The 57,671-nt window shown below is 64.6% G+C and carries 51 protein-coding genes, 1 tRNA gene and 2 pseudogenes (2 of these 54 cut by a window edge); 35 read left to right on the forward strand and 19 right to left on the reverse strand.

What is annotated here, in order from left to right:
* Together hemW and U1839_RS02985 are read left to right on the forward strand one after the other, a co-directional pair.
* A protein-coding gene (gene hemW / locus U1839_RS02980) for a radical SAM family heme chaperone HemW (protein ID WP_332802189.1) crosses the window boundary here: on the forward strand, positions 1 to 894 show its 3' portion. It extends 261 nt beyond the left edge of the window; only the last 894 of its 1,155 coding nucleotides appear in the window; its start codon lies off the left edge, out of view; its stop codon occupies positions 892 to 894.
* Positions 895 to 903: 9 nt separating this feature from the next.
* The gene (locus tag U1839_RS02985; protein WP_332802190.1) at positions 904 to 1,578 is read left to right on the forward strand and encodes an HAD family hydrolase; all 675 of its coding nucleotides are present in this window, start codon (positions 904 to 906) and stop codon (positions 1,576 to 1,578) included.
* Positions 1,579 to 1,925: 347 nt separating this feature from the next.
* Here the strand turns inward: U1839_RS02985 and U1839_RS02990 are convergent, their stop codons facing one another.
* The gene (locus U1839_RS02990; RefSeq protein WP_332802191.1) at positions 1,926 to 2,102 is read right to left on the reverse strand and encodes a hypothetical protein; all 177 of its coding nucleotides are present in this window, start codon (positions 2,100 to 2,102) and stop codon (positions 1,926 to 1,928) included.
* Positions 2,103 to 2,318: 216 nt separating this feature from the next.
* On the opposite strand from U1839_RS02990, the gene U1839_RS02995 reads away from it, so the two are divergent.
* The 3 genes from U1839_RS02995 (at position 2,319) to U1839_RS03005 (ending at position 6,043) form a co-directional block, all read left to right on the forward strand.
* Positions 2,319 to 3,488: a dipeptidase gene (locus tag U1839_RS02995; protein WP_332802192.1), complete on the forward strand. Its 1,170-nt coding sequence runs from the start codon at positions 2,319 to 2,321 to the stop codon at positions 3,486 to 3,488.
* A gap of 65 nt (positions 3,489 to 3,553) precedes the next feature.
* On the forward strand, positions 3,554 to 5,920 hold the full coding sequence (locus tag U1839_RS03000; protein ID WP_332802193.1) for a putative bifunctional diguanylate cyclase/phosphodiesterase: 2,367 nt from the start codon (positions 3,554 to 3,556) through the stop codon (positions 5,918 to 5,920).
* A 46-nt stretch (positions 5,921 to 5,966) separates the two neighbouring features.
* A tRNA-Trp gene (locus U1839_RS03005) sits at positions 5,967 to 6,043 on the forward strand.
* 171 nt (positions 6,044 to 6,214) lie between these two features.
* Here U1839_RS03005 and U1839_RS03010 read toward each other — a convergent pair.
* The 3 genes and pseudogenes from U1839_RS03010 to trbL form a co-directional block, all read right to left on the reverse strand.
* Positions 6,215 to 6,928, reverse strand: a pseudogene (locus tag U1839_RS03010) (TrbG/VirB9 family P-type conjugative transfer protein); the annotation flags it as partial.
* Positions 6,925 to 7,730 (reverse strand): annotated as a pseudogene (trbF, locus tag U1839_RS03015) (conjugal transfer protein TrbF). The pseudogenes U1839_RS03010 and trbF, both read right to left, overlap by 4 nt.
* Before the next feature lie 3 nt (positions 7,731 to 7,733).
* Positions 7,734 to 9,035 carry a P-type conjugative transfer protein TrbL gene (gene trbL / locus U1839_RS03020; protein ID WP_332802194.1) on the reverse strand — a complete coding sequence of 434 codons (1,302 nt, stop codon included), beginning with the start codon at positions 9,033 to 9,035 and terminating at the stop codon, positions 7,734 to 7,736.
* Positions 9,036 to 9,217: 182 nt separating this feature from the next.
* Here trbL and U1839_RS03025 point away from each other — a divergent pair, with 182 nt between their 5' ends.
* Both U1839_RS03025 and U1839_RS03030 read left to right on the forward strand, forming a co-directional pair.
* A complete protein-coding gene (locus U1839_RS03025) occupies positions 9,218 to 10,132 on the forward strand; it encodes a hypothetical protein (protein ID WP_332802195.1) in 915 nt (304 codons plus the stop codon).
* Positions 10,133 to 10,260: 128 nt separating this feature from the next.
* Positions 10,261 to 10,812: a hypothetical protein gene (locus U1839_RS03030; RefSeq protein ID WP_332802196.1), complete on the forward strand. Its 552-nt coding sequence runs from the start codon at positions 10,261 to 10,263 to the stop codon at positions 10,810 to 10,812.
* An 81-nt stretch (positions 10,813 to 10,893) separates the two neighbouring features.
* On the opposite strand, the gene U1839_RS03035 is transcribed toward U1839_RS03030, so the two are convergent.
* Together U1839_RS03035 and U1839_RS03040 are read right to left on the reverse strand one after the other, a co-directional pair.
* Positions 10,894 to 11,097 (reverse strand): ferredoxin, encoded by a 204-nt coding sequence (locus U1839_RS03035; RefSeq protein WP_332802197.1) that lies wholly within the window; start codon positions 11,095 to 11,097, stop codon positions 10,894 to 10,896.
* The gene (locus tag U1839_RS03040) at positions 11,094 to 12,410 is read right to left on the reverse strand and encodes a cytochrome P450 (protein WP_332802198.1); all 1,317 of its coding nucleotides are present in this window, start codon (positions 12,408 to 12,410) and stop codon (positions 11,094 to 11,096) included. The genes U1839_RS03035 and U1839_RS03040 overlap by 4 nt, the downstream gene beginning before the upstream one ends.
* A 609-nt stretch (positions 12,411 to 13,019) precedes the next feature.
* Between U1839_RS03040 and U1839_RS03045 the strand changes: the two genes are divergently transcribed.
* From U1839_RS03045 to U1839_RS03090, 10 genes are all read left to right on the forward strand, one after another.
* Positions 13,020 to 13,451, forward strand: a complete 432-nt coding sequence (locus tag U1839_RS03045; RefSeq protein ID WP_332802199.1) for a MarR family winged helix-turn-helix transcriptional regulator — start codon at positions 13,020 to 13,022, stop codon at positions 13,449 to 13,451.
* Entirely contained in the window at positions 13,444 to 14,535 is a 1,092-nt protein-coding gene (locus tag U1839_RS03050; RefSeq protein WP_332802200.1) for an HlyD family secretion protein, read from the forward strand. The genes U1839_RS03045 and U1839_RS03050 overlap by 8 nt, the downstream gene beginning before the upstream one ends.
* Positions 14,528 to 16,063, forward strand: a complete 1,536-nt coding sequence (locus U1839_RS03055; protein ID WP_332802201.1) for a DHA2 family efflux MFS transporter permease subunit — start codon at positions 14,528 to 14,530, stop codon at positions 16,061 to 16,063. The genes U1839_RS03050 and U1839_RS03055 overlap by 8 nt, the downstream gene beginning before the upstream one ends.
* Before the next feature lie 171 nt (positions 16,064 to 16,234).
* Entirely contained in the window at positions 16,235 to 18,091 is a 1,857-nt protein-coding gene (locus U1839_RS03060) for a flavin-containing monooxygenase (protein WP_332802202.1), read from the forward strand.
* A gap of 65 nt (positions 18,092 to 18,156) precedes the next feature.
* The gene (locus U1839_RS03065) at positions 18,157 to 19,545 is read left to right on the forward strand and encodes an aromatic ring-hydroxylating oxygenase subunit alpha (protein ID WP_332802203.1); all 1,389 of its coding nucleotides are present in this window, start codon (positions 18,157 to 18,159) and stop codon (positions 19,543 to 19,545) included.
* Positions 19,546 to 19,592: 47 nt separating this feature from the next.
* Positions 19,593 to 20,438 carry a TauD/TfdA dioxygenase family protein gene (locus U1839_RS03070; RefSeq protein WP_332802204.1) on the forward strand — a complete coding sequence of 282 codons (846 nt, stop codon included), beginning with the start codon at positions 19,593 to 19,595 and terminating at the stop codon, positions 20,436 to 20,438.
* Between the two features lie 25 nt (positions 20,439 to 20,463).
* Entirely contained in the window at positions 20,464 to 21,870 is a 1,407-nt protein-coding gene (locus U1839_RS03075) for an SRPBCC family protein (RefSeq protein WP_332802205.1), read from the forward strand.
* Between the two features lie 27 nt (positions 21,871 to 21,897).
* The gene (locus tag U1839_RS03080) at positions 21,898 to 23,226 is read left to right on the forward strand and encodes an amidohydrolase family protein (RefSeq protein WP_332802206.1); all 1,329 of its coding nucleotides are present in this window, start codon (positions 21,898 to 21,900) and stop codon (positions 23,224 to 23,226) included.
* Between the two features lie 41 nt (positions 23,227 to 23,267).
* Positions 23,268 to 24,089 carry a sterol desaturase family protein gene (locus U1839_RS03085; protein ID WP_332802207.1) on the forward strand — a complete coding sequence of 274 codons (822 nt, stop codon included), beginning with the start codon at positions 23,268 to 23,270 and terminating at the stop codon, positions 24,087 to 24,089.
* Between the two features lie 146 nt (positions 24,090 to 24,235).
* Positions 24,236 to 24,985, forward strand: a complete 750-nt coding sequence (locus U1839_RS03090) for a 2-oxo acid dehydrogenase subunit E2 (RefSeq protein WP_332802208.1) — start codon at positions 24,236 to 24,238, stop codon at positions 24,983 to 24,985.
* Between the two features lie 9 nt (positions 24,986 to 24,994).
* Here the strand turns inward: U1839_RS03090 and U1839_RS03095 are convergent, their stop codons facing one another.
* Together U1839_RS03095 and U1839_RS03100 are read right to left on the reverse strand one after the other, a co-directional pair.
* A complete protein-coding gene (locus U1839_RS03095; protein ID WP_332802209.1) occupies positions 24,995 to 26,605 on the reverse strand; it encodes a GMC family oxidoreductase in 1,611 nt (536 codons plus the stop codon).
* A gap of 67 nt (positions 26,606 to 26,672) precedes the next feature.
* Positions 26,673 to 27,554, reverse strand: a complete 882-nt coding sequence (locus tag U1839_RS03100) for a LysR family transcriptional regulator (RefSeq protein WP_332802210.1) — start codon at positions 27,552 to 27,554, stop codon at positions 26,673 to 26,675.
* Between the two features lie 94 nt (positions 27,555 to 27,648).
* Here U1839_RS03100 and U1839_RS03105 point away from each other — a divergent pair, with 94 nt between their 5' ends.
* The 5 genes from U1839_RS03105 (at position 27,649) to U1839_RS03125 (ending at position 33,654) form a co-directional block, all read left to right on the forward strand.
* On the forward strand, positions 27,649 to 29,160 hold the full coding sequence (locus U1839_RS03105; RefSeq protein ID WP_332802211.1) for a CoA-acylating methylmalonate-semialdehyde dehydrogenase: 1,512 nt from the start codon (positions 27,649 to 27,651) through the stop codon (positions 29,158 to 29,160).
* Positions 29,161 to 29,277: 117 nt separating this feature from the next.
* On the forward strand, positions 29,278 to 29,583 hold the full coding sequence (locus U1839_RS03110) for a hypothetical protein (protein WP_332802212.1): 306 nt from the start codon (positions 29,278 to 29,280) through the stop codon (positions 29,581 to 29,583).
* A gap of 11 nt (positions 29,584 to 29,594) precedes the next feature.
* Positions 29,595 to 31,088: a class I adenylate-forming enzyme family protein gene (locus U1839_RS03115; RefSeq protein WP_332802213.1), complete on the forward strand. Its 1,494-nt coding sequence runs from the start codon at positions 29,595 to 29,597 to the stop codon at positions 31,086 to 31,088.
* Positions 31,089 to 31,090: 2 nt separating this feature from the next.
* On the forward strand, positions 31,091 to 32,266 hold the full coding sequence (locus U1839_RS03120) for a CoA transferase (protein WP_332802214.1): 1,176 nt from the start codon (positions 31,091 to 31,093) through the stop codon (positions 32,264 to 32,266).
* Positions 32,260 to 33,654, forward strand: a complete 1,395-nt coding sequence (locus U1839_RS03125) for an amidohydrolase family protein (protein ID WP_332802215.1) — start codon at positions 32,260 to 32,262, stop codon at positions 33,652 to 33,654. The genes U1839_RS03120 and U1839_RS03125 overlap by 7 nt, the downstream gene beginning before the upstream one ends.
* On the opposite strand, the gene U1839_RS03130 is transcribed toward U1839_RS03125, so the two are convergent.
* Positions 33,583 to 34,566, reverse strand: a complete 984-nt coding sequence (locus tag U1839_RS03130; RefSeq protein ID WP_332802216.1) for an enoyl-CoA hydratase/isomerase family protein — start codon at positions 34,564 to 34,566, stop codon at positions 33,583 to 33,585. The genes U1839_RS03125 and U1839_RS03130 overlap by 72 nt on opposite strands.
* A gap of 79 nt (positions 34,567 to 34,645) precedes the next feature.
* On the opposite strand from U1839_RS03130, the gene U1839_RS03135 reads away from it, so the two are divergent.
* Positions 34,646 to 36,118 carry a class I adenylate-forming enzyme family protein gene (locus tag U1839_RS03135; protein ID WP_332802217.1) on the forward strand — a complete coding sequence of 491 codons (1,473 nt, stop codon included), beginning with the start codon at positions 34,646 to 34,648 and terminating at the stop codon, positions 36,116 to 36,118.
* A gap of 62 nt (positions 36,119 to 36,180) precedes the next feature.
* Positions 36,181 to 37,755 (forward strand): AMP-binding protein, encoded by a 1,575-nt coding sequence (locus tag U1839_RS03140; RefSeq protein ID WP_332802218.1) that lies wholly within the window; start codon positions 36,181 to 36,183, stop codon positions 37,753 to 37,755.
* A gap of 12 nt (positions 37,756 to 37,767) precedes the next feature.
* On the opposite strand, the gene U1839_RS03145 is transcribed toward U1839_RS03140, so the two are convergent.
* Together U1839_RS03145 and U1839_RS03150 are read right to left on the reverse strand one after the other, a co-directional pair.
* The gene (locus U1839_RS03145) at positions 37,768 to 38,601 is read right to left on the reverse strand and encodes an SDR family NAD(P)-dependent oxidoreductase (RefSeq protein WP_332802219.1); all 834 of its coding nucleotides are present in this window, start codon (positions 38,599 to 38,601) and stop codon (positions 37,768 to 37,770) included.
* A gap of 13 nt (positions 38,602 to 38,614) precedes the next feature.
* Positions 38,615 to 39,544, reverse strand: coding sequence for an SDR family NAD(P)-dependent oxidoreductase (locus U1839_RS03150; RefSeq protein ID WP_332802220.1), 930 nt, complete (start codon positions 39,542 to 39,544; stop codon positions 38,615 to 38,617).
* Between the two features lie 166 nt (positions 39,545 to 39,710).
* Here U1839_RS03150 and U1839_RS03155 point away from each other — a divergent pair, with 166 nt between their 5' ends.
* Positions 39,711 to 40,490 carry an SDR family NAD(P)-dependent oxidoreductase gene (locus U1839_RS03155; protein ID WP_332802221.1) on the forward strand — a complete coding sequence of 260 codons (780 nt, stop codon included), beginning with the start codon at positions 39,711 to 39,713 and terminating at the stop codon, positions 40,488 to 40,490.
* 4 nt (positions 40,491 to 40,494) lie between these two features.
* Here the strand turns inward: U1839_RS03155 and U1839_RS03160 are convergent, their stop codons facing one another.
* A complete protein-coding gene (locus U1839_RS03160; protein ID WP_332802222.1) occupies positions 40,495 to 40,929 on the reverse strand; it encodes a MarR family winged helix-turn-helix transcriptional regulator in 435 nt (144 codons plus the stop codon).
* Positions 40,930 to 41,078: 149 nt separating this feature from the next.
* On the opposite strand from U1839_RS03160, the gene U1839_RS03165 reads away from it, so the two are divergent.
* From U1839_RS03165 to U1839_RS03180, 4 genes are all read left to right on the forward strand, one after another.
* Entirely contained in the window at positions 41,079 to 42,173 is a 1,095-nt protein-coding gene (locus tag U1839_RS03165; protein ID WP_332802223.1) for an alpha/beta hydrolase fold domain-containing protein, read from the forward strand.
* A gap of 343 nt (positions 42,174 to 42,516) precedes the next feature.
* Positions 42,517 to 43,113: a TetR/AcrR family transcriptional regulator gene (locus U1839_RS03170; RefSeq protein WP_332802224.1), complete on the forward strand. Its 597-nt coding sequence runs from the start codon at positions 42,517 to 42,519 to the stop codon at positions 43,111 to 43,113.
* Positions 43,114 to 43,200: 87 nt separating this feature from the next.
* Positions 43,201 to 44,427: an aromatic ring-hydroxylating oxygenase subunit alpha gene (locus U1839_RS03175; protein ID WP_332802225.1), complete on the forward strand. Its 1,227-nt coding sequence runs from the start codon at positions 43,201 to 43,203 to the stop codon at positions 44,425 to 44,427.
* A complete protein-coding gene (locus U1839_RS03180; RefSeq protein ID WP_332802226.1) occupies positions 44,424 to 44,762 on the forward strand; it encodes a hypothetical protein in 339 nt (112 codons plus the stop codon). The genes U1839_RS03175 and U1839_RS03180 overlap by 4 nt, the downstream gene beginning before the upstream one ends.
* Positions 44,763 to 45,047: 285 nt before the next feature.
* Here U1839_RS03180 and U1839_RS03185 read toward each other — a convergent pair whose 3' ends face one another.
* Positions 45,048 to 45,572, reverse strand: coding sequence for a TetR/AcrR family transcriptional regulator (locus U1839_RS03185; RefSeq protein ID WP_332802227.1), 525 nt, complete (start codon positions 45,570 to 45,572; stop codon positions 45,048 to 45,050).
* An 84-nt stretch (positions 45,573 to 45,656) separates the two neighbouring features.
* Between U1839_RS03185 and U1839_RS03190 the strand changes: the two genes are divergently transcribed.
* From U1839_RS03190 to U1839_RS03210, 5 genes are all read left to right on the forward strand, one after another.
* A complete protein-coding gene (locus U1839_RS03190; RefSeq protein WP_332802228.1) occupies positions 45,657 to 46,841 on the forward strand; it encodes a cytochrome P450 in 1,185 nt (394 codons plus the stop codon).
* 114 nt (positions 46,842 to 46,955) lie between these two features.
* Positions 46,956 to 47,708: an SDR family NAD(P)-dependent oxidoreductase gene (locus U1839_RS03195; protein ID WP_332802229.1), complete on the forward strand. Its 753-nt coding sequence runs from the start codon at positions 46,956 to 46,958 to the stop codon at positions 47,706 to 47,708.
* A gap of 11 nt (positions 47,709 to 47,719) precedes the next feature.
* Positions 47,720 to 48,514 carry an SDR family NAD(P)-dependent oxidoreductase gene (locus U1839_RS03200; RefSeq protein WP_332802230.1) on the forward strand — a complete coding sequence of 265 codons (795 nt, stop codon included), beginning with the start codon at positions 47,720 to 47,722 and terminating at the stop codon, positions 48,512 to 48,514.
* Between the two features lie 53 nt (positions 48,515 to 48,567).
* On the forward strand, positions 48,568 to 49,158 hold the full coding sequence (locus tag U1839_RS03205; RefSeq protein ID WP_332802231.1) for a TetR/AcrR family transcriptional regulator: 591 nt from the start codon (positions 48,568 to 48,570) through the stop codon (positions 49,156 to 49,158).
* 49 nt (positions 49,159 to 49,207) lie between these two features.
* Positions 49,208 to 50,062 (forward strand): TauD/TfdA dioxygenase family protein, encoded by an 855-nt coding sequence (locus U1839_RS03210; RefSeq protein ID WP_332802232.1) that lies wholly within the window; start codon positions 49,208 to 49,210, stop codon positions 50,060 to 50,062.
* A 69-nt stretch (positions 50,063 to 50,131) separates the two neighbouring features.
* On the opposite strand, the gene U1839_RS03215 is transcribed toward U1839_RS03210, so the two are convergent.
* The 6 genes from U1839_RS03215 to U1839_RS03240 are packed head-to-tail and all read right to left on the reverse strand — an operon-like array spanning position 50,132 to position 56,896.
* On the reverse strand, positions 50,132 to 51,355 hold the full coding sequence (locus U1839_RS03215) for an MFS transporter (RefSeq protein ID WP_332802233.1): 1,224 nt from the start codon (positions 51,353 to 51,355) through the stop codon (positions 50,132 to 50,134).
* A gap of 16 nt (positions 51,356 to 51,371) precedes the next feature.
* Positions 51,372 to 52,730, reverse strand: coding sequence for an aromatic ring-hydroxylating oxygenase subunit alpha (locus U1839_RS03220; RefSeq protein WP_332802234.1), 1,359 nt, complete (start codon positions 52,728 to 52,730; stop codon positions 51,372 to 51,374).
* A 58-nt stretch (positions 52,731 to 52,788) separates the two neighbouring features.
* A complete protein-coding gene (locus tag U1839_RS03225) occupies positions 52,789 to 53,556 on the reverse strand; it encodes an enoyl-CoA hydratase/isomerase family protein (RefSeq protein ID WP_332802235.1) in 768 nt (255 codons plus the stop codon).
* The gene (locus U1839_RS03230; RefSeq protein ID WP_332802358.1) at positions 53,556 to 54,803 is read right to left on the reverse strand and encodes an acetyl-CoA hydrolase/transferase family protein; all 1,248 of its coding nucleotides are present in this window, start codon (positions 54,801 to 54,803) and stop codon (positions 53,556 to 53,558) included. The genes U1839_RS03225 and U1839_RS03230 overlap by 1 nt, the downstream gene beginning before the upstream one ends.
* Positions 54,803 to 55,696 carry an HpcH/HpaI aldolase/citrate lyase family protein gene (locus tag U1839_RS03235; protein ID WP_332802236.1) on the reverse strand — a complete coding sequence of 298 codons (894 nt, stop codon included), beginning with the start codon at positions 55,694 to 55,696 and terminating at the stop codon, positions 54,803 to 54,805. The genes U1839_RS03230 and U1839_RS03235 overlap by 1 nt, the downstream gene beginning before the upstream one ends.
* Before the next feature lie 33 nt (positions 55,697 to 55,729).
* The gene (locus tag U1839_RS03240) at positions 55,730 to 56,896 is read right to left on the reverse strand and encodes an acyl-CoA dehydrogenase family protein (protein ID WP_332802237.1); all 1,167 of its coding nucleotides are present in this window, start codon (positions 56,894 to 56,896) and stop codon (positions 55,730 to 55,732) included.
* A 150-nt stretch (positions 56,897 to 57,046) separates the two neighbouring features.
* Between U1839_RS03240 and U1839_RS03245 the strand changes: the two genes are divergently transcribed.
* Positions 57,047 to 57,671, forward strand: partial view of a CaiB/BaiF CoA transferase family protein gene (locus tag U1839_RS03245; protein ID WP_332802238.1) — the 5' portion only. 542 nt of this gene lie beyond the right edge of the window; only the first 625 of its 1,167 coding nucleotides appear in the window; its start codon is at positions 57,047 to 57,049; its stop codon lies off the right edge, out of view.

Below are 57,671 nucleotides of genomic sequence, written 5' to 3' on the forward strand. Positions count from 1 at the left end.
GCATGGCCGTTCGACGACGACATCGAGATCACGCTGGAAGCCAACCCCTCCTCGGTCGAGGCGGCGCGCTTCGCCGATATCGCGCGCGCCGGGGTCAATCGCGTGTCGCTCGGCTTGCAGGCGCTCGACGACGATGCGCTACGCTTTCTGGGCCGCGCACATGGCGTCGACGAAGGACTCGCCGCGCTGGCGACCGCGCAACGGGCGTTCGCGCGTGTCAGCTTCGACCTGATCTATGCTCGACCCGAGCAGTGTCTGAAGGATTGGGAGGCCGAACTGGCGCGCGCCTTGGGCTTCGGCACCGAGCATCTGTCGCTCTACCAGCTGACGATCGAACCCGGCACGCGCTTTGCCACCGATGCCGCTGCCGGTCGGTTGCACATTCCGGACGGCGATGCCGCCGCCGACCTGTTCGAAGCGACGCGCGCGCTGACCAAAACGGCCGGCTTGCCTGCCTATGAGATTTCCAACCATGCCCGCCGCGGCGCCGAGAGCCGGCACAACCTGACCTATTGGCGCTACCGCGACTATGCCGGGATCGGCCCCGGCGCGCATGGCCGACGCGGCGGGATGGCGACGGTGCGGCACCGCAAACCGGAAAACTGGCTGTCGGCGGTCGCGCGCAACGGCCATGGCGCACAGAGCGAGGAGCGGCTCATCCCCGCCGACCGCGCGAAGGAAGGGCTGCTGATGGGGTTGCGCCTGCGCGAGGGCATCGACCTCACCCGGATCGCGCTGCTGGGCGAGGCCCCCGTCGCCGCGCTGGTCGACGAGACGGCGATCGCGCGGCTGGCGGACCAGGGGTTTGTCGCCCGGGCCGGCGATCATCTTCGCGTACGCGAGGCGGGCATGCTGCTGCTCGACGCGATCCTGCCGGCGGTCGTGGCGGGATAAGGCGAAGCGATGATCCGGGCCGTCTACTTCGATGTCGGCGAGACGCTGGTCGATGAAACACGCCAATGGGGCCTGTGGGCCGACTGGCTCGGCGTGCCGCGGCTGACCTTCTTCGCCGCGCTCGGCGCGGTAATCGCGCGTGGCGAGCACCATCACCGCGTGTTCGACCCTTTCGCTCCAGGGCTCGACATCGCGCAGGCAGAGCGCGAGCGCGCATTGGAGGGCGACAGATATCGGATCGAGCGCCGGGACTTCTACCCGGATGCCCTCCCCTGCCTCGCGGCGCTGCGCGAAAGTGGCTTGATCGTCGGCATCGCCGGCAACCAGCCCGAGGATGCGGAAGAGGCGCTGCGCGCCGCGGGAGCGGAAGCGGACCATGTGGCGTCGTCGGCGCGATGGGGTGTCGAAAAGCCGTCACCGCATTTCTTTGCGAAGATCATCGAACAATGCGGCTTCGCGGCCGGTGACATCGCCTATGTCGGCGACAGGCTCGACAATGATATCCTGCCCGCCAGGGCGATGGGCATGATGGCGATCTTCATCGAGCGTGGACCTTGGGGTGTGATCCACGCTTCGCAGGGCGACCTTCGTTGCGCCGATGCCCATGTGCGCTCGCTCTCGGAGATTCCGCCGCTGTTATCCAGCAGGCACTCGTCCGTCAGTGGCGAGGTTCGCGAAGATTGATCTTGATCGGCGCGATGCCAAAGATCGCACTATGTCGGCGGACCGATGCGAAACATGCCTCGAGCGAGCCATGTACGCTGCCATGAACCAATACCGATCCAGCAAGATCCATTCCCCGCCAACTCCAGTTCGTCGAAACCGGCCCGCCGGAGTTACATCCGGCAACGGATTCAACGAAAACTTCTCATTTTTGTGGATGCTCGATCATACAATTAAATCTCTTGATCGCATCAATAGTTTCAATTGAAATTCGCAATTTACAAATGGTCGCGATTAAAAATATCGCTTTGTAAATTTTTACGGGGAAGTCGCCATATATTGACATATAGCATGCCAGATATTTTTGTTCAGAATCTGGACCATGTTTCCCCACCATTGGAGCCGATCAAGCGCTCTTGAGCGGAGCCGGCGATCACGACCAATGCCGCCGAAAAGCCGGGCGCCTGCAAATCGCGGACCTCGAGCCTGGCCGGCAACGCCGCCAGACGATCGGCCGCCGCCTGTACCTTGACCGGATCGCTCACGCCGCCGCGCAAGGATCGCCATTCAAATCATACACTTCCCATTGCTGCGACGCCACGCCACCGAACCGCGACCGCCACGCCGGCTTGGCAGGAGCGCGCACACCGATCATAGCGCCGCATGACCACCTGCCTCGCCATGTGTCGCGACGGGCGAAAGCATCATCCGGCGCCGTCTGCCGACTCCGGCGGCAAGGCCCCGAACCTGGAGCAAGCATCATGATCCGCAAATTGTTGCTCGGTTTCCTCGGCCTCGTGGTGATCGGCGCGATCGCCTTCTTCATCCTGGCGCCCGGCATCGTCGAGCGGGGAATGAACAAGGTCGAAGCGGTGCCGCTCAAGGTTACCGACCGCGCCAAGGCGCTGCACGCCACGCTCCAGGTCGCCGACATGCACGCCGATACCCTGCTGTGGCAGCGCAGCCTGCTGGACCGCGCGACTCGCGGTCAGGTCGATCTGCCGCGCCTGCTCGCGGGCAACTACGCGCTGCAGATATTCTCCTCGGTCACCAAGACGCCCAAGGGCCAGAATTACGACGCCAATCCGGCCGACACCGACAACATCACCGCGCTCGCCATCGCCGACCTTCAGCCGATCCGGACCTGGGGCTCGTTGCTGGAGCGGTCGCTGTGGCATGCGCAGAAGCTGCATCGTTATGCCGCCAACTCGAGCGGCCAATTGCGCGTGATCGAAACGCCGGCGGAACTCGACCAGCTGCTCGCCGATCGCGCGCGCGGCAAAAAGGTCGTCGGCGCGATGCTGTCGGTCGAGGGGCTGCAGGACGTCGAGGGCAAGCTCGACAATCTCGACCGGCTCCATGCGGCGGGCTTCCGCATGGCGGGGCTCGCGCACTTCTTCGACAATGAGGTTGCCGGATCGATGCACGGCATGGCCAAGGCCGGATTGACGCCGCTCGGCCGGCAGGTCGTGCGCCGCATGGAGGCACTCGGCATGGTGGTCGACATCGCGCATGCCAGCCATGCCACCGTCGCCGAGGTGATAGCGATGGCGCGGCGGCCGATCGTCTCGAGCCATGGCGGCGTGCAGGCGACGTGTCACGTCAACCGCAACCTGACCGACGACGAGATTCGCGGCATCGCCCGCACCGGCGGTGTGATCGGCATCGGCTATTGGGATGCCGCGATATGCTCGACCCGGCCCGAGGCGGCGGCGGCGGCGATCGCGCATGTACGCGATATCGTCGGCATCGATCATGTCGGACTGGGCTCGGATTTCGACGGCGCGGTGACCACCGGCTTCGATTCGAGCCAGCTCGCCGCGGTGACGCAGGCGTTGATCGATCGCGGTTTTTCCGACGCCGACATCGCCAAGGTGATGGGTGGCAACGTGTTGCGCGTGCTGCGCGCGGGGATAATCGCCGGGCAGTGATTATTTCTGGCCGTGTGCGCCGCGTCTAACCAAGTGCTAACCAAATCCGCGCTACAGGATGCGCGGTGAGCAATCGGCACTCTTCCCAATTCGCGCAACCGCGCATCGACGCGCGTGCCCTGCTGGGTCTGTACGACCCGCCGGATTCGACCGACTGGGCGCCCATTCGCGCCGCGCAGCTCAATGCCGGGAGCCAGTTGGCACTGTTCATGCTCGGCGCCAATGTCATCGGTGCGGCGCTGGTCGCGATCCTCGTCGACCGGCTCGTCCCGCATTGGGCGGTCGCTTCCTGGGGCGCGATGGTGGCGGCGATCGCCGCGACCGTCACGCTGCGTCGCCTCGGATCGCGCGAGCGCACCGCACAGACCGCCACGCTCAAGGATGTGCGCGACACGATGCTCGAAGGCCTCGCGCTCGGTGTCGTGTGGTCGGTACCGCCGATCGCGATCGGCCTGCGTGCCGATGCGAGCACCGCGCTCGGCCTGTGGATCGTGCTGTCGTTGCTGATGACCGCGTCCGCCGTGGCAATGGCGGCGCTGCCACTCGCCACGCTCAGCTTCCTGTTCGTGCTCGGCGCCTCGGTGTCGACGATGCTTTATGTCGTCGGCGGGCCGGTGCTCGCCGCAGCCTCGGCGCTGTTCGCGACGCTGCTGATGATTGCCTGTTTCGGACGCGGCAAATCGCTGGTGGTGATTCGCGCCGGCGAAATTGCGCTGGCCGAACGCGACGAGACGGTCAGCCTGTTGCTGCGCGAGTTCCAGGACCAGAATGGCGACTGGCTGTGGGAGACCGACGCCAATCGCCGCGTGATCCGCGCCTCGCCGCGTTTCGCGCTGTCGTTCGATCTCGACCCCGCCTCGATCAATGGCCTGCCCTTTCTGCAGGTGCTCGCCGGCCCGACCTGGGAAGGCGGCAACTTCACCACCGGCCTGCGCGAACTGGCCGACAAGATGAAGCGCCGCGAGGGCTTTCGCGACCTGCTGCTCGCCGTCCACATCAAGGGCGAGGAACGCTGGTTCGAGATTGCCGCGACCCCGCGCTTCGACGATGACGGCACCTATACCGGCTTTCGCGGCGTCGGCTCCGACGTCACCGAGCAGCGCGCCTCGGCCGACAAGATCAACCGCATGGCCCGGTTCGACACGCTGACCGGCCTGCCCAACCGCCTGCTGGTCAACGAGGCGCTGGCCTATGCCATGGCCGAGGCCGAGAAATGGGGCTCGCGCTGCGCCTTCATGATGATCGATCTCGATCGCTTCAAGGCGGTCAACGACACGCTCGGCCATCCGATCGGCGACCGCCTGCTCGGCCGCGTGTCGGAACGGCTCGGCCAGCTCGTCACCGAGAATGAAGTCATCGGGCGCCTCGGCGGCGACGAATTCGCCGTGGTCGTACGCGACGCGAGCGACTCGCTGCGCTGCGAACGGCTTGCCCAGGCGATCATCGACACGCTGTCGCGTCCCTATGAGCTCGACCAGCACACACTGTACATCGGCGCCAGTGTCGGCGTGGCATTCGGCCCGCGCGACGGCCGCACCGCCGAGATGCTGATCCGATCCGCCGATCTCGCGCTGTATCGTTCCAAGGACAGTGGCGGCGGCGCCTTCCACGTCTATGAGCCGCAGCTGCACGTCGATGCCGAGGAGCGCCGCGTGCTCGAAATGGCGCTGCGCAAGGCAGTGCAGAACAACGAGATGCACCTCAACTACCAGCCGGTGGTCGACGCCGCGACCGGCCGGCTCAAGGGCTTCGAGGCGCTGTTGCGCTGGAATCATCCCGAGCATGGCAATGTCTCGCCGGTGAAGTTCGTGCCGCTGGCCGAGGACGCGCGGCTGATCGTGCCGATCGGCGAGTGGGTATTGCGCACCGCCTGCGAGGAAGCGGCGCGCTGGCCGTCGCAGACGCGCGTCGCGGTCAACGTCTCGCCCGAGCAGTTGCACAATCCGAGCTTCGTCACCGTCGTCGCGCAGGCGCTCGCCAATAGCGGCCTGCCCGCCGAACGGCTCGAACTCGAGGTCACCGAGAGCGTGTTCATGCGCGAAGGCACCTGCGCGATCCAGGTGCTCGAACGCATCCTCGATCTTGGCGTGCGCCTCAGCCTCGACGACTTCGGCACCGGTTATTCCTCGCTCGGCTATCTCAGCCGCACGCGCTTCTCGTCGATCAAGATCGACCGCAGCTTCGTGCAGGGCGCGTCGAAGGGCGAGAAGGAGGCGATCGCGATCATCCGCGCCGTTGTCGCGCTGGCGCAGAGCCTCGGCATGGCGACCACCGCCGAAGGCGTCGAGACCGAGGCCGAGCATCACATGGTCCAGGATCTCGGCTGCACCAAGGTGCAGGGTTATTATTTCGGCCGGCCGCTGCCGGTCGAGGAAGCGCGCGCGATCGCACAGCGCGACTGCGGCGAGGGATCCGCCGCCGCCGCTGCGTGAAGCGCTTGCCCGCGGCGATACGTCACGCTAAGGACCCCGACGGCCTAGGGGTGTAGCTCAGTTGGTTAGAGCGTCGGTCTCCAAAACCGAAGGCCCTCGGTTCGAGTCCGAGCTCCCCTGCCAATCCTCGTTTTGGGGTTTTTTGCCCTCCACCGCCCCACTATTAGGGCTGGACGGCATCGCATTTTTTATAATGATTTCAAAGGGCTTGCGGTATTCCGCCGAGACCTTACGGTCCCGAAACGAGCAGTTCGAAAGTACCACAGAAAGTAGGTGTTTTTCGCGCAAGGGACGCCACGCCGGCTTATCGCCGGTGATGGCATAGTCGAACCGCAGCTGATCCACCTCGAGCCCCGTCGCGATCGGCGCAGCCGCGACAGCCTGCTCTTCGGCCTGCTTCAATGCGATCAGCACATCCTGCGGATAGGTCCATGACAGGGACGCCATCGCGGTCGCGGCCGTGCTGGTCAGCGCGACATGATAGGTGCGCCGGTCGGTCGTGATGACGAGGTTGGTGGCAAGGCCAGCCGCGAACGGCTTGACTAGGATATGCGTGCGCTTGTCAGCCCCTGCCCCGCTGGTCGTATCACCGATGACCCAGCGCACGGTGTCGCCGCTTGCCACCGCGACGAGTTGCTCGCCCGGTTGCAGTGTTACGTCCGTGACCCGACCGGGCGCTGTGTAGACCTGGAAGACGATGCCGGGTGCAAAGGGGAAGACCTGTTCGGCATTGACGAACCCCTGCGCTCCGGGCGCCAGCGTGGCCGCGCGGTTGGCCGAAGCGACCTCGGCGACCGCGCGCGAAACATGGCGGTGGTGAGGATGGTGCCGAGCCCGCCTGACCGGGGCTGATGCCACCGGGTTCGCTAGAACTGGCGTTGCCGGACGGACCAGGGGCGCGGCGGCTGGCCTGGGATTGGGCGACAGGAGCGGCACCGATGGCGCGTCTGCCGCGATCGACACGGCCAGGATCGCCGGCAAAGCCGGCAAGGCATAGATGAACTTCACGGCTGGACCTCCGGGTTTGCGGGTGCGGTGGGTTGGGCGGCGAGATTGGGATCGAGCGGCGAGCCGAGTGGCAGATTGGCGGGCGGCAGCGCCCTGACCTGAGGCGGCGCGGGCGGCGTCGCCGGCTCGAGTTCATGGCTCCAGTCGATCGCATCGACATAGATGCCGAGTGGGTTCTTCCTGAGCGTGTCAGCCGATTTCGGCGCTTGGGTCACGATCGACAGGATGCCCGTCCAATGCGACGTGCCGGCCAGGGCACCATGCTCGTACGCCGTCTCGGTCCATTTGATCTGGAACGACCGGTCGGACGCGCGCACCACGCTGGTGACCTGCACCGAGATCGTGCGCTCGCCCAGATCGGCGAACGGCTTCGCGCTGCGGGCATAGTCACCGAGAAATTGAGCGCCGCGGCGGGTGGCGAAATCATAGGCCGATAGCCAGTCGCGGCGCATCAGCACCGGATCGAGCGTCACCGATCGGATGTTCTCGACGAACTTCGCCAGATGCCAGGCGATCTGCGGGTCAGTCGGCCGGTAGCCGGCCTCGGCTTGACCGCCCGCGCCTCGCCCAGCCGATCGACCTCGACGATATACGGGGTCACGTGGCTTTGCAGCGACTGCCAGATCAGCGCGCACGACATCGCGGTGGAGAGGCCAAGTCCGCCAAAGGCCATCAGTCGCCAGTTGCGCGCCTGTACACGGGCGGAGCCGATCCGCTCATCCCAGAGCTGGCCGGCACGCTGATAGGGCGTGGACGGTTCGGGGGTGCGCCCATAGCGCTGGACGCTGCGCTTGAAGAACATCGCTCAGTCTTCCTTTTCCTTGATGTCGGGAGTGGCGGACGCGCCGCCGCGGTCGCCCTCGCGCAGGGCTTGCATCGCGACCTGGCGGTGGTGTCTGGAGTCCTGCTGACGCTTGAGCGCCTGCGCCCATTCGGGCGTGCTGCCCCCACCTGCCGACGAGGCTTGGTCAGAGGTCTTGTTGCCGTTGAGTGCAGACCATGCAGCGTCACGCCCGCGCTCGGCGGCTGCCGAAAGCCCCAGGCCGCTCGACATCTTCGCGCGGACCGTGTTCGCAGCAGCGCGCCCAACCCCGCTCAGGCCGGCACCCACGGTGGTTGAACCGGCAGCCGATTGGCCGAGCTGATAGGAAGCGGACGCCGCCGAGCCCATCGTGGTGCCGGCGCGAATGGCACCGAGCGCAGCCCCGCCGACCGCGCTGGCGCCGCCAATCGCCGCGCCGCCCGCCAGAGCCGTAATCCCGGCCGCGCCAACGGCGGTGCCGAACGCCGCACCCGCACCAAGCTGCGGGGCGCCGGCGACCAGACCGGAGGCGATGCCCGGACCGAAGATGCCGAGACCGAACAGCGTGAGCGACGCGAGGACTAGGCTCATCGCCTGACTGAAATCCGGCTCCTGCCCCTGCAGGCTTGTGGTGAATTCGGTGAAGAAGTTGGAGCTGATGCCGACGATCACCGCGAGCACCATCACCTTGATGCCCGACGACACGACGGTGCCCAGCACGCGTTCGGCGAGAAAGCTGGTGCGGTTCCACAGCGCGAACGGCACGAGGACAAAGCCGGCAAGCGTGGTGAGCTTGAACTCGAGGATGGTCACGAACATCTGCACGGCGAGGATGAAGAAGGCGAGGATCACGAGCGCCCAGGCGAACAGCAGCACGGCGATGGTCAGGAAATTGTCGAAGAAGGTCGTGAACCCGATCAGCTGGGAGACCTGCTGGAGCAGCGGCCAGGCGGCGGAGAAGCCGGTTCCCGCGAGACGACCGGGTTTCAGGAGATCGTCGGCCGACATCGTCCCACCGCCAGCGGTGAGGCCGGCTGCCGCGAAGGAGCGGAAGATGATGTCGGCGAGCGTCGAGAACTGGTTCAGGATGAACGCGAAGGCACCGATATAGAGGATCTTCTTGATGAAGCGGCCGATGACATTGTCCTCGCCGCCCATCGCCCAGAACAGGCCGGCAAGCGTGATGTCGATCCCGATCAACGTGGTGGTCAGGAAGCCGACATCGCCGCCCAGCAGCCCGAACCCGCTATCGATGTAGCGGATGAAGGTCTGCATGATGCGGTCGATGACGTTGAGGTTGTCCATGGGAAGTCAGCTTCTGCGAAGGGTGAATTTTGCCGCGGAGCCCGGTCGGGGGAGCAGGACCGGACCCCGCGGCGGCGACGGCGAAAGGGAGGACGCCGTCGCCCGCGCCCGGCTCGTACCTATTGGGGGGAATAGGCCGAGCCGGATCCGAGGAACTTCGTGGTGGCGGTGCGTTCGCCGCGGTGAACAGCGTCGACAATGGCCTGACCGTGGCGGGCAAGCAGGCTTCGGGCGCGCGCGCCGACCTCTCGTCCGACGAGATGGGACCGCCCATGGGATCCGGTGATGCGGTGCTCGCCAACCAGCAGTTCGCGATCGGAACACTGGATGCGAACGCATCGACCAGCCTCTCCAATGCCGGTACCGTTGACCGTCTCGCGTCATCGACAATGACGATCGCCGGCAACGCGACTCTGGCCGACGCGTCGGCGAACCGGGCGCAGAACAGCGTGTCGCTGGACGATGGTGTCGGTGGCGGCGTCGTCAGCACCCAGGTCAGCATCGCGCCAGTCCATGCGATTGCGGCGAGCGACCTGCGGTTCACCGCGAGCGGCGCCCAGCCGTCGCTCTCCACCTCGAACCTGGTCTTCGAAGGCAATGTCACCAGCTCCACGGCTCGGGCCAACCTGGCGGACAATGCGTTAAACTATGACGGTACCACCGCAATCACTGGCGGGACGGCGAACGGTCAGATCAGCGCGTTTGACACGTCTGCCAGCGCACCACTCACCATGCTCAACCAGCAGGCCAATCTCGCGGCGGTTGCCGCCGATACCGGCACCTCGGGCGTGCTGGTTCCGCTCAACGGCGCGGTGACGGGGGCGCAGCTGACCATCACCGGCAACACGATGTCCGCGACCGCTTATGGCAACAGCGCGAACGACGTGATGATAGCGTCGGCGCCGCGCGCGGCGCCCGCGGCGTCGCTGGTCAACATGCAGACCAATAGCGGCGCGGTGAGCGCGGTGGTCAACGGTGCGACCTATCGCAGCCTGACCGGGCCCGTCACCGGCAGCTCGGTCGCGCTGACCGGTAACCAGATCAGCGCTGCCGCGACCGGCAATCTGGCCAGCAGCGCGATCACCACGGGACGCTGAGATCCGCGAGGGCGGGTCGCCCCAGATTTTCATGGGCCGAACCGTCATGTGAGAAGGGCCGCCGCGCGCCATTCGGTGCGCGGCGGCCTGTCGCAGAAATGTGTGACTTGCTTCTCCGAGTCGCGGCATTGCAGATTCCCGGGGCGCGCCCGAACATCTGGTTCGACGACAAAGCGGAGGCGATTCGCGTGGCGGTATGGCAATTCGAGCTCGTTGCGATCCCCGCCGCGATGGCGGAGATCAATGGGGTTCCCGCGATCCGGCTCACACCGGAAGCACGCGAGCACATCGTGCTGATCATGGCCGACGACCAACGTCGCGATTTCGTCCGTGCCCTGGACGATCTGCTGCCGCGGCAACAGGCCTGGAGCGCGGGGCTGCTAGTGTGGGGCAACAACCGCGGCACGGATGTGCAGTATTTTCACGATGGAGATGGCAGCGCCGAGGTCCATATCAGGATCGACGCAAGAACCTTTCGAACGGAGACCATTGAGGCACTCTGCGACATCGCACAGCGCTTTGACTGGGCCCTGGTCACAGAGAGCGGCACCGTGCTCCCGCCAAAGTCCGAAACGGTCTTGCGCGCGCTGCTCAATTCCTCGGCACGGCGTTTCGTCGAGGATCCCGACAGTGTTTTCGCGCAGGCAGCGGAGCAGGTCTATCGTCCGGTCCATTCCTGATCTGTCGTTTATCTCGGCAATCAGAATCAACGACAGGCAGCTCACGGGCTTTCCACTTCAGTCGGCGCTTGCCGATTTCAGTCAGTGGGAGGGATCGTCACTGACGGAAATCGCTCGCGCCGGGCACTGACTTTCCGCCAGCCGTACCAGATCCTGAAGTCCCGCCGGCACCTCGCCGACCAGCACAGTGGCGTAGCCATCGTCGTGCAGTTCGAACACCTCGGGGCAGATTCCCACGCAGATCCCGAATCCGGCGCAGAGGTCCGTGTCGACCCGGACTTTCATCTTGGGCCAGCCTCCACCGGGTCAAACTCCAGGCTGATGTGCGTCAGTCCGCGCAAGATAAAGGTCGGCAGATATGTGTAGCGTCGTGCGCAGGGCGGTCCGTGGACTTTCTCGTTGATGCGGATGTCGCTGGTCCGGTCGAACATGCGGTTAAGGCTGACCACCGCTTCAGCCCGCGCCAGCGGCGCGCCGGGACAGGCATGGCGGCCAGCGCCGAAGGCCACATGCAAGCGGGCGTTCTTCCGGCCCAGTTCGAATTCTCCGGGGTTTTCGAACTTGCGCGAATCCCGGTTGGCTGCGCTGTTGGAGACATACAGGAACGTACCGGCCGGGATATCGACGCCACCAACGCTCGACGGCTTTTTCGCCAAGCGGAAGTCGCCCTTCACCGGGCCCTCGATCCGCAGGCATTCCTCGACGAAATTGGGGATGAGGCTGCGATCCTCGCGCAGGCGTTGCTGGAGGTCGGGGCGTTCGCCGATCACCTTGAACGCGTAGCTGAGCAATCGCACCGTGGTTTCCTGCCCCGCGGCGAACAGGTTGGCGGCGATTCGGGCGACATCCATCGGCTCCGGCACCGCGCCGCCGGGGAAGGTGGCGTTGGCGAGGCCAGTCAGGACATCCTGTTTGGGATGACGCCTGCGGTCTTCGATATAGTATGAGAATTTTTCGTATAGAAATTCCAGCGGCCCGTGCGTGACTTCGCCGTCCGTGCCGCCGACCACCGCGCCGCCACTCTCGCGCTCCACCCTAATCAGGTGCTTGCGGAATTCTGTTCGGTCCTCGGGCGGCACGCCGAGCAGGTCGGAGACGACGAGCACGGCGAAGGGCTGGGCAAAGGCGTCCATGAACTCGCATTCGCCATGGGCAAGGAAGGTATCGATCTGCTGATCGGCTAGCCTCCACATGAACTCCTCATTCTCCTTGAGCCGCTTTGGGGTGATCAGCGACATCAGCAACGCCCGGTGGGCGGTGTGCACCGGTGGGTCCATCGTCGGAAGCTGATCGCTGAAGGCCGTCTGGTCGCGATATTCCTCGATCAACGCGGAAATGTCGTCATTCCCGCGGCCCTCCAGCGGAATGGGGCAGCCCGCAAATGGTCCGGTGGTGGACATGCACGAGGAAAAGCGAGCGGGATCGTTGTAGACCTCAAGGGCTTCGTTGTAGCCCGTGACCATGACGACGCCCTGATGGGGCTCACGCAAGACCGGAGACTGCTCTCTCAGATAGTCGAAATAGGGATAGGGATCGTTGACGAACCGGTCGCTGCGGAAGAAGTCGTGCGCTTCAAACTCGTGGGACGTATCGTTCATGTTGGCTCCTTACAGGGCGCCGCCGGCATACGCGCAGTTCACAATTGGCTGGAAGCCAACCGGGCAGAGCCCGGCGGCATAACAAGGTCATTGTGCATCGGCCACACGTCCGCCTGGCTAGGAATATTCATCGCCCGCACGATCCACTGTCGTGACGAGCGGTCGCTCGGACGAGATGAACGGACGGCAGCTTTCTGAACAGCCAGCAACCAATCGAAATGCATGCAGTCGTTCGTTCGATGCGGCACTAACCTTTACCCCGCCAACAGCTCAACAAAGCGTCAATGCACTGCGTCGCGGCCTTCGGTGCCGCGCTGAAGCAATCTTGCTGGAATGGCGCAGGTCACCCAGTAGCGCGTTAGCCGTGTACCACTTTGCGCAATCCGGGAGGCGGCAGGAACGCGACGACAGTTCGTTGTCGTTGCCGGTGACCTCAGCCGCCTGTTGGATCACCTGGCGATTGTGGCAGTCGGGACATTCCGCGTGCACGACGCCTGCTTCCTTCAAGCCAGCGTTACCCGCAACGCAATCGCGATTGCGCACTACGCACGCAATATGGATAGCTTTATATAAGGATGCTTACTATGTAGGCTGCCTATGAGCGATTCCTTGGCCTTCTTGATCAGTGACGTTTCGCGCCTGATGCGCCGACGCTTCGACGAGCGCGCACGCCTGATCGGCGTCACGCGTGCGCAGTGGCGCACGCTGACGACCCTCTCCCGCCATGAGGGCGCAAACCAGGGGACCTTGGCAGATCTGCTCGAGGTTGAACCGATTTCACTGTGCCGCATGATCGACCGGCTTGAGGAAGCGGGTCTTGTAGAGCGCCGCCGCGATCCCGGTGATCGCCGTGCCTGGTTGATCTTCCTCACCGACAAAGCCAAGCCGATCATCACCGAATTGCGCACGCTCGCCGATGGCCTTTTCGTCTATTCCCTAAGGGGGGTCGATGAAGCAGAGCGGATCGCGACTATCGCCACGCTGAACGCCATTCATGCCAATCTCTCAATGCACGAGCCGAACGAGGCCGCCCATGGCTGACGCCGACCCCAAGTTCTCCACCGCCAAGGTCGAGCAGATCGCCGTCAATCCGATCGAGACGGTCGAGGCGCCTGCAACAAAGCGTCGCAGTTGGGGGCGTATAGCGCTGATGGTCAGCGTGCCGCTGCTCGTCGCTTTGGGCGGCGGCTATCTGTGGTTGACCTCGGGCCGCTATATCTCAACCGACAATGCCTATGTGCGCCAGGACATGATCTCGATCAGCCCCGACGTTACAGGGCGTATCGTCGCGGTCAACGTGCGCGAGAACCAGCGCGTCAAGGCCGGCGACGTGTTGTTCACGATCGACCCCGAACCCTATCGCATCGCGCTCGAACAGGCCGATGCAGCGCTCGCCACGGCGCGGGTTCAGCTCGCGACGCTGGCGACCGACAGCGGTGGCGCGGCTGCCGACATCGCCAGCGCACAGGCTGACATATCGCTCGCCCAGGCGACCTATGACCGGCAGGCAGCGCTGATGAAGCGCGGGTTCACCACCCGTGCCAGCTTCGATGCCGCAGCGCACGAGGTTGCCGCCGCCAAGGCACGGCTGGGTACGGCGCAGGCCTCCGCCAACAAGGCCCGCACCCAGATCGGCAGCGGCACGGTGGGCTCGGGCGTGCCCGCCGCGATCCAGGCGGCGATGGCGGAGCGCGACAAGGCCGCCCTGGCGCTCGCCCGCACCGTCGTGCGCGCGCCCAAGGACGGCATCATCAGCCAGACCAGCCGCCTCCAGATCGGCACGATCACGCCGAGCGGCGTTCCCGCACTCAGTCTGGTCGTCAGTCAGGCGGCATGGGTCGAGGCCAACTTCAAGGAAACCGACCTCAACCATATGGCGGTCGGTCAGCCCGCCGAGATCAGTTTCGATGCCTATTCGGGCCTTAAGCTGTGCGGCCATATCGCCAGCATCGGTGCTGGCACGGGTTCCGAGTTTTCGGTGCTGCCGGCCCAAAATGCCAGCGGCAACTGGGTCAAGGTAACGCAGCGCGTGCCGGTGCGCGTCGCGATCGACTGCGCCACCTCGCGGCCGATGATCCCGGGTCTGAGCGTCGACGTCTCGATCGATACCAAGCCCCATGGCTGAACCTGTTGCCGGCCGGGCGGCGCTGCAGGTGCGCCACCGCTGGCTCGTCACTATCGGCGTGATGGGCCCGATGATCATGCAGATCCTCGACGCAACGATCGCCAACGTCGCGCTGCCGCACATGCGAACCAGCCTTGGCGCGACGCTCGATACCGTCACCTGGGTGCTGACCAGCTACATCATCGCCACCGCGATCGCGCTGCCCGCGACCGGCTGGCTGAGCGACCGGCTCGGCTCACGCAACCTGTTCCTGATCGCAATCGGTGGTTTCGTCATTGCGTCGATGCTGTGCGGTACCGCGGTCAGCCTCGAGGAGATGGTGCTGTTCCGCATCTTCCAGGGCATGTTCGCGGCGTTCATCAACCCGCTGTCGCAAACCGCGATGCTCGATATCAACCCGCCCGAACGCGCCAACCAGGCGATGTCGATCTGGGGCATGGGGGTGATGGTCGGGCCGATCCTCGGCCCGGTCATCGGTGGCTGGCTGACCGACAGCTATAACTGGCGCTGGTGCTTCTACATCAACGTGCCGATCGGCGCGGCGACCTTCGCGATTCTGTGGTTTCTCCTTCCTTCGCGCCCTGGCACGAAGCGCAGCTTCGACCTGACGGGTTTCGCGTTCATCGCCATCGCCGTGGCATCGTTTCAGCTGATGCTCGACCGCGGCCAGGAGCAGGACTGGTTCAGCAGCTGGGAAATCCGCATCGAGGGCATGATCGCGGCTGCCGCCTTGTGGATCGCGCTGGTGCATCTGACGACCGCCGCAAAGCCGTTGTTCGATCGGCACCTGTTCAGGAATCGCAACCTGACGATGGGCATGTTCTTCATGGTCATCGTCGGCATGTCGACCATGGCGCCGATGGCGCTGCTGCCACCGATGCTGCAGCAGCTGTTCGGTTACCCGGTGGTCGATACCGGCTTGCTGATGGCCCCGCGCGGCGTCGGCGTGTTGTTCACCATGTGGCTCGGCGGGCAGCTGATGGGCAAGGTCGATGCCCGCTACATGGTCATGGCCGGCTTTCTCATCTTCGCCGTATCGCTTCGGCAAATGGCGCATTGGTCGCTCGAGATGGACTTCTGGCCGGTCATCATCAGCGGATTCATCCAGGGGCTTGGCATGGGGCTGGTGTTCATGCCGCTCAACAGCCTCGCCTTCGCGACCCTGTCGGGTGAGTATCGCACCGATGGCGCCAGCCTGCTCAACCTGATGCGCAGCATCGGCCAGTCGGCGGGCATCTCGCTGGTGACGGTGCTGCTCGCCCGCAACATCCAGATCAGCCACGCCGACCTCGCATCGCATATTACGGAGAAGTCGGTCCCGGCGCTCGACATCGGGGCGCTCGACCGGCTTGGTACGCTGTCGGATACCGTCTTCGCCATGGCTGACGGGATGATCAACAAGCAGGCGGCGATGATCGCCTATATCGATGACTTCTATCTGATGGCGTGGATCTCGATCCTGACGCTGCCGCTGGTGCTGCTGCTCAAGAAGCCCCGAGGCAAGGTCGAGATCGTCCACACCGAATAGCCCGCCGGTTCCGCTTGTCCGCGCGTTCGCCACCTCCCCCGGGCGGGGGCGATCGCCCGCTGACGCTTTCTCCGCTCCGGCGATATCCCGTTTGACCAAAGTCAATTCGCGCAAGGCGCGCCCGTGCCAAATCAACAATACTGTTGATTATCGATATGGGAGGATCCTGACATGTCCTTGGCTCCGAGTGACTGCCCGCCGGTAAGCGCCGAGCGGATAGCCGAGCTGCATGCGAAATATCTTCGCGAGCGGGACCGGCGAATCAAGACCAACCACAATGACCAATATGTCGAGACCAGCGGGAGATGGGCCGGAATCTATGAGCACGACCCCTATAATGCCGTGACGCCGCGCGGGCCGATCACCGGGGAGACCGATGTCGTCATCCTCGGCGCGGGCTATTGCGGCATGATGGTGGCGATCGAACTAAAGAAAGCCGGCATCGCGGATTTCTACAATGTCGATCATGGCGGCGACTTTGGCGGCACCTGGTACTGGAACCGCTATCCCGGCATCCAGTGCGACAATGACGCCCTGTGCTACATGCCGCTCCTCGAAGAGACCGGCTACATGCCGTCGAAGAAGTTCTGCGACGGCCATGAGATCCAGACCCACTGCCGGATCATTGCCGAGACGTTCGATCTCTATCCCAGGGCGCTGTTCCACACGCTGATCAAGGACCTTCGCTGGGATCCCGAGATCAACCGCTGGCACGTCGGCACCAATCGCGGCGATGACATAAAGGCGCGGTTCGTGGTGCTCGCCATGGGTCCGCTCAACAAGCCGAAGCTGCCCGGCATTCCCGGCATCGACAGCTTCAAGGGCAAGCTCTTTCATACCGCGCGCTGGGATTATGAATATACCGGCGGCGAATGGCGTAATCCGGTGCTCGACAAGCTCGCGGACAAGACCCTCGCGATCATCGGCACGGGTGCGACGGCGGTGCAGATCGTCCCCTATCTCGGCCGTTACGCAAAGAAGCTCCATGTCATCCAGCGCACGCCCTCCTCGGTCGATGCACGCGACAATCGGCCGACCGACCCCGACTGGTTCCGGTCGCAGGAGCCGGGCTGGCAGGAAAAACGTATCCGCAACTTCCACCATGCCGCGATGGAGCGGCTCGCACCGGGCGAACCCGATCTGGTGCAGGATATCTGGACCGAAATCAGCCGCAATGTCGCGGCCGAGCTGGAGGCCGAGGGTTGGCCCGAACATACGATGGAGGACTATGTCGCACGGCGCGAAGTCATCGACTATCGCGTGATGGAGCGGTTGCGTCAGCGCTGCGAGGAACTCGTCGACGATCCGGCGACGGCCGAGGCGCTCAAGCCCTATTACCGCTTCCTGTGCAAACGGCCCTGCTCGAACGACGATTATTATCCGACCTTCAATCGGCCGAATGTCGCGTTGATCGACGTCGCCGCAACGCGTGGCGTCGAGCGGATGACGGAAAAGGGCTTCGTGGCCAACGGCCAGGAATATGACGTCGACTGCATGATCTTTGCGTCCGGGTACGAGGTGACCAACGACCTCGACCGGCGCTGGGGCATCGACCGGATCGAAGGCCGCGACGGGATTTCGATCTACGATTATTGGCGCGAAGGCTTTCAAACCTTCCAGGGGATGATGGCGCACAACTTCCCCAACATGTTCTTCACCGGCTTCACGCAGGCCGGGGCGAACTCGACCAACTCGAAGACCTTCGTCGATCAGGGCCGGCACATCGGTTATATTGCAAGCCAGGCGCTCAAACGGGGCGCGGAAACGGTCGAGCCGACCCAAGCGGCGCAGGACGATTATATCCGCCATCTGCGCTCGATCGCGGTCGACAACTCGGCGTTCACCAACGAGTGCACGCCAAGTTACTTCAACAACGAAGGCGACCAGACCAAGAAGCGCTTCATCTTCGGCGAGCCCTGGGGCGAAGGCTATTATGCCTTTGAGGACATGCTCGCGAAATGGCGCGACGCCGGCGAACTCGCCGGCCTGGAGCTCGCCCGCACCACGCAACTGGAAACCGCTGAATAAGCAGTCGAGGCGGCGCGGCGCGCAAGCGCCGGCCGTTTCGCCTGCCCCGCGAAGGAGGGTGCCCCATGCACAGGACCATATCGTTTCCCAGCCTCTCGGAAGAACAGTCCGAGCCGGTCGTGATCCCCGTCCAGGCCTATGTCTCGCCCGATTATGCCCGGGCCGAGCGCGACAGGCTGTGGCGCAAGGTTTGGCTGCAGGCCGGCCGGCTGGAGGATATTCCGCAGGTCGGCGACTATATCACCTATGACATTCTCGACGATTCCGTCCTGATCGTCCGCACCGCACCCGACGCCGTGAAGGCGTATCGAAACGTCTGTACGCACCGTGGACGCCGGCTGGTCGACACGCCGGAAGGCCAGCGCAACGCACGCGGCAACGGGCGCAAGTTCGTCTGCGGCTTCCACGCCTGGACCTTCGCGCTCGACGGCGCGGCATCCGGCATTCGCAACAAGGAGGATTGGGGCGCCGGCCTGTGCGCCGAAGTGACGCGGCTGCGCGAAGTGCAGCTCGACAGCTGGGGCGGCTTCCTGTGGATCAATCTCGACAATGACTGCGCGCCGCTGCGCGACTATCTCGAGCCCGCCGCATCGGCACTCGATCCCTTCCAGCTCCAGAACATGCGCCCGCGCTGGCGCAAATGGACGCGGTTCAACTGCAACTGGAAGGTCGCGCTCGAGGCCTTCAACGAGACCTATCACGTCGCCGGCACGCATCCCGAATTCAACGCCTTTGGCGATTTCACCGGCTGGGGACGCCAGCAGGGCCGCCACAGCCATATCGGTTATAACGCACCCAAGGGTCTCGACGAGAACAAGGGCAAGCTGCGCTTGGGTACAGGCGATCCGCGCATCTCGACCGCGAAGATGCAGAAATACACCTGGGAAGGCGTCAACACCAACACCACCCAGACGCTGGTCGATGTCGCCCAGACTTTGCCCGATGTGCTGCCCGAAGGGACGCCGGCGGCCGAGGTATCGCGCTACTGGCTTGAAACCGCGCGCAGCATCGATGCCGAGCGTGGCGTCTTCTGGCCCGAAATCGATTCCGAAACCGTCGGCAGCAGCGGCACCGCCTGGCAGATATTCCCCAACCAGCAGATCGGCCACGCCGTCAACAATATGCTCTGCTACCAGGCGCGCCCGTGCGGCCTCGACCCCGACCGATGCTATTTCGAGGTCGCGGTCTATGAGCTTTATCCCAGCGATGAGGCACCGGCGACCGAGTGGGATTATGCCGACCCGGCCGACTTCCCGCATGTCCTGCGGCAGGATTTTTCCAACATGGTCGCCGTCCAGCAAGGGATGAAGATCGACGGCTATCGCGGCAATATTCCCAATCCGAAGTCCGAGGGCGCGGTGATCAGCCTGCACCGCAATCTCGCCGAATATATGGGGACCGGCGCGCCCGAGCCCCTTGCGGCGCCCGGCGACATTACCCGACCGGCGATTTGACCAAAATCAAAGCACCAGCCGAAAATACTAAGTAAGGTTAGCATATGATGACCGTCTCAGTCATGACCCGCCTGAAGGCGGAACCGATCAAGGAAAAAATCGGCAGCCGGGTGCTCAATTCCAAGGTGGAATTGCTGTCGGGCGACCTGACGGAGGAGCTCAACGAGTTGCTCGAACAACGCGGCGTGCTGATCTTTAAGAAGATCGGCTTTACCGACGAGGAGCAGGTGCGGTTCAGCGACCTGCTTGGCGGCAATGCCACCGAAATCGGCGTCAATGGCGGCGCGGTCTTTTCCATCTCGCTCGACGAGAAGGAGAATTCGAAAAGCACGATCGAATATCTAAAGGGATCGCTGTTCTGGCATGTCGACGGCACGATGAACCCGGTCCCGATCCGCGGTTCGATCCTGTCGTCGAAAGTGCTGCCCAGCTGGGGCGGCAACACCGAATTCGCCAATTGCTACGCTGCCTATGATGCCCTTTCCGAGCAAACCAAGCAAAGGATCGACGACCTGCGCGTGATCCACGCCATGTGGGTATCGCAGCTCTATCATTGCCCCGAACCGACGCTCGAGCAGCTCGAGGACTGGCAGGAAAAGGGCTCGGCCGAACTGCCGCTGGTCTGGCATCACAAATCGGGCCGCAAGTCGCTCGTGCTCGGCAATACCGCGCAGCGCGTGCTCGGCAAGTCGCTCGAGGAGAGCGCCCGCATCCTGCACGGCCTGCGCCAGCATGCGACGACCACGCCCTTTCACTTTGCCCATGAGTGGGAGGTCGGCGACGCGGTGATGTGGGACAATACCGGCACGCTGCACCGGGCCATGCCCTATGATCCGAACTGCGGACGGCTGCTGCATCGCACGATCCTGCTCGGCGACGAGCCCTTCTCCTGATCGCACTTTTGAAGGGAACAGTCCGATGGCCGACTATGATTCCAAAGACACGCTCGCCGGCGTAAACCCGTTCGCCATTCGCGATCCCGCGATGGTGCCTTCGGCGCGCTATCACGACCCCGCCTTTTACCAGCTCGAATGCGAGCAGCTCTGGCCGCGCGTCTGGCAAATGGCCTGTCGGCTGGAACAGATCCCCAATGTCGGCGACTGGGTAGAATATTCCAACATCGGCAAGTCGGTGATCGTCGTGCGCACCAAAGAAGGTGTGCGGGCCTATCACAACCATTGTCGCCATCGTGGCATGCCGCTGACCGACGGCGGCCACGGCAATTGCAAGGGCAAGGGCTTCATCTGCTCCTTCCATGGCTGGCGCTGGAACATGGATGGCGAAAACACCTTCGTTTACGGCCGCCATCTGTTCGACGAGAAAAAGCTCGATCTGGCCGAGTTGGCGCTGCGCGAGGTGCTGGTCGAAACCTGGGGCGGCTGCGCCTTCATCAATCACGACAGGGGCGCGCCTTCGTTCCGTGAAAGCATGGGCGACGTGCTGCCCGCGCTCGAAGCGCGCGGCATGGACCGGCTGCGCGCGGAATGGTGGTTCGCCACCGAACTGCCGGCGAACTGGAAGATCGCGATGGAGGCCTTCATGGAGGGCTACCATGTGATGAAGACTCATCCGCAGCTGCAACAGGCGCAGCCCAGCCTCTATAATGGTCGCTACGGAAACGAGGGCGGTGGGACGGTACCGCCGATCGACCCGACGCTCTCGACCAGGCAGAATGTCGCCGAAGTGATCGAGACGATGGAACTGCTCAATGCGGGCATGTCCGGCCTCGTCCATGCCAAGGAAATAGCCATCGCCAGGCAGTTCGCGGATGTCGATCTGCCGGAGGATCCGCTGCTTGGCGTGATGACCTGGTACGGCATGGTCAATGCCGCGATCACCGAGCAGTTGCGCGCGCGCGGCGAGCAGGCGCCCGATCTTAACAAGGTGATGGTCGAGCATCCGGTCGAGGCGGTAAGCTATCTGTTCCCGCATTATTTCCTGCTGACCTATTTCACGTCGATGGCGTCCTATCGGATCCGCCCGACCGGGCCGGAGACGTGCCTGTTCGAAATATGGTCGCTCACCCAATTCCCCGAAGGCGAGGAGCCCGAGGTTCCGATGGCGCCGGTGGTGCTGCCCTATGACAGCCCGGATTTCCCGATGATCCCGCGGCAGGATTATTCGAACATCCCGCTGCAGCAGAAGGGCGTCCATTCCGAGGGCTTCGCGTTCATGCGCCTCGCGGCCGGCGTGGAAGGGCTGATTTCCAATTATCAGCGGGTGATCGACGGTTTCATCGCTGGCGCGGATGGCGCGACGCTTGCGGCCGCGACGCGCAAGCTCGGCAAGAATTTCGACGGCAAAATTCTCGATCTCGGCGTCTAATTCAATTTGTGTGGAGAGGAATTAATCATGAAAAAGAACGACATGGTCGTGATCAGCACCGATGATCACATTTGCGAGCCTCCCGACCTTTTCGACCGCCAGCTGTCTGGCGACCTGCTCGCTTCGGCGCCGAAGCTGCGCACCGATCCGCGCGGCAAGAACTATTGGGAATATCAGGGCAATGTGCGCTCCTCCGTGGGCCTCAACGCCGTTGTCGGGCGCCCGTTCGAGGAATATGGCATGGAGCCGACCTCGCTCGATCAGCTGCGGGACGGCTGCTATGACGTCCACGCGCGCATCGACGACATGGACGTCAACGGCATTGCCGCCTCGATGTGCTTCGGCAACTCGATCGGCTTTGACGGTCAGACGTTCCACAAGGCGGCCGACAAGGCGCTCTCCCTGCGCCACATGCAGGCATATAATGACTGGCATTATGACGAATGGTGCATGGCCTATCCGGGTCGCTTCATTCCGCTGGGCATCCTGCCGACCTGGAATCCCGAAGCGAGCGTCGCGGAAATCAACCGTCTTGCAAAAAAGGGTTTCCACGTCGTCTCGATGAACGAGAACCCGACGGTGCAGGGTCTGCCGAGCATCCACAACCCCTATTGGGACCCGATCTACAAGGCGATCGTCGACAACGACATGACCATCGCGCTGCACATCGGCTCGGGCAACCCCGCGCCGCATGCGTCGGAGGAAACGCCGATCGAGGCCTGGATCTCGACCATGCCGCTCTCCGTCGCACAGGGCGTATCGGACTGGCTGCAGCTTGAGGAGCTCCACAAATATCCCGATATGCGCATCATCGTGGCCGAAGGGTCGATCGGCTGGGTTCCCTATCTGATGGAGCGCGCCGACTTCTCCAACTGGCGGCACAAGGCCTGGACCAAGTCGCGCTATCAGGACGTCAAACCCTCCGAGCTGATGAAGCGGCATTTCTGCCACTGCTTCCTGTGGGACCCCTATGGCATCAAGAACCTCGCCGAAATCGGCGAGGAGAATGTCACCTATGAGGTGGATTATCCGCACTCGGACGCACTGTGGCCCGATGCTGCCGAACTGTTGTGGGAGCAGGTGCAGAATCTGTCCGACGAGCAGATCGACAAGGTGACGCACAAGAACGCAATCAAGTGGCTGCGCCACGAAGCGATGTTCGAGCACAACAAGCGCGAGGACCTGACCGTCGGCGCCTGCCATGCGCGGGCAAAGGCCAAGGGCGTCGACACCAGCCCCAAATCATCCGGCGGCGCGGTGCCGATGACCCAGGACCGCCCGGTCACCTCGGGCGACGTGATGAAGATGTTCCGCGATCACGCCGAGCGCCGGGCAGCGGAGATGGCGGAGGCTTAGGCCTCCGCCCATCGGACGTTCACGAGCAAACGAGGATTGCGATGAACCACCTTCTTTCCACCCTTGCGGCCGATTATCACTGGCAATTGTCACTGTTCACGCTGGTCGCGATCCTCGTTCTCCCCTTCATATTCGGGCGGCTCGCGCTGATGCTGCCCGCGGTTCGGGAGGCGAGCAAGGTCAACCGGGAGGCTTACGCCCGCAAGATGGAGAAGCCGAACTATGCCGCCAACCAGAAATGGAACCGCAAATGGGGGCTATTCTGCTTTGCGGTGATCTTCGGGCTGGTGCTTCCGTTCTGCCTGACGACGGATCCACAGCCCTGGTGGCGCTATGTGGTGGACATGGCCGTCATCCTGATGGTGTACGACTTCTTCTATTATTTCGCGCACCGTTTCCTGTTTCATGACGAAGGCTTTTTGGGCGGGCCCTTGATGTGGGTCCACGCCGTCCACCACCGGCAGCACAACCCTTGCCGCGGCGATTCAAGCTTCATTCACCCGCTCGAAGTGGCGATCGGCCTTTGCCTCTATGTCGGGACGGTGTTTCTGCTGTCGCGCTTCATGGGCGATTTCCATGTCGGCACGATCGTGATCACCTGGATCGCCTTTTCGGAGATCAATCTTCACAATCACGATCTGTGGACGGTCGATCGCTTCCCGTTCCGCTACGTCAACACGATGGCGAAGATGCATCATCATCATCACGCCCGCTTCACCGGCGGCAATTTCGCGACCATTTCCCTGTTCTACGACTGGTTGTTCGGTACGCTCGATTTCGGCGACGCCCCGCGAAAGGCAGGTAGCGTCAAGCGTCGTCGCAAGCCGAAGGTAGACACAGCGGGTCCCGCGTCGATCACCTGATCGACGCGGGACCCGACTGACGCGCACGTCGCCGGCACGATCTCCTGCTGCCGCGCAACAACCATCGCCCCGGCGGTAGCCCGCCGGCAGGCAAAGGAATACCGCGCTTCCCGATAGCGCCAACGCCAATGCAGAGAGACCCATCCATGTCCGACATGCTTACGCATCTGTCAGGGCTCGCGCCCTTTGCCGAATATGATTTCGGTGAATTCGGCGAAACGGAAACGGTCCCACTCACGCGAATCCAGCGCCTGACGGGCGCACATCTCGGGCGAAACTGGGTCGCCATCCCCCATGTAACGCACCATGACGAGATCGACGTCACCGCGGCCGAGGCGAACCGGGCCGCCTGGAACGCCGCGCATCCGGACAGTCGGCTGACGCCGGTGATCCTTCTCGTTCGCGCGCTCGCATCGGTGTTGTCGGCATTTCCGACCTTCAATGCGTCGCTGAGTGCCGACGGGAAATCGCTTGTTCTCAAGAAGTACGTCAACATCGGCGTCGCGATCGATACGCCGAAGGGGCTGGTCGTCGCGGTGCTGCGCGATGCCGCGCAGCGGCCCATCGCGGAACTCGCCGCCGAACTCGCCCAGCTGGCGGAAAAGGCGAGAAGCAGGGGCCTTGCCATGGCCGACATGGTCGGCGGGTCGATGACCGTCTCGTCCCTGGGCCATATCGGCGGGACTGCCTTCACGCCGCTGATCAATCTTCCCGAAGTCGCCATCCTGGGCGCAACCGCGATCCAGCTTCGTCCCTTTCCGGACGCCGAAGGTGGTGTGGTGTGGCGCAAGATGTTGCCGCTGTCGTTGAGTTACGACCACCGCGTCATCAACGGCGCCGATGCCGCGCGCTTCGTTCGCGCGATCGGAGACGCCATGCAGGCCGGGATAGCCTGACCGGCGATCTCAGCGCGCGTCCTCGCGGATCATGGCAGCGCCTTTTTCCGCGATCATGAGCGTCGGGGAATTGGTATTGCCGGACACGATCCGCGGCATTGCCGAGGCGTCGATCACGCGCAGCCCGGCGATCCCGCGCACGCGCAATCTTTCGTCCAGCACCGCCTGCCCATCGCCGTCCGGCCCCATCGCGGCGGTTCCGACCGGATGGAAGATCGTGGTGCCGAGCGTCGCGGCGGCCGCCAGCAACTGATCGTCGGTCTGCGCCTCGGCACCGGGGCGGAACTCTGCCGGCGTGAACTGTGCGAGCGGCGCCTGCGCCACGATCTTGCGGGTAAGCCGGAGCGAGTCGATCGCGACGCGCTTGTCCTCGTCCGTTGACAGATAGCCGGGCGCGATCAGCGGCGGCGCGTGCGGATCCGCGCTCGCCAGCCGGACGCTGCCGCGGCTGCTCGGCCGCAGGTTGCACACGCTCGCGGTGAACGCCCCGAAGCGGTGCATCCCATCGCCCCATTTGTCGAGCGACAGCGGCTGAAAATGGAACTGCAGATTGGGCGTCAGATACCGGTCCGACGACCTGGCGAACATGCCGAGCTGCGACGGCGCCATCGTCAATGGCCCGCGACGGCGCAAGACATAGTCCAGCCCCATCGCCGCGCGCTTCAACAGATTGGCATAATCGGTGTTGAGCGTGCGGACGCCGCTGACCCGGTAGACCGGGCGAATCTGCAGATGGTCCTGCAGATTGCCGCCAACACCGGGCAAGGCGTGGACGACCGGAATGCCGACGGCCGTCAGGGCAGCGGGGTCGCCGATGCCCGAAAGCTGCAAGAGCTTCGGCGAACCGATTGCGCCGGCCGCAAGGATGATCTCGCGCGTGGCACGCACGGTCGATCGTTCGTCACCGCGGCGGACGATCAACCCCGTGGCGCGCTTGCCTTCCAGCACGATACGCTCGACCTCCACGCCGGCTTCCAGCCTGAGATTCGGACGGCTGAGCACGGGCTTCAAAAAGGCGCCTGCCGCACTGACTCGCCGGCCGGCGCGCTGGTTGATCTGGAAATAAGCCGACCCGGCATTGTCGCCGCGATTGAAATCATCGATCAGCGCGATCCCGGCCTCGGCCCCGGCGGCACGGATCGCGTCGAGGATATCCCAGCGCACGCGCGGATTCTCCACGCGCCATTCGCCGCCGGACCGGTGATGCACCCCCTCGGCGGCGACATGATCCTCATGGCGCAGAAAATAAGGCAGGACATCGTCCCAACCCCAGCCGACAAGACCCAGCTGCCGCCAGGCGTCGTAATCGGCTGATTGGCCACGCATGTAGATCATCGCGTTGATCGACGACGACCCGCCGATCACCTTGCCTCGCGAATAAGCGATTTTGCGCCCGCCCAGGCCCGGCTCCGGGACCGTCTCGAACATCCAGTCGGCGCGAGGATTGCCGATCGCGAACAGATATCCGGCAGGGATATGGTACCATATCCAATTGTCCCTGCCCCCGGCCTCGAGCAGAAGGACGCGGGTCGCGGGGTCGGCAGACAGGCGATTAGCGAGCAGGCACCCCGCCGAACCGGCACCGACGATGACATAGTCGTAGCTGCCCAGGTCGGCCATGCCAGCAACGCCTTCGGCCAATGATCCGTCCTTTCGCATGTCAATTTCGCGCCCATAGCACGCCGCGTCAAAAGGTCGCCTTCTCCGCGCGCACCTGCTCCGCCACAAAATCCGCGACGGCGCGAATCCGTGGCACGCGGGCGAGATCGTGATGGAGCACCATCCAGTAACTGCGCACGACCTCCACCGCCTCAGGCAGTACTCGTACCAGACGCATGTGCGGGCTGACCGCGAAACAGTGCAGCAGGCCGAAGCCGAGCCCGGACGCCACCGCCTCCATCTGCGCCGCCACCGAACTGGAGCGGAACACGCAGCGCTTGGCCATAGAGCGGTCGAGATTGCGCAACTCGGGCAGGTCGATCATCTCCTCGATATAGGAGATGAACGGTTGCGCGCGCAGCGCCGCCAGCGAATCCACCGGCCCGACGCGGGCGAGCAGCGCCTCGGATGCGAACAGGCCAATGCGGTAATCGACCAGTCGGGCTGACTGCAATCGCCCCTGATCGGGTCGATGGAGGCTGATCGCGATATCGGCCTCGCGCTTCGACAGGTTCACGGCGCGCGACTCCGGCGCCAGCTCCAGTTCGATCTGCGGGTGCTGCGCATGCAGGCGATGGGCGCGCGAGGCGATGAAATAGGTCCCGAAGGCTTCCGGCGTTGCGAGGCGCACCACGCCCGAGATGTCTCCGTCCTGACCTTCGACGCGTCGCCCCGCCGCCAGCACCTCTTCCTCGATGCGTTCAGCATGTTCGATCAGGTCGAGCCCCGCCTTGGTCGGCTGCACCCCGCGCGGTGATCGATTGAGCAATCGCGTACCGTAGGAGCTTTCGAGCGCCGTCAGGCGCCGTGCCAGCGTGGTGTGATTGAGCCCCAGTCGATGCCCGCTCGCGACAAAGCTTCCGCTGCGCACGACAGCGAGGAAGATGCGCAGGTCGTCCCAGTCAAGCATTCACTTATTTGCACAATTATTCGGCATTTTACCCGTATATCTGTGCATAATCGCAAATGCTATCCCGGCCGGACAATAGGATGAGGACTTCCTGATGCGACTGATCCAGCATTTCATCGACGGCACTGCCACGACCGCCGCCCCTACCCGCCTCGGCGACGTTTACGATCCGGCGCTCGGCAAGGTGCAGGCGCAGGTTGCACTCGGTGATGCGACCCTGCTCGATGAAGCGGTTGCCAATGCGAAGGCTGCGCAACCCGCATGGGCCGCGACCAACCCGCAGCGCCGCGCGCGCGTCATGTTCCGCTTCAAGGAGATGATCGAGCGGCACATGGACGAGCTCGCCGAACTGCTGTCACGCGAGCATGGCAAGGTGATCGCCGATTCCAAGGGCGACATTCAGCGCGGGCTGGAAGTCGTGGAATTCGTCTGCGGCGTCCCCCATTTGCTCAAGGGCGAATATACCGAAGGCGCGGGGCCGGGCATCGATGTCTATTCGATGCGGCAGCCGATCGGCATCGCCGCCGGTATCACGCCATTCAACTTCCCGGCGATGATCCCGCTATGGATGTGTGCGCCGGCCATCGCGACCGGCAATGCCTTTATCATCAAGCCGTCCGAGCGCGACCCGTCGGTGCCGGTGCGGCTCGCCGAACTGGCGCTGGAAGCCGGCCTGCCCAAGGGCATCCTCAACGTCGTGCACGGCGACAAGGAAATGGTCGACGCGATCCTCGACCACCCGGACATCAAGGCCGTCAGCTTCGTCGGCTCGTCCGACATCGCGCAATATGTCTATGGCCGGGGCGCGGCGAACGGCAAGCGCATGCAGTGCATGGGCGGCGCGAAGAACCACGGCATCATCATGCCCGATGCCGATATGGACCAGGCGGTCGCCGACATCATCGGCGCGGCCTATGGTTCAGCCGGCGAGCGTTGCATGGCGCTGCCGGTGGTCGTGCCGGTCGGTGCGGCAACGGCGGAGCGGTTGCGCGACAAGCTGATCGCCGCGATCGCCGATCTGCGCGTCGGCATCCCAACCGATCCGGATGCGCATTACGGCCCGGTGGTCGGCGCGGCACACAAGGCGCGGATCGAAAACTATATTCAGATGGCGGTCGATGAAGGGGCCGAGCTTGTCGTCGACGGTCGCGGATTGTCGCAGCAGGGCTATGAGAACGGCTATTTCATGGGTCCAACCCTGCTCGACCACGTGACGCCCGAGATGCGCAGTTATCAGGAGGAAATCTTCGGGCCGGTGCTGCAGATCATGCGCGCCGAGACGTTCGAGGAAGCCGTGTCCTATCCAACCAACCATCAATATGGCAACGGCGTCGCCCTGTTCACGCGCAACGGCGACTTCGCCCGCAAGTTTGCGAGCAGCGTCGAGGTCGGGATGGTCGGGATCAACGTGCCAATCCCGGTGCCGGTCGCCTATCACAGCTTCGGCGGGTGGAAGCGCTCCGGCTTCGGCGATCTCAATCAATATGGCATGGACGGCATCCGCTTTTACACCCGGACCAAGACCGTCACGCAGCGCTGGCCGAGCAGCGCTACCGATGGTGGCGCGGTGATGGACCAGAGCTTCGTGATTCCGACGATGGCGTGATCTTGCGGCATCGCGGCGCTGTTATCGTCGCCGCGATGCCGCGAGGCTTGACGCCCGGACGTCAAGCGCTTCTCTACCGAAGCACGATGAGTGGGGCCGCACCAGCGCTCTGCAAGAGTGATCGAGGAAGCCATGAAGCCTGGGACGAAGCTGAAGAGTGTTGTCTGCGACACCGAAGTGATGGTGATCCGCGCCGGCGAGGGCGTGGTCGCGTGCGGCGGCGCGCCGATGGCCGACGAGCGCCCCGCAGAGCGCGGTGCGATCGACCAGGCCTTTGCCGAAGGTACGCGGATGGGCAAGCGCTACGTCGATGCGGCGGGCACGATCGAACTGCTGTGCGTGAAGCAGGGCGCGGGATCGCTGTCGCTCGATGGCGTGGCGCTGGTAACCAAGGACGCGAAACCTCTGCCGGCTTCCGACTGAGGACCCAGGCGGTGAACATCTCCCTTTTCCTGCAGATGGCGGCGGATACCGACCCGGACAGGATTGCCCTGGTATGCGATGGCCGCCGCTGGTCGTACGGCGCGCTGTACCGCGCGGCGCAGGGCGCAGCGCGCAGCATCCGCGACAGCCAAGCGGCGCACGTCGCGCTGCTCGACGAGGGCAGCGAAGCCTCGGCCATCGCCTTGTTCGGCGCGGCGATCGCCGGCGTGCCCTATGTGCCGCTCAATTACCGGCTGGCCGATGCCGATCTCGGCGCGTTGCTCGGCCGGATCGCGCCGGCCTATATCATCGGCGATGTCGAGCGCATCTGGCGGCTGAGCCCCGACACCGGCCACAATGCCTGGACCCGCGCGGATTTCGTTGCCGAGGCGGAAGTCAAGGCCGATGGTCCCGACCTCGCGGAAACCGACGAAACCATCGCCATCCAGCTGTTCACCAGCGGCACCACCGCCGCGCCCAAGGCGGCCGTGCTGCGCCACGCGAACCTGGTGTCCTATATTCTCGGCACGGTCGAATTCGCCTCTGCGCCCGAAGAAGATGCGGCACTGGTTTGCGTCCCGCCCTACCATATCGCCGGCATCGCGGCGTTGTTGAGTTCGGTCTATGCGATGCGCCGCATCCTGATGCTGCCGGCGTTCGAGCCGCAGGCATGGCTGTCGCTGGTCGCCGCCGAGCGCGCCACCAACGCCTTTGTGGTCCCGACCATGCTGTCGCGGATCGTCGCCGCGATGGACGTCAAGGCGCCCGGCGACATCTCCTCGTTGCGGGCGATCGCCTATGGCGGCGGACGCATGCCGACCGAATTGATCGACCGCGCGCTCGATCTGTTTCCGGCCACCGGCTTCACCAATGCCTATGGCCTGACCGAAACGAGTTCGACGGTAGCGCTGCTCGGCCCCGACGAACACCGCGCCGCGCATCGCGCCACGGACCCCGAGGTGCGCGCGCGCCTGTCGTCCGTGGGGCGGCCGTTGCCGACGATCGAACTCGAAATCCGCGACGAGGAGGGCAATGTTCTCCCGGCGGGCGAACGGGGCGAAATCTACGTGCGCGGCGACCAGGTCTCTGGCGAATATAAGGAACGCAGCGCGCTGGATGCGCAGGGGTGGTTTCCCACGCGCGATGCCGGGTGGATCGATGCCGAGGGTTATCTGTTTCTCGCCGGGCGTGCCGATGACGTGATCGTGCGCGGCGGCGAGAACATTTCGCCGGGCGAAATCGAGGATGTGCTGCTCGCTTATGCAGCCATCGCCGACGCCGCGGCAGTGGCTGTACCCTCGGCTGAATGGGGTGAGGCGGTCGGCGTCGCGATTGCCTGCCGCCCGGAGCATGATCGACCGACAGAGGCGGAACTGTGCACGCTGGTCAAGGACCGCTTGCGCTCCTCGCGGGTGCCCGAACGCATCATATTCGTCGATGCGCTGCCCTATAATGAAATGGGCAAATTGCTGAGGCGTGAGGTCCGCAAGCTGTTCGAGGACTAGCCATGTCGGCTGCCATTCCGCTGACTGGCATCGCCGACGGCTGGTTGCGTGACCTAGCCCGCACGGCAGGAAGCGCGGCACTAGACGGGATCGATGGCCGAACGCTGCTTGGCGAACGCGCGATGCTTGGCGGATTTCGCATCCCGGCGCGCGTGTCGGCCGGCGGTGGATGTCGCCTTTATGCGGCGAGAAATGGTGAAATCGCGCTCAACCTTGCGCGCGCCGATGACCGTGACCTGCTCCCCGCCTTGTTCGAAACCGATGCCGATTGCAGCACCGACGCTGCGGTGACGGCCCATATCGCGGAACGGGACGCGTACGGTCTCGTGGCGCGAGGGCGCCTACTGGGGCTGGCGATCGCCGCTGAGGACGAAACCGGGCCACCGCCTGCGGCCTGCGCGCCGTTGACGATAGGCGACACCACCGCACGCCCCGCACGCGCGCCGCGCGTGCTCGATCTGTCGGCGCTGTGGGCCGGGCCACTTGCGGCGCATCTGTTGTCGTTGCTGGGCGCGGAGGTGACCAAGGTCGAAACGCGCAGGCGGCCCGACGCGATGCGCGAGGGAGATGCTGCGTTCTTCGCACTGCTCAATCAGGGCAAGGCGAGCGTCGTGCTCGATTTCCACGACGAGCAGGATCGCGCGGCCTTGCTGGCGCTGATTGCCCGGTCGGACATTGTGATCGAGGCGGCGCGGCCCCGGGCGCTCGAACAGCTCGGCATCCGCGCCGACGAGATCGTTCACGCGCAACCCGGCCTGACATGGATGACGATAACCGGCCATGGCGCGTCGGGAGATGCCGCGCACTGGGTCGGCTTCGGCGACGATTGCGGCGTCGCGGCCGGCCTGGATGCCGCGTTGCGCGATGCCAGCGGGAAAGCCGGCTTCGTCGGGGATGCGATCGCCGATCCGCTGACGGGCATTTACGCGGCGAAGGCAGCGTGGTCGGCATGGGTCTCGGGCCGGGCCGGGCGGCTCGGCGTCGCCATGTCGGGGGTGGTGGCGGAAGCGATGGCAACCGCGCGGGCGTACGATGCGCCGAGCTTCAATCGTGACCTGGTTGCCTGGGCGGCGTCGGCCGGCGAACCTTTTGCGTCGGTGCGCCACCGCGATGTCGCCCGCGTTTCGCCGCTCGGCGCGGATACCCGCGCTTCTCTCGCCGGCGGCGCGCCATGCTGATCCACAACGCGGAGCTCATTGGCGGGGGACAGGGCGATGTGCGCATCATGCATGGCCGGATCGAGGCGATCGGACATCTGCCGCCGCGCGAAAATGAGCCGGTGCTCGATGCGAGCGGCAACCTGTTGCTGCCCGGATTGCACGATCATCATATCCATGTCGCCGCGCTAGCCGCCGCATTGAACTCGATCCAATGTGGCCCACCGCATGTCACCGACCTCGCCGATCTGACCGCCGCGCTGCGCGCGCCCGGCACCGGCTGGCTGCGCGGCGTGGGTTATCACGAGAGCGTCGCGGGGCTGCTCGACGCCGCGACGCTCGACGCGATCGTACCGGCCAGGCCAGTGCGCGTGCAGCATCGTGGCGGGCGCATGTGGTTTCTGAATTCCGTGGCGCTCGACCTTTTGCTCGCCGACCGCGAGGCGCCGCCGGGCCTCGAACGGGTCGGCGGACGCCCGACCGGCCGCCTGTTTGAAGGCGACGCCTGGCTGAAAAGCGCGCTCGACAGCCGCCCTCCTTCGTTCGGTCTGATTGGAGCCATGTTGGCACGGGTCGGGGTCACCGGCCTGACCGAAATCTCGCCGGCGAACGATGCGATGATCGCCCGACATTTCGCTGCCGAGCATGGCTGCGGCAACCTGCCGCAAAAGATATTGCTGGCCGGTCGGCTCGATCTCGCCGCCGAGGATATGACCGACGGGGTCCGGCTGGGGCCGGTCAAATTGCACCTCCACGAAGCCGCGCTGCCGCCCTTGGACGACGCGATTGCCGGCATCCGACAGGCGCATGAACGGGGCCGCTCGATTGCCGTTCACTGCGCGACGGAAGTCGAACTGGTCTTCGCGCTGGCGGCGCTGCACGACGCGGGCACGATGGCCGGCGACCGCATCGAGCATGCTTCGATCGCGCCCGATACCGCCATCGCGGAAATCGCGCGGCTCGGCCTTGCCGTGGTCAGCCAGCCGCATTTCATCGCCGAGCGTGGCGACGCCTATCGCGCGAATGTCGCCGTGTCGGATCAGCCCCTGCTCTATCGCCTGCGCACGTTCGTGGAGGCTGGTGTCACGCTGGCGGCAGGGAGCGATGCGCCGTTTGGCGGGACCGACCCCTGGGCATCGATGGCCGCTGCCGTCACCCGCACGACACCAGCGGGCGCGACGATCGGTGCAGCGGAGGCGCTGACGCCGGAACAGGCGCTGGACCTGTACCTCGCCGCGCCCGAGGCGCTGGGCGAGCGACGGCGGGTCGAGAGCGGCGCGCCGGCCGACCTTTGCCTGCTCGATCGCCCATGGGCGCTCGCCCGCGCAGACCTCGCTTCAGTCGGCGTGCGCGCCACCTGGATCGACGGGCGGCTGGTCCATGATCGCGTCGATCAGGCCCCAACGTAGCGCCGTATCAGCATCGATCCGCTTGCCCGACAATATCATCAGTGCGGTACGCTGCCGACCGATGCGGCGCGGGATCGACACACAGCCTCCAGCGCCGGGAATGACGCCCATCGCCAGCTCCGGAAGCTGAAACCAGGCGGAGGGCGACGCCGTGACGCGTCCGGCAAAGGCGACCATCTCCAGTGCCGATCCGACACAGGCACTCTGTACATGCACCTCGACCCGCGCACCGCACCGCGACAGCGGGTGTGTGGGAAGCGTCAGCCCTCGAATGTGATGAGCGGTCGCCGGATCGCGGGTGGTGCCGAACTCGCTCAGATCGGCGCCGGTACTAAGGGTCCGCCCGATCGAGCGCAGTTCCACGCGCGCGATATCCGGGTCGAGCGCGGCAAGCGTAAACGCCTCGAAGAGCCCGTCTCGCAGCGGCCGGTCGATCGCGTTAAGCGCACCGGGCCGATCGATCACGATGCGAAGCGTCGCGCCGTCGCGGGTCAGGTCGACCCGCCCGGGCGGCGCGGGTTCTGCCGGGGGCTGCGCGTCGATCCAGCAGCCGTGTTCGGCGCTACCCTGCAGCATCGCGTAGCAGATCGATTCCATCGCCAGGGCATGATCGACCGCCATCCCTTCGGTGGCGCGCAGCAATTGCACCACGGCGGCGGCGGCAAGGGGGTGGCGCGTCACCTGCTCGACGATGCGATCGAGCCGCACCGGGGCCTCGACCACCGCGTCGAGCAATCGGGCGGCGGGATGCGCCGGGTCGCCAATCCCGATGATCGGAAAAGGCGGCAAGCGCAGCAGCTCCGCATCGGTCCCGAGACCGTCCAGCTCGACACAGGCAAGCGGCGGCGCCTTGCCCGTCCAGTCGAGGCGCAGGCTCGCGGAATCGATCAGATAGGGATCGATGGTCGCCACGTAGCCTGTATCCCCCATTGACCGCCCCGACGATGTGCCTGCGCTTGTCGTCACCGTAAAGCGCCTTAGACCTTGGGGCATGAAATCCTTGTCCGATCTGTGTGCGGAAACACTCGCGATCGAGCCGAGCCGCCCGGCGATCGAATTTTCCGGCAATTGGCACGACTGGGGCAGTGTGCAGCGGCTGGCGGGCGAGGTTCGCGCGCTGCTGGCGGCATGCGGGGCCGGCGCCGATGCGACGGTCAGCTTCGTACCGCGCAATCGCCCGTCCGCGCTCGCCGCGCTGGTCGGCATGCTGGCCGATGGGCGCAGCGTGCGGATGGTCTACGCCTTCCAGTCGAGCAACGCGATCGCCGCTGCGATCGAACGTCTGGATTCCGCTGTCGTCGTCATGGCCGACGAGGATTTCACACCGGAGATCTGCGCGATGCTGGCGGCGAAAGGGATGGCCGGCATCGCGCTGTCGGAGATGCGCGCGTGTGCGGTCCCGGGCACCGAGCGCGGCATTCCTCGCGCCGACAACGGTCCGCCGCGCGTGGAAATCCTGACAAGCGGCACCACCGGCCCGCCTAAGCAATTCCCCATCCCGCACGAGGTCATCGCCAGGTTCGTCCTCAATCAGGGGATGACGATGATCGACGATCCCGACGAACCGCCGTTCCTGATGTCGTTCCCGGTCGGCAATATCTCCGGCATCTACAGCATCGCCGCGTCCCTGCTGCGCGGGAAGCGGGTCGTGCTGGTCGATCGCTTCTCGGTCGCGACGTGGCATGATTTCATCGTGCGCTATCGGCCCAAAGCCAGCGGCGCGCCGCCTGCCGCCGTCGCCATGATCCTCGACGCCGATCTGCCAGCGGAAGATCTCGCCTCGCTGGAGTTCTTCAGCACCGGCGCGGCCCCGCTCGACCCGAACGTGCAGCGCCGCTTCGAGGAACGATACGGCATTCCGATCCTGCTGTCGTACGGCGCAACCGAATTCGGCGGACCGGTCGTTTCGATGACCCCGCAACTGCGCGCCGAATGGGGCGACGCGAAATTCGGCAGCGTGGGGCGCGCCATGCCCGGCGTTGGCCTGCGCGTTCGCGACCCCGAGACCGGACAAATCCTTGGCGCGGGCCAGGAAGGCATCCTCGAAGTCGTGTCGCCGCGCATGGGTCCGGCGTGGATCCGGACCTCGGACATCGCCGTGATCGATGCGGACGGCTTCCTGTTCCACCGCGGGCGCGCCGATGGCGCGATCATGCGCGGCGGGTTCAAGGTCTTGCCCGAGACGATCGAGGCGGCGTTGTTGCTGCACCCGGCCGTATCCGCAGTCGGCGTGGTCGGCGTCGCCGATGCGCGTGTATCGGAGGTGCCCGGCGCCGTGGTTGCGCTCCGGCGCGATGCGTCCGTACCGGGCATCGCCGAGCTCGAGAGGCATCTCCGGCAACATCTGCCGGCTACGCACTTGCCGGTGCACTGGCGGTTCGTCGATTCACTCCCCAAGAACCCCTCGTTCAAAATCGATCGTCCTGCCTTGAAGAGACTGTTCGCGCACGGCGTGCCGGCATGACCAACGCGAAAGATCGACTCCACGCCATGTCGGAAGCAAAACGGAACGAACGAACCACGCCCATGGGGTGGCGCATCCGTTGGGATGCTGCACTGGCTGAGCGCGCCTATGCCGATGGCTGGTGGCAAGCAGAAACGATCGGCGACGCCTTGCGCCGCGCGGCCGCGCAAGCGCCGGATCGTATCCTCATCGTCGACGGTGAGACACGAATACGCGCTGCCGACCTGCACGAACGCGCTGATATGCTCGCCCGGGTGATGCGCGCTCGCTTCCCACCCGGCAGCGTGGTTTCATTCATGCTGCCCAACTGGCACGAAGCTGCCATCATCTACCTGGCCGCAACACTTTCCGGCATGGTGGCGCACCCGATCCTGCCGTCGCTGCGCGATCACGACCTGCGCTTCATGCTCACCGATATCGGCAGCCGGATGATCTTCATTCCCGCCACCTTCCGTGGCCATGATTACGCCGCGATGCTGAGCCGCGTTGGCGAGACATCGGAAACAGCACCGGAAGTCGTCGTCGTGCGCGGCGACGCCGGGCCGCACACCGCCTTTGCCAGCCTGTTCGAAAACGCGCCACCCACCGCCCTGCCCGCGCTGGACCCCGACGAGGTCCGTATGGTGATGTACACCAGCGGCACGACCGGACGACCCAAGGGCGTGTTGCACACGCACAATTCGCTGGGCGCGTTGATCCGTCAGGTCGGCGCGCACTGGATGATCGAACGCGGCGACCGCTTCCTGGTGCCGTCGCCGATCAGTCATATCGGCGGATCAATCTATGCCTTCGAGATGCCGCTGCTGCTCGAGACGACCGCCATCCTGATGGAAAGCTGGGATCCTGACGCTGCGATCGGCCTGATGGTGCGCGAACGCTGCACGCATATGGCCGGAGCGACACCATTCCTACAACATCTCCTGGCTTCGGCACGCAAGGCCGGGACGCGCTTGCCGGACTTGAAGCTTTTCATCTGCGGCGGCGCGTCGGTCCCGGGGGCACTTATCCGCGAGGCCGCCGGCTATTTCGCGCGCGCGGTGGTCAGCCGCGTCTACGGATCGACCGAAGTGCCCGTCACGACCGTCGGGGTAATCGATCGCGGCGACGTCGATCACGCGGCGGACACCGACGGACGCCCCGGCATCGCGACGGTGATCGTCGCGGAACAAGGCGAAATCCGTGCGAAGGGGCCGCAGATGCTGGTCGGTTACGTCCATGCCGAGGACGAAGCTGCCGCGTTCGACGGGGAAGGTTACTACCGCACCGGCGACCAGGGGACACTGGTCGATGGCGAGTATCTCGTCGTCACCGGCCGGATCAAGGATCTGATTATCCGCAACGGTGAGAATATCTCGCCCAAGGAGATCGAAGACCTGCTGGCCGGGCACCCTGCGATCGCCGAAATCGCCATTGTCGGCGTACCCCATCCGCGCACCGGCGAGCGCGCGGTGGCGGTGATCGTGCCGCGGGGCGATGCCGAACCCGATATCGCCGCACTGGTCGACTTCCTTGCCGGGTTCGGCGTGGCGCGGTTCAAATATCCCGAAGATGTGGTGTTGTGGCAGGCTCTGCCGCGCAACGATGCCGGAAAGGTCCTGAAGCAACAGATTCGCGCGACCCTGACCGCAACCGGCTGAGCCGAACGACGATCAGTCGCGTTGCCCGCGATCATGCGCACGCAAGACCGCTTCATGGTCGGCCAGCAATTGCGCGCGATATTCACCGTGCGTGAAGATATGGCGCTCGTTCGCTGCAAGGTCCGCCACCAGATGGCGCACGGCATGGTCTGCCGAGGCGACGTGGTTGGTCGCATCCATCCCGCGGCTCGCCATCATCGCGTCGATATCCGCACGGCGCGCCTCGGACGCACCAAGCGATGCCGGGCGCGCCTGTATGCTGCTTTCCAGGTGCCGCGTCGTCATGCCTGCCGGGAACAGGATCGACACGCCAATCGCTTCTTCCGCCAGTTCCATGCGCAGCGTCTCGGCATAACCCGTCACGGCATATTTGCTTGCTGTATAGGCGCCCATGCGGATGCCGGGCGTCAGTGCCGCCGAGGATGAGGTGATGGCGATCCGGCGATCCCCAGCGGTACGGCGGATCAGCGGCAGGAAGGCTGCGACGGTGCGGATCACGCCCATCACATTGACCTCCAGCACCCAGCGCCAATCCTGTTCGGTCAGCGTGTCGATCGCGCCGAACTGCTGCACGCCGACGTTGGCGCACAGGGTGTTGCAGCCGCCGAATGTCTCGCCCGCGAGCGTCGCCGCCGCGCACAGGGCATCTGCATCGGCGACATCGACCCGCATCGCAACCGCCCGCCCACCGCGATCGCGGACCGCGCGCGCCACGTCCTCGACGCTCCCACCATCGATGTCCAGTGCGACGATCGCCATGCCGTGCGCCGCGAACTGCGCGACCATCGCTGCACCGAGGCCCGATCCGGCGCCGGTCACGACGGCGGTGCCGCTCGCGAAACTCACCGGCACGGCCCGATCACCCCTCGCGCGCCATCGCGAAGCTCGCGCCGAGATGCTTCATGAAACCGTGCGGGCCGCCTGCTTCGGTCGGCACGACCGGAAAGACAAACGAATCCGCGCGATCGTCGATATCGGCGATCCGCGCGCCGACCTCAGCCATTGACCAGGCCGACTGCCACGCTCCCTTCGTTTCGGCCAGATAGGCCTTCGCCATGCGTCCGCCGAGCGCGACGAGCACTTCGCCCGAGATGCTGCAGCCTTCATGTGCCAGCCATCCAACCGCTGGCGCGACGAACTCGGGGCCGAGCGGCGGAAACTGGGTGATGTCGATCCCCTCGGACATGCGCGTCACCGCGCTGGGGGCGATGCAGTTCGATTTCACGCCATGGGAGGCGCCCTCGATGGCCGCGGTATGCGACAGCCCGATCAGCCCGGCCTTGGCGGCGGAATAATTTGCGACCTCGTAATTGCCGTATAACCCGCCGATAGATGTGGTCATTACGATCCGGCCATAGCCCGCCTTGCACATCGCCGCGAACGCCGGCTGCAGAACGTTGAATCCACCGATCAAATGCACGTCGAGCACGGAACGGAAGATTTCCTCGGTCATCTCGGCAAGCGGTGCGCGGCGCACGTTGCCGGCATTGTGGATCAGCACGTCGATCCGGCCGTAACTGTCGAGCGCCTGTTCGATGATCGCCCTGCCGCCGGACGCCGTCGCGACGGTATCCCGATTGGCGAGCGCCCGTCCCCCCGCAGCCTCGATCGCTGCGACCACGTCACCGGCCGGATCCTCGCGCGTCCCGTCACCAGCCATAGTGACGCCGAGATCGTTGACCACGACCCTGGCCCCTTGCGCACCGAGCAATTCGGCATAGGCCCGACCGAGGCCGCGTCCACCGCCGGTGATGACCACCACGCGATCGTCGAATCTCAAATCAGTCATGTGCTGTCCCTCGACACGTATCGACAGAATGGCGCGTAACATGGCCCCGGCACCACCGTAACCGGACCATCCAAAACTTCCCTCGGGCGATGAATCGCGGTGCCACGTTGACAAGCAACCGCCAAATGCTGCGCAGCACGGTCCTACAGACCAGGGGGAGCCAACAATGCAGGTAGCCATCGTCACCGGCGCAGGGAGCGGCATCGGCCTGGGCACCGCCAAGATGCTCTACGATGCCGGCATGGCGATCGTCGGGGTGGGCCGCGATCCCGCGAAGCTCGCCACGCTGGAAGCGACAATCGCCGATCCCGACCGGCTCGCAACGCTGTCGGTCGACGTGACCGCCGACGACGCACCACAGCGGATCGTGGGACTGGCGCTCGACCGGTTCGAGCGGCTCGATTTCCTGATCAACAATGCAGGTGCGGGAAGCCCCAAGCCGCTACACGAAACCGACGACGCGACACTGGACAGTTTTCTCGATGTGATGCTGCGTGCCCCGTTCCGGCTGTGCCGCGAGGCGATCGGCCATATGGGCGATGGCTGCGGCATCGTGAACGTCACCTCGACCTACGCGGTAATCGGTGGGCGGCGCGGCGGCGCCTATTCGGCGGCCAAAGGCGGGTTGACCTCGCTGACGGAGCATATCGCGTGCGATTACGGCCCAAAGGGTATCCGAGCCAATTGCGTCGCGCCCGGCGTCACGATGACCGATATGGTCCGCCACCGGTTCGAGGACGAGATGTTCAAGCGGGTCAATGTCGAGACGACGCCATTCCCCCGGTTGGGCGAAGTTTCGGATATCGCCAGCACGATCGCCTTTCTCTGTTCGCCGGGCGCGGGATTCATCAATGGCCAGACGATCGTGGTCGACGGGGGTTGGACGACGACGAAGTACATGTCGGATCGCGCGTTGCGAACGACCTGGGTCGAGCCCGAGGCCTGAGCGTTCAGGCGCCGCCGGGAGCGTCCCCTCCGCAACACGCGTCGGCGCAAATTTGCCGCAGGATCGCGATTGTTTCCTCGCGACGATCGTCCGGTACATGTCGGGCGATAACCGTCTCGTTGCGCTCGAATGCCTTGCGCACCTGCGCGTGCAGCGCCTCACCCGTCGCCGACAGCGATAGCTCGATAGCACGCCCCCTGCCCGCCGCCCGATCTATCGCACCGACCGCCGTCAGGGCGTTAATGAGCGGCACGAGATTGGCGGGCTTGGCGCGGAGCGCGCGGCTGATCTCGCTTTGCGTGCAACCCGGGTTCGCCGCGACCAGCATGATGAGCGTCGCCTCGCTCGGCTTCAGCCCGAGCGGCGCCAGATCCTCCGCGAGGGCGGAGATCAACGCAGCCGAGGTACGTCGCAACTGGAATCCGAGCAACGTCTGCAACGGATCAAAAAATGTCGCGGGGGTGTCGAGAGGCACTTTCACGTGGGGCAGGTAGCCCGCTTGCCATCCCGTCGCAAGCAAGTGTATTATGTTTCATAACATAAGAGATTCGAAGCGCGAGACGCACCGGTCATCAGGAGAGAGCAAAAATGCGCATCCCCCACATAAATCGCCATATTGCTATCGCGACCGTCGCGACCCTCATGGTCGGCCTTGCGCCAGTTGCCGCGCAGACGGCGCCCGACACCGCCGGATCGATCAAGCCCGACAAGACCGTTGTCGTGCCGTCGTTCGAGTTGCCCCCGTCGGTATATGTCAGCGCCGAAGCCAAGGCGGCGATGCCGGCGAAACCGACCGATCCCGAAGCGCAGATGCTGAAGATGCTCGCCGCCGGCATGGTGCCCGCGGTCCGACCGAAGATCGGCCAATATATGGCACCGCAGATCGATCGGATCAAAGCGCTCTACAAGGTAACGACGCGCGACGCGACAATCGCTGGCGTCCCCGCAGTATACGTCACTCCGGCAGGCGGCGTGCCCAAGATCAACAAGAGCAAGATCCTGCTCAACCTGCCGGGCGGCGGCTTCGTCATGGGAATGGCACCGGGCACAGGCATGGTCGAATCGATCCCGCTGTCGGCGCTCGCCGGGGTGGAGATCGTCAGCATCACCTATCGCCAGGCGCCCGAAGCGAAATATCCCGCAGCGACCGAGGATGTCGTGAAAGTCTACCGGGACCTGCTCAAGACGCACAAACCGCAGGATATAGCGGTGTTCGGCTGCTCGGCCGGCGGACTGTTGACGGCGGAAGCCATGGCCGCGTTTGTCCGGGAAAAGCTGCCGTTGCCAGCCGCGATCGGCATTTTCTGCGCGTCGGCCGATGCGCGCTGGGGCGGCGACAGCCGCGCGTACGCCCGGCCATTCCAGGCGTTGCCGTCGAGCCCGCGCAGCCTCGGATATTTCGAGGGCGCCAATCTGGACGACCCGCAAGTGTCGCCGATCCTGTCGCCCGATCTGCTGAAGCGTTTCCCGCCGACCCTCTTGATCACCGCGACGCGCGCGATGGAGATGAGCGCTGCGGTCAACACCCACCGCGAACTGGTCAAGCTCGGGGTTGATGCGGACCTGCACGTGTGGGATGGACTCGGTCACGCCTTTTTCTATGATCCCTCATTGCCAGAATCGCGCGAGGCGTTCGACGTGATGGCCCGCTTCTTCCGCCAACATCTCAAGCTGGCGAAGTAGCCGTTGGTGACATATTTTTGAAAATTCTGATCAAGGGAAATAGCACTGCGGCCGTTCTCGTTGACGACAGGCGAGTTGCCGGGCAGCAAATTGCGCAAGGCGCATGCCGCGTCTTAAATTTGGCGCTGTAGCGGCGGCACGATATTCGGGCCAAGGTTAGCGGTACGTTGCTCGCCTCGCGCGACGCGGCGCGGCTGAAGCCGCTGTTCGCATTTGTCGGCATTCGATTTGCGCGAAACTCGCCTGAAAGTTCTCTCGCCTGACCTGCGTTGCACACTCGCTCGGTCAACCCGACAAAATGGATCGGATTGCCGCGCCTTGCCTGCTGCGGCTACGTCACGGAATGCCTATCCGATCCCGCTCCGCCGCACCGCGCCGTTACAAGGCGTACGAGCAAACCCACCAGCAACTCATCCAGGCAGCGGTGCGCCTCATCGGTGACCGCGGGCTCGAAGCGATTTCGCTCGCGGCGCTGGCGCGGGAGGCGGGCGTGAATCGCACCACAGTCTACTACCATTTCGACGATCGCGAGGCCGTGCTCGCCGATGTGAAGCTCTGGTCCTCGCAGCAGATCGTCCGCGCCTTCCAGCCCGACCTGCCGCAAACCGAGCGCATCGATTACGTCACGCGCTTCGTCCTGGAGAACCCAGAGGTGATGAAGCTCTGGATCGAGGAGTTCATCTCACCAGGCAATATCCGCGATAGCTATCCCCATTGGGACGCGCTGGTCGACGGCGTTCGCACGCACCTCGCAGCCGCCTTCCCTGCCCAGGAGGTGGATGCGGAGGTTTACTGCGTGGAGCTGCTCGCCAGCGCGCTTATCGGCCCTCGCATCCTGAGAAATCGGGTCTGCCCGGATGCCGCGACGGAAGACATCGTCGCGCGGTTTCGCAAGGAGCATCAGCGAACGCTCCGGCAAGGCGCGCTTCTCCGGCCCTGACAAATTTACAACGCTACTGTTGTAAATTGAAGTCGGTGCGATCAGATATGCGACCAGATGGAGCGAGTCCGTCGTCGGAGTGGTCGCATGAGTCTCCCAATTTCCAGTTTCGAACCCGTGTCCGCAGAGAGCCTCGCCTGGCTCGGCACCGATCCCGTGCCGGCCGCGCCCTATTTCGATCCTGCCTATTTTGAGCTGGAGCGCGAGGCGATCTTCAAGCGAAGCTGGTTGCAGATCGGCCATGTTTGCGAGATCGCCGAGCCGGGCGACTTCATCCGACGCGAACTGGAGTTCGCCAAAGCATCGCTGCTGATCATACGCGGGCGAGACGGCGCGGTGCGCGCTTTCCACAATGTCTGCACCCATCGCGGTACGCAGTTGGTCGAAGAAGCATGCGGCAGGCGATCGAACTTCAGCTGCCCCTATCACCGCTGGACCTTTGCTGCCGATGGTCGCCTGCTCAGCGCGCCCGATCTGGATCGCTTCTTCGTGTCGAAGGACGATCTCGGGCTGCGGCCGGTCGCGGTCGACGTCTGCGGCGGGCTGATCTTCGTCAATCTCGACCCGACGCCCGCGCAAGGCCTGCGCGACTATCTCGGCGCCTTCGCGGATCGGCTCGACACCTTTCCCGCTGCCGGCGCGACGACCTTCTCCGAATATGTCTACGAAATCGAGGCCAACTGGAAGCTGACCTACGACAACTTCCAGGAGAATTATCACCTCCGCTTCATCCATCCGCGCTCCGGCGCGCCTGCAGTGGGCGAGGAGAATCCGTTCGGCTACCCGGCGAAAGTCGGGTTCGAGGGGCCGCATCGCACGCAGACGATCTGGGGCAATCCCAAAGCCCAGCCCAAATTCGTGCAAGGCATTTCCTTCGGCAAGGCGATGCAATTCGCGGCTGCCGATGGCCTCATCGGTCCGAATGCGCGTGACTATCTTGCCCTGTTCCCGAACTTTTTCATCTTTGGATCGGCCGCCCAACCCTTCTCGCACGTGATCGTGCCGATCGACGCGCAGCGCTCGCGCGGTGTCATCCGGCTCTACTGGAAGGGCGAGGACGATAGCGCCAGCCGGCGCTATGTCCGTGAATATGCGATGGCGAGCGCGCGCGATATCCATGCCGAGGATCGCGCCGTCATCGAAGCGGGCCAGCGGGGCTTGAACAGCGGCGCGCTGAGCCACATCCATTTCCAGTCGCAGGAAGCGCTTTGCCGGCATCTGTTCAACGCGGTCGACGAGCGCGTACGCGCCTACCAGCAGGAACGGGCGGAGTGCGATGCGCCCGGCGCGCGTTTAGTCGAGACGTCGGCATGAGCACCATACTGCCGGATGGCTTTGCCGCGCTTGAGCCGTTCGCCGCGACCTGGGCGATCAGTGGGTCGGTAGCGCGCGCCGCGGTCCGCGGCAGTAGCGATGCTGCCGACCGGGCAGCCTTTTACGACGCCGCCAAGGACGAACTGCTTCCCGCGCTTGCCTATCTGGACGGTAAGCCGATAGCCCATCTTGAGGAGCGCGATCGACGTCTGTTGGATATGATGCTGGCACTCGCCCACGTCTCGCTCACGGTCGAGATTCTGGGCGATCAGGAGGCCGCCCACGCCGCCCAGCGCCGGCACATGCGGATCATCCGTTCGCCGGCGGGCGCCTGACGAAACCATCTCGGACTTGCCCAGGGTCGGGAGCGGACGTCCGCTTGCAATCAGTTGCGCTGCGAAAGCCACAATTCTGCTACGCGTGAATTTTCCATCCGAGCGGCTCTCCACCGTGGCGGGGCTGCAGCGCGAGAAGGTTCGTGGCGTCGCGGCGCGCTGTGCAGGAACCATCGGCATGGTTGCCACCCCGGGGGGCCAGTGATCGCGGAGCGGCACGTTCGCGCATTTGGGCGGACGTAGCCAAGGCTTCATTTGCCGGCGCCTCAACCTTGCAAGTAAATGTCAATCGACCGCGATGGCAGGGGCGACGACCAAACGGTCGAGTATCTCCGCCACGCGCTCGACCTCGCATGTAACGTCCTGATGCAGCCACCATGCGATAATTTCGACCGTTGCGGCGACCGCCACGACCGCGCGCAACTCGTCGGGGATCGACCTTCCGCCCGCCCCCTGGTCCTCGGCGACGCGCTTCGCCTGATCGGTGAACTCCTGCTTCAACGAGGCCGCCGCGCCGCCGGTCAGCAGCGCCGACCACAAGGGCCGGTGCTGCGCGACATGCTCGAACAGCGCGACGCATGCCCGTCGACTGTCATCCGAGAACAGGATCGGCAACGTCCGGCCCAGCAACCCGGCGATCTCCGCCGCCGCCAAATCGTGGAGCAGCGCTTCCTTCGACGGATAGTGCCGGAAGAAAGTCGCATAGCCGATCCGCGCTTCACTCGCGATCTCGCGGATTGTCACCTGCTCGAACGGCCGCGTCTCGATCAGCCGAAGCAGGGCATCGAGCAATGCGCGGCGCGTGCGCACGGCCCTCGCATCGGTCTGGATTGACGCAGGTTCATTCATGACGATATGATACACTGTGGATCATAAATAGACGAGGCATCTCCCATGGCGACCTCCCGCATCGACGCAAACCGCGACGATCGCAAGACCGCAGCGATCGTCGCCGCGCGGGCGCGACCGGAGCAGGGCGCACGCGTCACCAGCTTCAGGCAAGTGCGCGACATCCTGCGCAATCCGGCGCTGAAACAGGCCGGGGGCGGCGCGGAATATTTCGACATCAGCGATCCCGCACGCGCACCGGTATTTTTCCTCGACGGTCCGGAACACAAGAAGAAGCGTGCCGCGATCGCGCGGTTCTTCGCGCCCCGGACGATCACCACGCGTTATACCGCAATCATCGACCGCGTGATCGAGGAACAACTGGGCGGTCTGCGCCGCACCGGCACGGGCCAGATTGACGTAATGAGCTTCGATCTCGCAGTCGCGGTCGCCGCCGACATCGTCGGGCTGACCGTTACCGATCGCACCAAGATGGCGCGGCGGCTCAATGCATCGCTCTCGGCCGCGTTCTTCCCGCGCAACCGGCCGATCCGGCGGCTGATCGTCTCGGCGAAGAAAGTGCTCAATTCGATCGACTTCTTCTACAATGACGTGAAGCCCGCAATCCGCGATCGCACGGCGAACCCGCGCGACGACCTGCTGTCGCATCTGATCAACGCGGGCTGTTCGGACAAGGCGATCCTGATGGAGTGCATGACCTATGCCGCCGCCGGTATGGTCACGACGCGCGAATTCATCGTGATGGCGGCTTGGCATCTGTTCGACAATCCCGACTTGCGCGCGCGATTCATGACCGGCGAGCAGGACGACCAGTTCGCGATCCTGCTGGAGGTCTTGCGGCTTGAGCCGATCGCCGCGTTTCTCTATCGCGGCGTCGACGGCGATGCGCCGCCGCCCGATGCGCTGCCCCCGGCCGAGGGCGGTATCTACGCGCTGTGCCTGCGCGACGCGAATGTCGATGAGAGTACCGTCGGTGCCTGCCCACATGCGATCGACCCCGATCGCGCGGCCACCATGAAGGCCAACGGATCGTTCCTCAGCTTCGGTGACGGCCCGCATCATTGCCCTGGCTGGCAAGTCGCGCTGCATGAGGCGCGCGCGTTCCTCGACGCGCTGTTCGGCCTGCCCGGCATTCGCCTGACGCGCGCGCCCGACATCGGCTGGTCGGACATGCTGCAGAGCTATGAACTGCGCGGCGCAATGGTGGCGTGCGATCCCGTGCCGGGCTGACTAGCCCACTTCGCCCGGGCGATCCCGGCCGGCCACGCGCTTGACACTTCCCTGCCCGATCCTGTCCATGCGCGCTGAACAGCCGTTCAGAACGGTCGATAGGGAGGATTTGCGATGACGAGGTCTTTGAACGGCAGGGTAGCGGTGGTGACGGGCGCGGGATCGGGCATCGGCCGCGCGATCGCGATCCGCCTTGCCGAGGACACCGCCAAGGTCGCGATCTGGGATATCAACGCTGCGGGCGCCGAGGAAACCGCCCGAATGATCGCGGATGCCGGCGGTACGGCGATCGCGATCGACGCCGATTGTTCGGACAAGGCGGCGATCAAGGCGGCCGCGGACCGGACGCGCGCCGAACTCGGCCCCGTGGCCATCCTGGTGAACAATGCCGGTATCGCGCCCTTCACGCCATTCCTCGATATCGAAGACGATCTGTTCGACAAGGTCATCCGCATCAATTTGCGCGGGCCCTATTTGCTGACGAAAGAAGTGCTGCCCGATATGCTGGCTGCCAAATGGGGCCGGGTGATCAACATCACGTCCTCCTCGGTACAGTCCGGCTCTCCCATGCAGGGCCACTATGTCGCCTCTAAAGGCGGCCTGATGGGCATGACCAAAGCACTGGCGCTGGAATTCGCGGCCAGCGGCGTCACGGTCAACATGGTGCCGCCGGGCTTCATCGATACGCCGATGATGCGCGCCGCGCCGATCGACCACGAGGCCTTCGCCAAGACGCTGCCGATGAAACGCATCGGCCAGCCCGAGGATATCGCCGCGGCCTGCGCCTATCTTGCCTCCGAAGAAGCAAGTTATATCACCGGCCAGACGATCAGCACCAATGGCGGCCGTTACATGGGGTCGCACTGACAGCCATGCGATTGGCCGGCAAAATCGCGATCGTCACGGGCGCAGCAGGCGGCATGGGGGAAGCCGCCGCCTTGCTGTTCGCGCGCGAGGGGGCGAGTGTGGCTGCGGTCGATCTGGATGAGGCCCGCGTCACGCCGGTCGTCGAGGCGATCCGGGCGGCAGGCGGCACGGCCATCGCGATCGGCGCGGATGTCAGCAACAGCGCAGAGGTGCGGCGCGTCGTGGCGCGCACGGTGGCGCAACTCGGGTCGCCGACCGTGTTGTTCAACAATGCCGGGATCGATCCCGAGAACAAGCGCTCGATCCTCGATATCTCCGAAGAAGCTTTCGATCGCTGCCTCGATGTCAATTTAAAGGGCGTGTGGTTGATGATCAAGCATGTTGCGCCCGAGATGATCGCGGCCGGCGGCGGGTCGATCGTCAACACCGCGTCGATCGCGGCGCACATGGTCTGTGGCACGGCAGGCTATAGCGCATCCAAGGCGGGCGTCGTCGCGCTGACGCGGGTCGCGGCGGTCGAACTGGGGAAGCACAAAATCCGCGTCAATGCCCTGTGCCCGGGCGCAACCGAGACGCCGATGGCCAAACACCAGCGCGCCGAGATGATCGCCAGGGGTTTACCCACCTCGAACGAATTGATCGGTCGTATGGGTGTGCTCGGCCGCATGGCAGAACCCGAAGAGATGGCGAAGATGGCGCTGTTCCTGGCCAGCGACGATGCGAGTTTCGCGACCGGCAGCACGTTCAACAACGATGCCGGGTGGAGCGTGATGAGCGGGATCTCGGTTCAGGCGCTGGCGACATGACCGTGCTCGCCGCCCGACCTTGCACGGCCCCTGCCGCTCCCTATGCTCAGGCGATGACCGCCAAACGCCGCATCGGCCCCGTCACGTCCGAAACCTATACCCTGATCCTCGACGCCGCCGAACAGGTGATCCGCGAGGAGGGTTATGCCGCGGCGAGCAGCCGACGCATCGCGGCACAGGCCGGGCTCAAACCCTCGCTGGTGCATTATTATTTTCCGACCACCGACGACGTCTTCCTCGCGGTGTTCAAACGCGGCGCGGCGCAGAGCGACGCGATGATCGAGCGGGCGCTGACCAGCGACGATCCGATCCGCGCACTGTGGCGCTTCTTCGCCGATACCAGCCGCAATGCGCTGGCGTTGGAATTCGTGGCGTTGGCCAACCACCGCAAGGCGATCGGCGCGGAAATCGTCAAGCACAGCGATGCGATGCGCGCACGGCAAACCGCGCTGATCGAACAGTTGCTCGGCCAACGATTCGGCGACGGGGCCACCCCGGCCGGGTTCAGCTTCGTCCTGGCCGGGGTCGGCCGTGCGCTGGCGATGGAGAGCGAACTCGGTATCACCGCCGGCCATGCCGAAGCGCGCGCGTTCATCGAGGCATGGCTCGACCGGCTCGTCCCACCGATTGACACGAAGACCTGAATCTGCTGAACACTCGTTCAGCATCATCGTTTCTGGAGAGGATCGTCCCATGGCCACTGTTGCACAGGACCGGCCGCTGAGCATCGTCAGCGAAGAGATCAAGCCATCGATCGGGACACGTATCCTGAACACCAAGGAGGAGTTGCTCGACGGCCAGCTCGGCGCGGAGTTGAAGGAGTTGCTGCAGCAACGTGGCGTGCTGGTGTTCCCGAAGATCAACTTCAACGACGACGAGCAGATCGCCTTCACCAAAACGATGGGCACGTTCGCGCCGGAGCGACAGGACGGTACCGATCACAAGATCCACAAGATCACGCTCGACGTGAGGGAAAACCCGCAGAGCGCGGAATATCTCAAGGGTTCACTCTACTGGCATATCGATGGCACGATGAACGATACGCCGATCCTGGCGTCGTTGCTCTCGTGCAAGGTGCCCGCGACCTGGGGCGGCAACACCGGCTTCTGCAATACCTATGCCGCATATGAGGCGCTGTCGGACGAGGACAAGGCCGAATATGAACAGATGCGCGTCATCCATTCGGTATGGGCGACCGTCTTCTATTACGAACCGGAACCCAGCCTCGCCAAGATCCAGGGCATGCAACGGATCGGCGAAAACGAACTGCCGCTGGTGTGGAAGCATCAGTCGGGCCGCAAGTCGCTGGTACTCGGCTGCACCGCACAGCGTGTGCTCGATTTGGAGCCGATGAAGAGTGCAGAGGTGCTCGTCGGCCTGCGCGAATGGGCGACACGCGAAGAATTCAGCTACAGCCACGAGTGGAGCGTCGGCGACCTGGTGATCTGGGACAATACCGGCACGATGCACCGCGCCGAGAAATACGATCCCGATTGCAACCGCATGATGCATCGCACCAAGCTACAGGGCGAAGAGCCGTTCGAATAGGCCAGACCAGCGTCCAGATGGCGCCCGTCACCCGGGAGGGTGGCGGGTGTTTTCGTGTCAGCTGTACGCCTACCGCTCCGCCGGTTTCGGCAAACTCAGTAATGCCGCACTGCTGGCGACCATGAACGCGATCGTCAACCACAGGAACGGCGCGTAGCTGCGATAGGCGTCGAACACCGCCGCCGCGGCCAGCGGGCCGGTCGCGGTGCCGATCGACAGCGCGGTGAGCAATCCACCATACAGCCCGCCAAAGCTCTTCAGCCCGAAATGCCGTGTCGTCAGGTAGACGATCACGTCCACCTCCGCGCCCAGCGTCAGGCCGACGAACGCCGCTGCGACCGCCTGCCCCATCCCGGTGCCCCCGACCGTCAGCAACAACAGGCAGCCGACCACCGGCAGCAAGAACACCACCGCACCGACCCGGGAGGCGCGGAAGCGATCGAGGAGAAGCCCGGTCGCCAGGCGCCCGACGATGGAGAAGATCCCGACCAGCGAAACAATCCCCGCCGCGCCCAGCGGCGTGGCGCCGCGATCGGTGAGGATCGGCACGAAATGCACGACCAGCGCGATGATCGTGAAGGTGAACAACAGGCTGGCGAGCAGCAGGCGAAGGTAGATCGTCGAGCGCAACCCCTCGCTCAGGCTTGCCCCGCTCAATATCGGCCGATCGGCTTTCGCGATCGCGGTCCGCGTGCGCGACGCATCATGCGCGCCGCGAAAGAACAGGAAGATCACCGGAAAGGCGATCACCGTCCAGATCCCGCCCTGCACCGCGACCGCCTTCTGCCAGCCATATATCCCGATCAGCCAGGTGCCGAGCAGCGGAAACACCATAACCGCGACCGACGCACCGCACAGGGTGATGGCGAACGCCAGCCCGCGCGAGGCCTCGAACCGCGTTGCCACCGCACTCGTCCACACGGTTGCCTGTACCGGCAGCGTGGCGAAGGCCAGCAGACCCCAGAGTGCGTACCAGTTGAGCGTGCCGCCCGTCGCCGTCCCCAGCAACTCGAACGCCGCAGTGGACAACAGGATGCCAGCAAGGGCAAATCGGCGCGGTCCATATTTGTCCACCAATAGCCCGATCGGCAAGCTAAAGATCGCCTGCACCAGCGTCGAGATCGTCAACCCGATCGTCACCTGCGTGCGCGACCAGCCGAACGACTGGCCGATCGGAGCGATATATGGCCCCAGGCCGTAGATGTGGATGACGCTGGTGGCGTAGCCCATCGCCGCCGCGATCGGCAGCATCGGGTACTGCCGCCATTCGGCGCGCCCGCTCTTTTCGGTCATCTTCCGCTACCGGCGATCACGTCCTCGAACGCGGCGCGCCGACCCCCATGAACCTCGCCAGATTATAGTGCAGGCTCGCCACCGAACGTTCCATATAGGGGTTGGGCTGCGCGCCGCGAAAGCCGACATTCTTCATGCCCTGCTGCACCGCCGCCATGTTGGCGAAGTCCTGTTGCAGCACCGGCGGCCAATCCTCGGCCGCGGTATATTCCCACTCCGTTTCGGGTGCCTCGCCCTGCGGGTACAGCTCGTACACGGCGGCTTCGAAGATGCATTTGTCGGGATCGCCGCCGAACGGCTTCGCGCCGTAGCACAGCATATTGTTGACCGCGTGGCCGATCTGGAAATTGGGGAACACCTGCCACGCGGTACCCGCCTTGGCGGTATGCGCGGGCTCGACTGTCGGCCAGATCACGCCGCGTGCCGCGTCCGCCGCGCGCGCCGACTGGATCCAGTGGCGCGAGACCTCCATCGCCGGCGTATCTTCCGGGAGTTCGTCGACCAGCCGGTTGGCCGCCTCCACCAGCGTGCGCGTGGTGTTAGTATTGGCATTGGCCCAGGTGAAATTCTGCATCTCGGCGGTGGTGACGCGGGGGTCGGCACCGGTGCCGACGCGCAGCTTGCCAGAATCCTCCTCCATGCCCTTGGGCGCTTCATAGCCGATATTGGTGTGCAGCCCGTGCGTGTGCGCCCAGCCACGGAACTGGCCGAAATCGTTGAATTCGGGATGCGTGCTGAACACGTGATAGGTCTCGGCAAAGGCCTCCATCGCAACCTTCCAGTTGCAATCGAAGATAATCCACTTGCGCCACCGCGGCCGCATATTCTGTAACCCATAGGGATCGAGCATGTCGGGCACCGGCGCGAGATACTCGGCCAGCGGCACGGCATCGGGATCGAGATTGACCCAGATCCACCCGCCCCAGCTGTCGACCTGCACCTTGCCCAGGCTGGTGCGCTCCTCGGTCAGCGCGCCCTGCCAGTCGTCTTGATGCTGGATATAGGTGCAACGCCCTTCGAGGTTGAAGGTCCAGGCGTGGTAGCCACAGATGAAGTTCGCCTTGGTGCCGCGCGCATTGTGCTGGCCGGGCGGCACGTCGATAAGACGACGGCCACGATGCGGGCAGACATTGTGATAAGCGCGGAGTTCGGTCTCACTGGTGCGAACGACGATGACGCCGTCGGGGCCGATGTCATAGGTGATGAAATTGCCGATCTCGGGCACGTCCTCGAGCCGGCCGGCCTGCAACCAGGTCTTGCGCCACAAGCGATCCTGCTCGGCGGCGGCATAGTCCTTCGAGATATAGGCATCCGCGGGGATGGTGACTGGCGCCGCCAGGTCCTCGGTCTCGGCGACCTTCGTCATCTCGTTCATCGCGCGCCTCATTCGCTGAAAGGCTCGACATAGCACCGCGATGGCGCAACCCGTATCGCTACCGCGATTTCCACTCGGGCGGGCGCTTCTCTGCAAAGGAGCGCGGCCCCTCCTGCGCATCCTCGCTGCGATAGGTGAATTCGTGCGCAGCACGCGCAGCCTGTAGCGCGGCAGCACGGCCCATCTCGGTCGCGAGCATCACGGTCTCGCGGCCCGCTTTTACCGAAAGCGGCGCCCCCTCGAGAATTTCGCCCGCCAGTTCGAGCGCTGTGTCCATCAACGCCGCCGGATCGGCCAGGCGGTTGACCAGCCCGATCTCATAGGCGCGCTGCGCGGTGATCGGTTTGCCGGTGAGGATGATCTCCATCATGATCCGCTGCGGGATCATGTGGATCAATGGCGCTGCCCAGGGCGAACCGCGCCCGACCTTGACCTCGGTGATGGCGAATTTCGCCGATGTGCTGGCAACGCATAGGTCGCACGCCTGCGCGATCATCCAGCCACCGGCAAAGGCCACACCGTTGACGGCGGCGATCGTCGGTTTGGTGATCTCGATGCTGTCGCCCGGCACCGGGAACATGTCACGCGGCGGCACCTGCAGCCCACGCTCGACCATCTCCTTCAGGTCGCCACCGGCGCAGAAGGCCTTGTCGCCCGCGCCGGTCAGGATCGCGACGCGCAGCGCGGGGTCGCGCTCGAACCGGTCCCATGCGGCAAACAGGCCATCGCGAATGTCCTTGCCCAGCGCATTGCGCTGATCGGGCCGATTGAGCGTGATGATCGCGATGCCGTCGTTACGGGCGTCGAACAGGACTGCGTCGCTCATCAGAAACCTCTTTGCTGGATGACATGAGCAGCGCGATCCAGCTCCTCGCGGAATTCGGGATGGGCGATCGCGATCAGGCGGCGCGTGCGTTCGGCGAGCGTCTGGCCCTTCAGCTCCGCCGCGCCGAATTCAGTGACGATCACATCGACCTCGCTGCGTGAGGTCGTGACCGGGCCGGACAAGGCGGGCACGATCTTGCTCAACGTGCCGCCCTTCGCCGTCGCCGACAGCGCAATGATCGAGCGGCCGCCGGGTGAACGTGCCCCGGCGCGCACGAAATCGACCTGGCCGCCCGTGCCGCCCATATAGGTGGCGCCGGATTGCTCGGCATTGACCTGCCCCGTCAGATCGACCTCCAGCGCCGAGTTGATCGTCACCAACCGCGAAAGCCGGCCGAGCACGGCGGCATCATGCGTATAGCCTGTCGGCGTCATCCGGATCGCGGTGTTGAGATGCGCCCAGTCGTAGAGCCGCTTGGTGCCGATCAGCGCGCCGTTGATCGACACGCCAGCATCGATCTCCTTGCGGGCATTGGTGATCACCCCGGCCTCGACCAGATCCACGAGCCCGTCGCCGAGCATGCCTGAATGCACCCCCAGATCCTTGCGATCGCCGAGCAGCCGCAGCAGAGCATCGGGCACCGCGCCGACACCGGTCTGGATCACCGATCCGTCACCGATATAGCCCGCACAGGCGCGCGCGATCGCCTCGTCGGTGTCGGTGACCTCGCCCGCGGCGACCTCCACCGGTGCGCGCGATACCTGCACCGCCACGTCGATCGCCGACGCCGCGATGGTTTCGCCGGGCGTCCAGGGCACCAACTCGTTGACCTCGGCGATCACGACGCGCGCCTTGTCCACCGCGGCGCGGACATAGTCGCTGATCAGCCCGCAGCTATGATTGCCATCGGCGTCGGCCGGGCTGACCTGGATCATCGCCACGTCGCAGCCGATCGTGCCCGCCGTAATCAACGGGCCGACCTGGCTGACATGCACCGGGATCACCTGCAGCTTGCCGGCCTTGGTCATGCTTCGCAGCGCACCGATCGCGCCCATACTCGACAGTGCGAAGCTATCCGCTGTCTCGGGCGTGAAGAGCCCGGAAAAGCTCGTCGCGATGAACGCCGACAGATCGCCGATTCCCGCCCCTTGCGCGATCAGCGCCTCGACCAGCGTGGTCGGCTCACCACAGGCCTGACCGAAAACGATCCGGTCGCCGCGCCTCAGATACCGCGCGAGGTCGATCATCATGCGCCCCGAACCTGCCGCAGCAATTGCTCGGCGCGCGACAGATAGGGCCGGTCGAGCATGCCGCCCTTGTAACCTATCGCGCCGACGCCGGGGTTGGCGGCAAAGATATCGACGATCGCCTGGGCTTCGGCTACCTCCTCCGCAGTCGGCGTGAAGGCGGCGTTGATCACGTCGACCTGCGCCGGGTGGATCGCCAGCATCCCGCGATAACCATCGCGCCGTACTTTCTCGGCGCGTGCCTTCAGCGTATCGAGATCGCGGAAATCACCCTGGATCGTCTCGATCGCGGTGACGCACGCCGTTGCCGCGCCGAGCAGACACATGCTCCGCGCAAGCTCATAGGTAAAGCCGTAGCTGCCATCGGGGTTGCGGTTGGAACTCGCACCGATCGAATCGGCAAGATCCTCCGCCCCCCAGGTCAGCGCGACGACCCGCGGCGCGCCCTTGTAATCGCCGGTGTGGAACATCGCCTCCGCAGTTTCGGTGACGAGCACGATCACCGGTGTGGATCCGACCGCAATGCCGTGCGCAGCCTCGAACGCCGACAGGTAATGATCGAGCAGTTCGACATCCTGCCGTCCGTAAACCTTGGGCAGCATGATCCCACCGGGATGCGCCGGCATGATCGCCGCGAGATCAGTCAACGTGTACGGTCCATCGAGCGGATTCACGCGCACCCAGATGCGCGCGCGCTGCGCTTCGTTCGCCTTGAGGAAATCATGCACGACTTGCCGCGCGAGTGGCTTGTTCTCGGTCGCGACCGCATCTTCGAGATCGAACAGCACGATATCGGCCGTGCCCTCGACCGCCTTGGTCATCTTGCGCTCGCTATCACCCGGCGCGAACAGCCAGGAACGCATCTTGATCGGCGGCGTATCGGGCATCGGCATCGGTTTCCCTGCAATTGGTATCGGGTACGGAACTCAGTAACTCTTCGGCAACTCCAGCACCTTTTCGGCGATGAAATTCAGGATCATGTGCGGGCTGACCGGTGCGGTGCGCGGGATCAGCACTTCGCGCAGCAGCCGCTCGACATGATATTCCTGCGCGTAGCCCATCCCGCCCAGCGTCAGCATCGCGGTGTGGCACGCCTCGAAGGCGAATTCGGCCGCCAGATATTTGCCGGCATTGGCTTCCACCCCGCAATCCTCACCCTTGTCGAACTTGGTCGCCGCCTGCATCACCATCAAATTGGCGGCTTCCAGCTGTGCCCAGCATTTGGCCAGCGGGTGCTGGATGCCCTGGTTCATTCCGATCGGCCGATCGAACACGATGCGTTCGCGGGCATAGCGCGCCGCGCGCTTGATCGCGTTACGGCCGATGCCGACCGCCTCCGCCGCAAGCAGGATGCGTTCGGGATTCAACCCTTTCAGGATGATCTTGAACCCCTGCCCTTCCTCACCGATCAAATCTTCCCCGGGAATGAACAGGTCGGTGATGAACAGCATGTTCGATCCCACAGCATGGCGGCCCATCTTGGGGATCAGCTGGTGCGAGATCTTTTCGCGGTCGAGCTTCGTGTAGAACAGCGAAAGCCCGTGGGTTTTGTTGCTGACCGCATCGAGCGGCGTGGTGCGCGCGAGCAGCATCATCCTGTCGGCGACGTGCGCGTTGGTGATCCAGATTTTCTCGCCATTGACGCGGTATCCGCCCGCGACCCGCTCGGCGCGGGTCTTCAGCTTCGTCGTGTCGAGCCCGGTATTGGGCTCGGTTACCGCGAAGCACATCTTTTCAACGCCCGACAGGATCGGCGGGATCATGCGCTGCTTCTGTTCCGGCGTGCCGAACAGCTCGATCGGCTCCATGCTGAACACCGGGCCATGAATGGTCGAGGCCGCCGTCATTCCGCCGCCCGCCTCGGCTACCGCCTGCATCATGATCGCGGCCTCGGTGATGCCGAGCCCCGCACCGCCATAGGCCTCGGGCATCGCCACGCCGAGCCACCCGGCATCGGCCATCGATTTGTGGAAGTCCGCCGGGTAGACACCCTCGCGGTCGCGCTCCAGCCAGTAATCATCTGAGAATTGGGCGCAATGTTTCAGCACCGCATCGCGGATATTCTGCTGGTCTTCGGTGAAGGCGAAATCCACGGGCTTCGACCTTGTATGGCGAGGAAAAGGAGCGCCGCGGCTAGCAGTCGCCTGACCCCGCCACAACGCGGCGCCGTCGACATATCGCTCCAGCGAATGGATTCGTTCGCTGCATTGCCCTAGCCGGATGCCGTCCACAAGGAGCGTTACATGGAGAGCAAGGCGGGCCACGGCCCCCTGTCCGGCATCAAGGTCGTCGATCTGACAAGTGTCGTGTTCGGGCCCTATGCCACGCAGATCATGGCCGACATGGGCGCCGACGTGATCAAGGTCGAGCCACCGGCCGGCGACGACGCGCGCTACATCTCGGTCGGGCCGGCGCATGGGCTGGCCGGCGTGTTCGTCAACGTCAACCGCGGCAAGCGCAGCATCGTTCTCGATCTGCGCAGCGAAGAGGGCAAGGCGACGCTGCGCGAACTGGTCGCCGATGCGGACGTGTTCATCCATTCGATGCGCGCCAAGGCGATCGCCAAGCTCGGTTTCGACTATACCGCGGTCGCGGCGGTCAACCCGTCGATCGTCTACACCAATTGCTACGGCTATGGCCGCAATGGGCCCGAGCGCGACCAACCCGCCTATGACGACACGATCCAGGGCGAATGCGGCCTGGCGGCGGTGCAACAGATGCTAACCGGCGAGGCGAGCTATGTCGGCACGATCGTCGCCGACAAGGTCGCTGGGCTGACCGCGCTGTACGCGACCACCATGGCGCTGTTCCACCGCGAACGCACCGGCGAGGGCCAGGAAGTGGAGGTCGGCATGTTCGAGACGATGG

It is taken from the genome of Parasphingomonas halimpatiens, from assembly GCF_036663795.1.
Classification (GTDB): Bacteria; Pseudomonadota; Alphaproteobacteria; order Sphingomonadales; family Sphingomonadaceae; genus Sphingomonas.

Coding starts and splice junctions, on each gene's coding strand:
- U1839_RS03215 (WP_332802233.1), bottom strand. CDS start 51,355: ATGACCGAAAAGAGCGGGCGCGCCGAATGGCGGCAGTACCCGATGCTG.
- U1839_RS03135 (WP_332802217.1), top strand. CDS start 34,646: ATGAAATCCTTGTCCGATCTGTGTGCGGAAACACTCGCGATCGAGCCG.
- U1839_RS03070 (WP_332802204.1), top strand. CDS start 19,593: ATGACCGTCTCAGTCATGACCCGCCTGAAGGCGGAACCGATCAAGGAA.
- U1839_RS03095 (WP_332802209.1), bottom strand. CDS start 26,605: ATGGCCGACCTGGGCAGCTACGACTATGTCATCGTCGGTGCCGGTTCG.
- U1839_RS03080 (WP_332802206.1), top strand. CDS start 21,898: ATGAAAAAGAACGACATGGTCGTGATCAGCACCGATGATCACATTTGC.
- U1839_RS03230 (WP_332802358.1), bottom strand. CDS start 54,803: ATGATCGACCTCGCGCGGTATCTGAGGCGCGGCGACCGGATCGTTTTC.
- U1839_RS03220 (WP_332802234.1), bottom strand. CDS start 52,730: ATGAACGAGATGACGAAGGTCGCCGAGACCGAGGACCTGGCGGCGCCA.
- U1839_RS03055 (WP_332802201.1), top strand. CDS start 14,528: ATGGCTGAACCTGTTGCCGGCCGGGCGGCGCTGCAGGTGCGCCACCGC.
- U1839_RS03175 (WP_332802225.1), top strand. CDS start 43,201: ATGAGTCTCCCAATTTCCAGTTTCGAACCCGTGTCCGCAGAGAGCCTC.
- U1839_RS03065 (WP_332802203.1), top strand. CDS start 18,157: ATGCACAGGACCATATCGTTTCCCAGCCTCTCGGAAGAACAGTCCGAG.
- U1839_RS03155 (WP_332802221.1), top strand. CDS start 39,711: ATGCAGGTAGCCATCGTCACCGGCGCAGGGAGCGGCATCGGCCTGGGC.
- U1839_RS03165 (WP_332802223.1), top strand. CDS start 41,079: ATGCGCATCCCCCACATAAATCGCCATATTGCTATCGCGACCGTCGCG.
- U1839_RS03210 (WP_332802232.1), top strand. CDS start 49,208: ATGGCCACTGTTGCACAGGACCGGCCGCTGAGCATCGTCAGCGAAGAG.
- U1839_RS03125 (WP_332802215.1), top strand. CDS start 32,260: ATGCTGATCCACAACGCGGAGCTCATTGGCGGGGGACAGGGCGATGTG.
- U1839_RS03120 (WP_332802214.1), top strand. CDS start 31,091: ATGTCGGCTGCCATTCCGCTGACTGGCATCGCCGACGGCTGGTTGCGT.
- U1839_RS03060 (WP_332802202.1), top strand. CDS start 16,235: ATGTCCTTGGCTCCGAGTGACTGCCCGCCGGTAAGCGCCGAGCGGATA.
- U1839_RS02995 (WP_332802192.1), top strand. CDS start 2,319: ATGATCCGCAAATTGTTGCTCGGTTTCCTCGGCCTCGTGGTGATCGGC.
- U1839_RS02985 (WP_332802190.1), top strand. CDS start 904: ATGATCCGGGCCGTCTACTTCGATGTCGGCGAGACGCTGGTCGATGAA.
- U1839_RS03085 (WP_332802207.1), top strand. CDS start 23,268: ATGAACCACCTTCTTTCCACCCTTGCGGCCGATTATCACTGGCAATTG.
- trbL (WP_332802194.1), bottom strand. CDS start 9,035: ATGGACAACCTCAACGTCATCGACCGCATCATGCAGACCTTCATCCGC.
- U1839_RS03170 (WP_332802224.1), top strand. CDS start 42,517: ATGCCTATCCGATCCCGCTCCGCCGCACCGCGCCGTTACAAGGCGTAC.
- U1839_RS03090 (WP_332802208.1), top strand. CDS start 24,236: ATGTCCGACATGCTTACGCATCTGTCAGGGCTCGCGCCCTTTGCCGAA.
- U1839_RS03140 (WP_332802218.1), top strand. CDS start 36,181: ATGGGGTGGCGCATCCGTTGGGATGCTGCACTGGCTGAGCGCGCCTAT.
- U1839_RS03225 (WP_332802235.1), bottom strand. CDS start 53,556: ATGAGCGACGCAGTCCTGTTCGACGCCCGTAACGACGGCATCGCGATC.
- U1839_RS03150 (WP_332802220.1), bottom strand. CDS start 39,544: ATGACTGATTTGAGATTCGACGATCGCGTGGTGGTCATCACCGGCGGT.
- U1839_RS03050 (WP_332802200.1), top strand. CDS start 13,444: ATGGCTGACGCCGACCCCAAGTTCTCCACCGCCAAGGTCGAGCAGATC.
- U1839_RS03100 (WP_332802210.1), bottom strand. CDS start 27,554: ATGCTTGACTGGGACGACCTGCGCATCTTCCTCGCTGTCGTGCGCAGC.
- U1839_RS03075 (WP_332802205.1), top strand. CDS start 20,464: ATGGCCGACTATGATTCCAAAGACACGCTCGCCGGCGTAAACCCGTTC.
- U1839_RS03180 (WP_332802226.1), top strand. CDS start 44,424: ATGAGCACCATACTGCCGGATGGCTTTGCCGCGCTTGAGCCGTTCGCC.
- U1839_RS03235 (WP_332802236.1), bottom strand. CDS start 55,696: ATGCCGATGCCCGATACGCCGCCGATCAAGATGCGTTCCTGGCTGTTC.
- U1839_RS03205 (WP_332802231.1), top strand. CDS start 48,568: ATGACCGCCAAACGCCGCATCGGCCCCGTCACGTCCGAAACCTATACC.
- U1839_RS03040 (WP_332802198.1), bottom strand. CDS start 12,410: ATGAACGATACGTCCCACGAGTTTGAAGCGCACGACTTCTTCCGCAGC.
- U1839_RS03105 (WP_332802211.1), top strand. CDS start 27,649: ATGCGACTGATCCAGCATTTCATCGACGGCACTGCCACGACCGCCGCC.
- U1839_RS03035 (WP_332802197.1), bottom strand. CDS start 11,097: ATGAAAGTCCGGGTCGACACGGACCTCTGCGCCGGATTCGGGATCTGC.
- U1839_RS03195 (WP_332802229.1), top strand. CDS start 46,956: ATGACGAGGTCTTTGAACGGCAGGGTAGCGGTGGTGACGGGCGCGGGA.
- U1839_RS03190 (WP_332802228.1), top strand. CDS start 45,657: ATGGCGACCTCCCGCATCGACGCAAACCGCGACGATCGCAAGACCGCA.